Source organism: Lacticaseibacillus mingshuiensis (genome assembly GCF_016861785.1).
GTDB classification, from domain to species: Bacteria; Bacillota; Bacilli; order Lactobacillales; family Lactobacillaceae; genus Lacticaseibacillus; species Lacticaseibacillus mingshuiensis.
On record NZ_BOLS01000004.1, the window covers coordinates 1 to 57,671 of the forward strand.

Here is a 57,671-nt window from a genome sequence, read left to right on the forward strand (position 1 = left end):
AATACTGGAATGAAGCCATTTAGAAACAGACAAAATTTTATATTATTTCATCTGTCAACTTGACAGGGCCGACCGCATTGGGATTGTGAGCGGCTTTTTGTGACCGTCGAGCTACTTGGCTCGCCAAGCTCTCACAAGATCGCGCCAAGCCAAAATGCAGGCGGCCGAAATGATCAGCAACCCCAGGCCTTCTCCTAGCAGCTGCCGAAGCAGGTTGGCCACGGTACGAAAAAGCCTGTAGAAATAGTTGACACAAAAGTACAACGTGTTTTAGAATGTGTTTAACGGTACCCCACATACCTCTGCATTTAGGTGCATGTATCCTTGGTTGGGGTCTTTTTTTGTATATGGGGGAAGACATGGCTTATACGCGCGTAGCAACAACAACCCATCAGCAAATTGACATCTTGAGAAGCCGTGGCCTTCAGATTGCTGATGAAAAATCGGCGATGGCGATTCTGGAAGAGGTTGGTTATTTCCGATTTAAGGGATACTGTCTTCCATTTTATGGGCCTGAAAAAGAAAGATTTCGGTCTGGTGTCGATCTTGAGCAGATCTACCAGACCTATCGTTTCGATACAGATGTTAAAGCATTAACCCTACAAGCTTGTCAAAGAGCAGAGACCAGATTTAAGTCAATTATGGGCAATACCTTGGCATTGACACTCGGTTCTGTTCTGCCCGATACTGCTTTCTATTCTGTTGACAGAGCAAAACAATGGCATGCGCGAGCTGCTAAGGCCCAAGTTGATGGCTCCTCGCGAGGTGAATTATATGTTGATCACTATACTGTTGAGTATGAGGAGTTTCCAATTTGGGTGGACCTGGAATTGACCTCGTTTGGCAACGCTTCAATGCTTTATTCGTGGCTTGATCGTGATCTACAACGTCAAGTGGCAGCAAGATATGGCGTCCGGTACCCCTATATTCAGAACTGGATGCATGTGTTAACGGTTATTAGGAATACGTGCGCACATAACTCTCGAATTTATGGGCGTCATTTGGCTCTCAATACAAGAATTCCCAGCTCACAAAGCCCATATTTTGTAAACGGAAATTTCTTCTCTGTACTGTTCGTTTTGTACAAAGTCCTAGCCCGGAAAGACTTTGCGGTGTACCTGCAACGCATGAAGACTTGCTTTGACAGTTATCAAGGTTGCGTCGCTATCAACTGGTTGGGTTTTCCAGACGATTGGTTTGAGCACTGCCTTGGTATGATGTGAGCATGGCGGCCGATATTAGTTTCCTTGATCAGCATGATTGACTGTAACGAGTCAGTGTCATGACGTTTCCCTGAACCAATGCTCAGTTTCGCAAATAACCTTTCAGTTCTTCAAACTCGACACCGCCAACAGGGACGGTTATAATCATTCTGGAACCTCGGTGCATCGCCCTGATCAGGTCGCACCGGCATGCTTTTGCATCGTCTTTCGGTTGTTGTTTGCCTCCCGTGGGCCTCTGTCTTGGGCTTACCACAGGAGGCGGGCGGCAGCGACCCGGCATCGCCGTGATTCAAGGAAGACGGGCTCGCGCCTGATCCGCGCGGCACCGACCCGAACCGGTATCGTCGGTGTTCCATAGCGGTGGACAACACAGCGGAGGCGCCTCCTCGTGCACTGGGGAGGCGTTTTTTGGTGCCTCCAGGAAAAATAGGTTGGCGCTGGCCGCCATTCTCGTGACCGGATTCACCCTAGTGGGGATGCCACTTACGTATAAAAATCCCTGATACGAGGAAATTGAGATGTTTGAAAAAGGTGCAGTCAGAAGCCGGCGCTCATTGACGCAGCGTCTATCGGCGGATGAATCCGGTCATAAAAACCAAAAAAATCCAGCACAAGGCTGGATGATAAAACGATATAAGGTGAAATATCACGGGATATCGGTGGCCTCTGCTGGCATCGTATCTTTGAGCCAACTCCAGGTATAATGCACCGTGCCATCTTCAAGCTGGACAGAATATGCAGTCGCCTGGTCATCGGATCCGGCGGCTTTTTGCGCGGCTTTCATCGCGGCAACGGCTTCGGCCATCGTCGCGTACAAGCCGTTTTCGCCAATCACAGCCGGGTCGGTGCCTTTTTCGGTGGCGGCGTCGGTGCCAGTTGTGTCCGTTGTGTCTGTGGTCGCGTCCTCATGCGCCGGTTTCTTCTCGGTATTGGCATCGGTGGCCGGCGTTGAGGCGGCTGTGGTGTCTTTGGCTGGCTTGCTCGTGGTAGTGGCTTGCTCATCCGTGGTGGTTGCGGACGAGGACTGGGCCGCCGCGTCGCTCGCTGGGTGTGCCGCGGTTGCGGTGTCGGATGTCGAACTGGCCGTGGCCGTAGCCGCGCTCGCGTCAGCCTTGGTCACCTTATCAGTTGTGGCGTCTTTGGCAGGAGTCTTTGCCTCGGTGGCCGCTTCAGTTGTGGTTGATTTCGCCGGGGCCGCTGCCTGTTGCGCCGCACTATTTTCCGCGGGGACCGCGGTTGGCGTCAGGGTATCGAGCAGGGGGAGGTAGGCCTGGCGAAACGCGGCGACGGGGACCGCTTCGATCGCCGTTTTTGCGGCGGCGAGTTGGGCGGCAGTCGGGTCGCTGGTGGTTGCGGCGCGAATCGCAGCGAGGGCCGTCGCCTGGGTGTCGACCAGTTTGACGTCGGCCGCCGCAGCTTTGGCGTAGGTCTTGTCCGCCGCCTGGAGCCGCTGGAACGCGTTGTTCAGGTTGGTGTTGTCGTAGCTAGTGTCGCGGATCACGTGGTCGGTGTTCAGAATTTGCTCGGCTTCGGTGTGGACCGCGACGAATAATTCGGCATTTTGAATCTGCTTTTGGGCGGTGGCGAGTTGTGCCTGCTGGGCAGGGGTCATCGTCGCCTTCAACTTGGCGGCCTGGCCCGCCGTGTAACTGGCGCGGTTGAGGTAGGCGGCTGCGAGATTGCTTTTCGGCGCGCTGACAAAATCGGCACCGCGCAACGCTTTGGTGGCTTTTGTGACTTGCGTGATGGCGTGTTCGGCTTCGTTGGCGCGGGTGAGCTGGGCGCGCACCTGCCAGCCGACCGCGATCGTCACGACCGCCCAGAGGATGACAAAGACAGTCATTTTCTTCTTCACGTGAACGCCTCCAATCGACTTGGTTGTGGCCATGATAGCATAGACTTTCGCGTTTCGACACGATGATAAGACGATGTGACAAGGATGTTAGCTCGTCGCAACGTTGTCATGTGGCTTTAATATTTCGAGTTCCTTCATTAGTATGGCGGATGGCAAAAATAGTTGCAATCAAAATCCAGCGGTCATTATATTTTCTTATTCCAAGTTCGTATACGCTGCCATACCAGGTTTGGCCCGCTTATTTGTCCGCCATCTAATTTTTCGTGATATTATTTTTCCGAAAAGGAGGCGACGCTCATGATCAGGATTCAGGGCGGCACTTATAACATCGGCACCAACGCCGATGATGGGTTCATCGAGGATGTGGAAAAACCGGTGACTGCGGTGACAGTCGCGCCGTTTGAGATCGGCGAGACCACCGTGACCAATGCTGAGTTTGCGGCGTTCGTGAAGGCGACTGGCTACCAGACGGACTCCGAGCGCATCGGCTGGAGCTACGTCTTCCATCTGTTGATGAGCGAGGCGGCGAAGCAGGACGCGATGCCGCTGCCCCGCATGGAATGGTGGTATGGCGTGCGCGGCGCCACCTGGGACCATCCATTTGGCCCGGATTCGACCATTGAAAATCGGCTGGATCATCCCGTTGTGCAGGTCTCGCGCAATGACGCCGTGGCTTATTGCCAATGGGCCGGCGTACGCTTGCCGACTGAGGCTGAATGGGAGATCGCGGCAAAAGGCGGCACCACCAACACCAAGTGGCCCTGGGGCGATGACGCGCTGGTCCCAGATGGCACCTACATGGCCAACACGTTCCAGGGCGATTTTCCCTGGGTCAATGAAAAAACGGATGGCTTCGTCGGCACCGCGCCGGTCCGGTCGTTTACGCCAAATGGGTACGGCCTCTGGCAAATGATCGGCAACGTCTGGGAATGGTGCGTCAATCCGCGCTACATCCCGCTCGCGGCGTTCCAGACAACCAGCGGCCCGGCGTTTTGGGCGCAGTATCAAGCACATGACGACGCCGATTACGCGACCAAGGGCGGCTCGTTTCTCTGCCATGAAAGCTACTGCAAACGATATCGCATCGCGGCGCGGAATGGGAATACCGGGGAAAGTGCCAGCAGTAATATGGGGTTTCGGGTGGTCCGGGATCTGTAGGAATAGGGAAGGCGGCGTTGAGAATGCGCCGTCTTTTTTGTATAGATCAGGCTATCAGTACTGACTGTTGTGCATGTGGTCGAGAATACTAAAACTGCATTTCTATGTGGTTCACGAATCAAGATAGATAAACCAGACTCTGTGTACATAGGCAAATTAGGTCTTGCGATGTTGTGACTTGTTTTCTGTGGATCCGTAAAACGGGACCGTGCAATAAAAATAAAATTAAAACATTTTCTCCGATAAAAAGGGCGGCCATCCGCTCATTATATATTTTCATATGTATTTATTCGATATACAAAAAACCCTTGGCGTGCTTTAATTGACATATAAGCCAAAAACAGCGTGAAGCTGAGGGGGAGCAAATATGGGACAGACAAAGGAATACGGAATCGGGCTTGATATCGGTACGAGTTCGATCGGCATCAGTGCCGTTGACGGCCAAGGAAAACTGCTCAATCTCAAGGGTAAGAAAGCGTACAGCGTTTATCTTTATTCTGAAGGCCAGGCTGCCGCGACTCGTCGCCAACAGCGCACCACGCGCCGTCGACTCAAACGTCGGCGCCGACGTTTGGGTCTCCTGCGAGAATTATTCCGACCGATGATCGAGGCGCAAGACCCTGAATTTTTCCTAAGACAGAAATATTTCGGCATTTCGCCTAGAGACAAAGACAATGTTCAGACGGCCAAGCGGATTTTTAATGACCGCACTGACAAAGACTTTTATGACCAATATCCGACAATCTATCATCTTCGCCATGCACTGATGACCAAGCCCGAGCAATTCGACATTCGGGAGGTCTATTTGGCCGTTCGCCATATCATCAAGTATCGCGGCCACTTCCTGACCCAGGGCAACGCAAAAGATTTTGATGCAAAGAAGATTGATTTTTCAGCGGCGTTCGCCACTATGGATGACTGCTATCAGCGCCTAATTCCTGATTCCTCGATTGTTCTGTCGGGTCTTCAATACGATGAGATCAGCCTTATCTTGCTGGATAACAACAGCAGTCGCGCCGATCGGAGGGGTAAGTTAGTCACGCTTCTGATGGCGGCACAGACGCTCACGGATAAGGATGAAATCAAACAGGTCAAGCAACTTATCACCGAGCTAGCAAACGGCATTCTTGGCTTGAAGACTAAGTTCAATGTCCTGGTCAATGTCGAGGGGGATGGAACCTGGAACAAGTCGTTTGACGCCTTTGATGACTTTTTCGCCGATCATGGGAGCGAACTGTCTGATGATGCCCAGACTGTACTTGAGACGGTTCAAGAACTCTATCGAAGCATTTTATTGGCTGGCATCATCCCGGCCGGTACGACCTATTCTGAGCACATGATCGAGCGGTATGAAAAACACAAGGAAGACCTCAAGTTGTTTAAAGCCTATTTGGCGACGCTTGAGGCAAAAAAGCGGCGTGAATTACGAGCGCTCTACGATCAGTATATTGATGGTAAGGACAGCAAGCCCCTGATCAGGGACGAATTTTATAAGCAGTTGTCCAAGGCTATCGCTAAAGATGACTCCGAGATGGCGCAAACAATCAAAGACGAAATTGTCGCCGATAATTTCCTTCCAAAACTGCGAACGAAAGACAATGGTGCAATCCCATATCAGGTCCAGCAACGCGAGCTTGATGTGATTCTTGCCAATCAAGGGAAGTATTATCCGTGGCTTGTCAATCCTAATCCTGTCGAGGCGCATCGTTCCGCAGCGCCATATCAGATCGATGAACTGATCACCTTCCGGGTACCTTATTACGGTGGTCCGATGATCACGGAAGAAGATCAACGTGAGACCTCTGGTGCTAAGTTTGCGTGGATGGTTCGGCGCGAGTCGGGTGAGATCACCCCGTGGAACTATGAACAAAAGGTAGACAAGCCGAAGACTGCTGCCGGCTTTATTGCACGCATGAAGACGACGGATACTTATCTTCTGGGTGAAGATGTAGTGCCGAAGCAAAGCTTGCTGTATCAGCGGTATGAGGTGTTGAACGAACTGAACATGATTCGAGTGGAGGGTCAGCCGCTAACGGCTACGCAAAAACAGCGACTCTATGTTGAATTGTTTCAGAATCGAACAAAGAACAGTGCAGTGACCGCTAAAAAACTGCGTGAGAATTTAGTGACCCACGGGGAGTTTCCTCCTAAGATGGAAATCAAGATTGAAGGGCTCTCCAACGGTAAATCATTCTTGAGTGGCCTATCTTCGTATCACCGCTTGCGTCAAATACTACCCGAAGCAATTGACGACCCAAGCCGCCAAGAAGACTTGGAGACAATTATCGCCTGGGCAACAATTTTTGAAGATAGCAACATTTTGCGAGATCAGTTACAAACCATTAATTGGCTGACAGACGATCAGCGTCAGTCACTTGGTGGCTTGCGGTTGCGGGGATGGGGGCAGTTCTCCAAAAAACTTCTCGCGGAACTGAAAGATAGTCGTGGCAAGACTGTGATCCAGGAACTCTGGGACACACAACAAAACTTCATGCACATCATCAGCGATGATCAGTTCAAGCGGGCAATCGACGAGGCAAACCAGGGCCGTCTCTCACCGAGCACCGTCGATGAATTACTCGACGAGGCCTATACGTCGCCAAGTAATAAGAAGGCTATTCGAAAGGTCATGACGATCATTGCGGACATTAAGCGAGCTAATGGTGGATATGACCCGACTTGGCTCTTCCTCGAGACCGCTGACGGCCCATCTGGCAAGTCTGATCTCTCGCGATCGCGTCGCCAACAGGTCGCAACGCTTTTTGATACGATTGCCTCTGATGTCGTTCGTGAGAGTGTGCGAGAGGAGTTTCATGAGCGCCAAGGTTCTGCCGACTTCAGCAAAGACCGCCTATTTCTGTACTTCATGCAAAATGGGGTGGACCTCTACACCGGCGAGAAGTTGAACATCGATAATTTAGCGGGGTATGACATCGACCATATTATCCCTCAGGCAATCACTAAGGATGACTCTCTTGCAAATCGTGTGTTGGTCTCGCAATCTGCCAATCGAGAAAAGGGCGATCGCCTCGCATTTGATGTATACGGACCCGCGATGCAATGGAAGTGGCGGCATTTGAGCGACGACGGCTTTATTCCAAAGAATAAGCTGGCAAATCTGATGCTGCGGCAAAGCGATTTTGACAAACGAGCTGAAGGCTTCATCGCCCGTCAGTTGGTTGAGACCCGTCAGATTATCAAGCTGACCGAGCAAATTGCGGCAGCATTGTTCCCAGATACGAAGATTATTGCGGTGAAGGCGGGATTGACCCAAGGATTCCGGCACGCGTATGGTCTACCAAAGAATCGTGACGTCAACGATTATCACCATGCATTCGATTCATATCTGGCTGCGTGGATCGGGCTCTATCTACTCAATCGCTATCCGAAACTCACACCGTTCTTTGTTTATGGTGACTACAGTAAGGCCTATTACAAAGATATTCGTCAGTTTAACTTCATCGCTATGATGCAGAAAAACAATCTGACCGTAACGAATGAGAGCGGGGCTGTGGTCTGGGGTGGCCCGCAGACGATTTCCGATATGAAACGGCTCTATGAATATAAGCATGTTACGACAGTTCATGAAGTGCTGGAAGGACATGGCGCGCTGTATGACGCAACGAGATATCCTGCCAGCGATGCAGCGCGTAAGTCGCTCATTCCTCTTAAGGCTAATTTGCCGGTCGAAATATATGGCGGTTACGCGAAGGAAGCTGCAGCATATCTCTCGTTGGTCCGACTGACTGATAAGACACCGGTGACTTATAAGATCTTCTCTATCTCAATTCGAGATGCTAGTCTCATTGCCCAACAAGTGAAAAATAGTGAACTTAGCTTTAGAGAGCTTATATATATCCAACTGAAACAAGAAAAGTTCCTTTCTAAAAGCAACTTTGAGGTTGTTATTCCGAAACTTGCGCTGAACAATCTCTTTCACAATAAAAAGTACGGGTATTTCTTGGTGAGATCTGATAAGATGTTTAGGAACTACCAACAATTGTGGTTATCACTCGCGGATCAAAAACGGTTACAAGCACAAGCCTCTGATACTGTAGAACCTAAAACGATTACAAAGGGATTGGACACAGTCTTTGAAAAGATTGTCGATCAAAGCGACCGTTTCTTCAATCTTTATGATATTCGTGCCAATCGTGCCAAGTTGTCTGAATCTATAGCCGGCTTCAATACTTTACAGGCTAATAACGTATTAGATCTCATTGGGCTCAAACGTATGGTGATTAGCCAGGTTTTGACCGGCTTACATGCAAATCCGACTGCCTTGAAGGTGCCGGATTTAGGTATAACGACGCCGTTTGGCTTTTTACAAAATAGTAGTGGTGTTAACTTGGCAAATGACACTGAGATTATCTATCAGTCACCATCGGGTATGTTTGAAAAACGTATCCCACTCTCTTCTTTGTAGATAGTGGGTCTGATCTCGAAGAAAAGCAAAAGAGCTGCAAGGCATTTACCTCGCAGCTCTTTCTTGTACTATGTATGCCCCACAAAGGGCCGATGAATTTAATCAGGAATGAAACTTAGCCGAAGCTTTGTTTGACCTTAACGCTAGATGTCAGTTCAATCAGGTTCAACTGTTGAGGATGTCAAACTCAACATAATAAGTATAGCATCTATCAACATTTTTTGACAAGGAGGTAAGCCGATGAATTTCAGGACAATATATGTGACTAGCCATGCAAAAGTCACGACACTCAGTAACAACCTTGTCGTGCAAACTGACAACGGAACGAAGACGATACCTTTGGAAGATGTCCATCTATTGGTGTTAGGAACACCGCAAGTAACGGTGAGCGGTATGGCTATTAGTGCGTTAGCGCGAACAGGTGCAAAAGTTCTCTTTACCGGACCGAATGGCAAGCTATCGGCCGAGACTATGAATATGTATAGCACTGGGCGCAGTGCTTCAACTATCGTATCGCAGGTCCTGTGGGATGTTGAGTTGATGAGTGTTGTATGGACAAAGATCATCGGCGCGAAACTGAGCATGCAGGTACAAGTTCTGGAAGCTATGCAAAAGAATGCTTCCTTGGTGCGGATGCCCCTTGAAGAAATGGAACTGAATGATGTTACAAATCGAGAAGCCGTCGCCGCTCGCAAGTATTTTCCGGAGCTGTTTGGCAGTGGCTTTTCTCGAAGCAATATTGATGCAACGAATGCAGCCCTCAATTACGGGTATCAGATACTACTGTCGCATGTGAATTTAGAAATAACGGTCAACGGCTATATGACGGAGTTAGGAATTCACCATCAAAGCGAAGAAAATCAATTTAACCTAGGATCGGATCTTATGGAGCCCTTTCGTCCATTCATTGATTTGTGGGTGTCACGCCAGAAATTCAAGGAACTCACGCCTGATGTAAAGGTTGGACTGCTTGATAATATGAACACGGTCATCAAGTATAACGGAAAGAATACACTACTCCGAAATGCAATTCCTGACCACGTTAATCGTTGCTTGCGTTTTTTAAATGGAAGTCTTGATGAACTCCAAATGGAGGTGCGACTAGCTGATGAGGTATCGAGTGATGAGACTAATGGTGATGTTTGACTTACCAGTTGAAACGAGCGCAGAACGCCGAGCATATCGCCAGTTTCGAAAAGGGATGATCAGGGAGGGCTTCTTTATGATGCAATACTCTATATATGTCCGGGTTTGTCCTAATCGAAAGTCTGCTCAATTTCTTGAACAGCGTATTGCTAATTTGGCTCCAGAGGCCGGCGTGATTCAGACGATGCTTATTACTGAAGCTCAATATCAAGCCGTGAATTTTATTGCTGGAAAGGCCAGCGATGACATTCGAAATTCACCAGAAAGGACGATTGTCATATGACTACTTTGACATATTTCCCGTATGCACCAATCACTCTATTACCAGGAAAGGCTACAGTTGTTGACACTGCGTCTCCTCGAGTTTATATGGACCTTTTAGATGGTATTCGCCAAGAGAAAGATATCTTGGTGTTTGCCAATGAGCAGACGAAAGTGGTTGATACTAGCAAAGCTGCAACTTGGTATGGAGATATTCTGCTGGAGGTGGATCTAGACAAACTCTTTCAACGGCTGATTATCAAACAACTTCTTGCTGTTATCTCAGATGAATCAACAGTCAAGTTGATCGATGAGGCAAAGGAAATGCTTCGTCTCGTACTTGAAAGCTCATTCAATTTAGACATTCCGCTCGACGTCTCGCTGACACCGACATTGGAGAATATTGTTAAATTTTCAGGATTAAGTTTCAGTCCCGAAACAAAAGCAGACCCATATGCTACACTTGAGGTACTTCTAAGGACACTTGTTGAACTGGAAAATGTCAAAATTCCGGTTCTAACAAACCTGAGCCACTATCTTGATGTCAACCAGTTGAATCAACTAGCAGGATTAGTGGCAGGAACTGGCATGGCCGTTCTTGACATTGAATTTTCATCTATCTCTCGACATAGCTTATTCGAAGAATGCCAGTATATCTGGATTGATTCGGAGTTTAACGATTCTCGAGGAGAACGAGAATGAGATTTTCATGTCAGAACATCGGCCTTAGATAGATGTCAGTTCAATCAGGGTCAGCACTTTCATACCTTCGGCCAAGACATCTTGACGGCCTTAGATAGATGTCAGTTCAATCAGGGTCAGCACTGAATTTGGCTTTGCTCGGCTGGTCTATCGGCCTTAGATAGATGTCAGTTCAATCAGGGTCAGCACGCGTGCTGTACACGCCTTTAGACCTTGTAGGCCTTAGATAGATGTCAGTTCAATCAGGGTCAGCACACGCAGTTTACCTGGGTCAACGAGCAGTTCGCCTTAGATAGATGTCAGTTCAATCAGGGTCAGCACTTGAAATTGAAAACCCATATCGGTACCGGGGCCTTAGATAGATGTCAGTTCAATCAGGGTCAGCACCACGCGTTTGTGCCTTAGACCATACATTCGGCCTTAGATAGATGTCAGTTCAATCAGGGTCAGCACACGGGAACCCGTTGCGCCACCACGGTTAGTGCCTTAGATAGATGTCAGTTCAATCAGGGTCAGCACGTAAATTGTTGTTTTCTGTAGCCATAACTAGCCTTAGATAGATGTCAGTTCAATCAGGGTCAGCACAGCCGTGGCTACTGAAACTATTCCATTCCAGCCTTAGATAGATGTCAGTTCAATCAGGGTCAGCACAGAAGCAAGATAGACACCGCAATAGATACGGCCTTAGATAGATGTCAGTTCAATCAGGGTCAGCACTCACCGAAGCGGCTGACGGCATGAGCACGCGCCTTAGATAGATGTCAGTTCAATCAGGGTCAGCACGCAGCATTCGTGACTTCTACTGGCGACACTGCCTTAGATAGATGTCAGTTCAATCAGGGTCAGCACTGAAATGAAAAGTGATACCGTAACAATTACGCCTTAGATAGATGTCAGTTCAATCAGGGTCAGCACGCTGGTGTGTTGGTTGATGGCTTGACGTAAGCCTTAGATAGATGTCAGTTCAATCAGGGTCAGCACTGACTGGATCATCACGCATCCGTATTCTGCGCCTTAGATAGATGTCAGTTCAATCAGGGTCAGCACTGAACATAAGAGAGACGGACCTTGCCGGTTGCCTTAGATAGATGTCAGTTCAATCAGGGTCAGCACTGATAATTAAAATGGCACGTAAGTCTTACTGCCTTAGATAGATGTCAGTTCAATCAGGGTCAGCACATCCAAACATTGGTATTTAATACAAAAGATGCCTTAGATAGATGTCAGTTCAATCAGGGTCAGCACCTTTCTGTATCTACTATAGCTCCATGAATGGCCTTAGATAGATGTCAGTTCAATCAGGGTCAGCACTGAATGGTCATGAGCTTGCTGTTGCCCTTCGCCTTAGATAGATGTCAGTTCAATCAGGGTCAGCACAACAGCACCACAAACTACAGGGTGGCGCTGGCCTTAGATAGATGTCAGTTCAATCAGGGTCAGCACCCGCATGTTGGGGTGCACACGTCGTGATGGGCCTTAGATAGATGTCAGTTCAATCAGGGTCAGCACTCCCTGTGGCCAAGCTACGTCCAGTTGGTTGCCTTAGATAGATGTCAGTTCAATCAGGGTCAGCACACAAAGCTGGCAAGATAGGTAACCTTGACTGCCTTAGATAGATGTCAGTTCAATCAGGGTCAGCACAAACTAACCCAGCAAGAAATCGACAGCATGGCCTTAGATAGATGTCAGTTCAATCAGGGTCAGCACAATCTGGAACGGGCTTCGCTCATTTGCTGGGCCTTAGATAGATGTCAGTTCAATCAGGGTCAGCACTAATTTCCAGCGTTGCGCTGGTCATGCCAGGCCTTAGATAGATGTCAGTTCAATCAGGGTCAGCACAGGAGAATAGCGAGCGTGGACTAAATGCAAGCCTTAGATAGATGTCAGTTCAATCAGGGTCAGCACTTGCTCCCTTCCCCCCGTGGTCGGAAAGATGCCTTAGATAGATGTCAGTTCAATCAGGGTCAGCACCGTTGTCCCTGTGTAGCTGTTAGCAACAGTGCCTTAGATAGATGTCAGTTCAATCAGGGTCAGCACTCAGGGCCTGCAGGTTCAATACGTTGATGAGCCTTAGATAGATGTCAGTTCAATCAGGGTCAGCACAGAACTTGAGGCGTTTTCTGCCAAGCGCGTGCCTTAGATAGATGTCAGTTCAATCAGGGTCAGCACTGTTGTCAGCGTAGGATTGCTAAGATTTAAGCCTTAGATAGATGTCAGTTCAATCAGGGTCAGCACGCAGGTTCCAGGTCTGCATGGCCAGCATCAGCCTTAGATAGATGTCAGTTCAATCAGGGTCAGCACCGTATCGCTTGGCCTCTTGGTCTTGGTACAGCCTTAGATAGATGTCAGTTCAATCAGGGTCAGCACCCAAATAAAGAAAGGACATTAACAATGAATGCCTTAGATAGATGTCAGTTCAATCAGGGTCAGCACACGCAGTGCGGCGAGCTTTTCGTCTAAAGTGCCTTAGATAGATGTCAGTTCAATCAGGGTCAGCACGTCAATTATGAGGTAGTGTTTTACGAGTTCGCCTTAGATAGATGTCAGTTCAATCAGGGTCAGCACCATTCTTCGGAATCACCAGTTTCTTGATCTGCCTTAGATAGATGTCAGTTCAATCAGGGTCAGCACACATCAATAGTGTTTTCGCACATCCGATTGGCCTTAGATAGATGTCAGTTCAATCAGGGTCAGCACAAGCCTGGGCCTTAACATCTCCAATGTCGTGCCTTAGATAGATGTCAGTTCAATCAGGGTCAGCACGAAAAAATATACGATTGCAGAAGGTAAGTTGCCTTAGATAGATGTCAGTTCAATCAGGGTCAGCACAAAGGGGTACGCGCTTTCCACCTTGTATGAGCCTTAGATAGATGTCAGTTCAATCAGGGTCAGCACCATCGAACATGCCATTGTGGTCTGGGTCATGCCTTAGATAGATGTCAGTTCAATCAGGGTCAGCACTACAACGTCTATCTCGGCACTGGCGGGGTAGCCTTAGATAGATGTCAGTTCAATCAGGGTCAGCACCATCGACACCAGGCAATGGCGCGGTGACAGGCCTTAGATAGATGTCAGTTCAATCAGGGTCAGCACCCCTCATCCTCGACGCCCTGACCAAGCTCGGCCTTAGATAGATGTCAGTTCAATCAGGGTCAGCACCCGACGACCTAGACGACATCGCCCCCGACAGCCTTAGATAGATGTCAGTTCAATCAGGGTCAGCACCTGCCGGGCGGAAGCTTCGACTGTGATGACGCCTTAGATAGATGTCAGTTCAATCAGGGTCAGCACCAGTTGATGAGCTAGGCGATGTAATCATGGTGCCTTAGATAGATGTCAGTTCAATCAGGGTCAGCACGTAAACATTCCCGCCGCCAATATAGATCTTGCCTTAGATAGATGTCAGTTCAATCAGGGTCAGCACCGGCGGCGTCCACGTACCAGCCTAAGGGAAGCCTTAGATAGATGTCAGTTCAATCAGGGTCAGCACAACGCCGGGCTTCAAATTCAAACGACCTCAGCCTTAGATAGATGTCAGTTCAATCAGGGTCAGCACCGCCACGCTATACAAGTCAATAGTGTGAACGCCTTAGATAGATGTCAGTTCAATCAGGGTCAGCACCGATGCATGGACTTCGACACAGCCACGTCTGCCTTAGATAGATGTCAGTTCAATCAGGGTCAGCACCAAGGCTCAGCAGTTCGACGTGAAGCGCATGCCTTAGATAGATGTCAGTTCAATCAGGGTCAGCACTTTATCGATTGCTGCATATAGTTCTCGAGTGCCTTAGATAGATGTCAGTTCAATCAGGGTCAGCACCGCTTGTGCCACCGGTGAATGAGGCGGTCGGCCTTAGATAGATGTCAGTTCAATCAGGGTCAGCGCCGTTGATGACGAGCTCGTCAATCGAGTAGAGTCTTAGATAAATCTCAGTTCCATCAGGCTCAATATATGATCAGACTATGTATTTACTACCCCCGTACCTTAGATAGATGTCAGTTCAATCAGTGTCAGCTCCATAGGCGAGGACAACTCAAGATGCGGCGTACTTCAGCAAGCATTCAATACAACAGGGGAGAAATTCAACCTTGCTCATGATTGCTCTTTTTTAAATGTCATATTTGGGTGGGTGCGCTTTTACATCGCAGTGATCAGTCCCCATGTTATAATTGTAGTTGTTGGGATAGCTCCTTTCGCAAACGCGAAGGCTGGTTAAAAGGGGTGATACGAAGTGTGGCTTGTAATCAAACTTGCATTCTATCTCTACATGATCTTGCTCACTCTATAGAAAATGGTGGTCGCCTCTAGGGGCGGCTATTTTAGTATTTGACTTAAGCACTCAGGGTGTCAGCACAGACCATTCTTGTCTGAAAAATCAACATAGATCGATTGACATGCGCTACACTGTTCATAAATGGTGTCACCAAGGGGCTCAACAAATAGAGTTGAGCATCAAAATAGTCGTTTATCCCTATTAAAAGGAGAACTGCACAGTCAATGACAAAACACTTTGAGCTTGATGGCCAGACATATGAGCTGGTCACGATCGCACAGGATCAAAGTCATGCGCAAAAAGGGCCAATCGTGATCTATCGGCGGCCAGGCACTCAGCAGTATTTTGTGATACCTCAAGATGAGCTGATTTCTAGAACGAAGCAGCAAAAACCGGTGGATTGGTCAGCGCGCTTGACTCTATTTAAGTCACTTTTTGTGGGCCGAACTGATGTGTATGCGAACCGGTACTGGAACAAAAGGGCAGAGAAAAAGGCTTATGCGCCAGCCGCGCCATTTGAGAACGGCCGGCCTTCTCGCACTCACCATTTCGAACTGACCGATGCGGTTTTGCTTGATCATCTGCGTGGCAGTCAAACACGGTCAGGAGATACGGCGATTGGCCTTTATCCTTTGGCGGAGGACAACACCACTAAATTTTTGGTATTCGATATTGATGGTCACCACGCCGATCAGCCGTGGCAAGGGCTCAGCGAGTCGATAGTAAAAGTTTGCCGAGAAGCGGGACTCGCGCCACTTGTTGAATTGTCGCAATCCGGCAGTGGAAGTCATATTTGGCTGCTTTTCGCGACGCCGCTTGCGGCATCGATCGCGCGTCGGTTGGGGGATGAGTTGCTGAAGGCCACGCAGGCAATCGACCCGCGCCTACCGTTCACGGCATTTGACCGGCTATTTCCTGCACAGGACCAACTTGGACCCGGACAATTTGGTAATTTGATTGCCGCGCCGTTGGAAGCTCATGCGGCTAGAGATGGGCAGAGTGTCTTTGTGGATGAGGCTTGGAAACCATTTTCAGATCAATGGGCCGTTCTTGCGAAAGCTGACCGGCTCTCGTCTGCAAAGGTGAAAGAGACGATCGATCGGCTTTCGCAGCGGGCTGGCTTTCGACTGTATGATGAGGCGGATGAGGAAGACGAACCCGACATCTTTACCCAGCCTTACCAGATCACCAAGCCGCTGACGATCATTCGCGCCAATGCGCTATATGTGCTGAAGGCGGATCTAGATGCAGAGGCGCTGTTGCATTTGAAGTGGCTCGCGTCGTTTCGCAATCCTGTGTTCTATGAGCGCCAGAAAAACCGTATGCCGGTTAATCTGACACCGCGCATCATCAGTCTTTATCGCGAATCGCCCACGTATCTGATCTTGCCGCGTGGGCTGGAGGATCAGCTGGCGGCAATGGTGGCCTCGATCACTTGGCAGGATAAGGTGGCAACCGGCACGCCGCTTGATGTGCACTTCAATGGGACGTTGCGGCCGAATCAGGTCCCCGCATTCAATGCCATGATGGCCAACGTGAACGGGATTTTAGCTGCGCGAACCGGGTTTGGCAAAACGGTGATCGGCGCCAATCTGATTGCCAAACGCGCGGTCAGTACGTTGATTCTTGTTCCCAATAAGACGCTGGCTGAGCAGTGGCGGAAAAGTTTGCAGCAACTTTTGACGATCAACACTGCGCCGACTGTAGTGGAACACACGCCTTCTGGACGCAAACGTCGTAAGCCCATCATTGGGACGTATTATGGACAAAAGAAAAATTGTAGTGGCCTCGTCGATATTGCGACCGTCCAAGCTGTCAGCCGGCTCCAAGATTCGCGCACTTTTCTAGATCGATACGGTATGGTGATCAGCGATGAGGTCCATCACGATGCCGCGTCCACTTTTGACCGGGTGATCGGTGGGCTTCGTGCGCGCTACCTTTATGGGTTGTCAGCGACCCCATACCGCCGCGATGGGCAGGCACCAATCTTGACGATGCGTTTTGGACCGATTCGTTTTCGCACTGAGGCAGTGGACCCTGAGTTTGCGCTGAGCGTGCAGCGGACGGTGATCCCGCGGTTCACGAATTTTGGCATGACAGATCTTGAGACTCTGAAAAATGGAATCGTGGAAAATCGTACTGCGATGCTACATGATGAGGCGCGTGATGCCGTGATCATTCGCGATATCAAGAATGCATTGAAGGCCGGTCGACATCTCATTGTGCTGACCAGTCTCGTGGAACATGTGGATCAACTCTATAGTCGGGTGAAAGACGCCAATGTGTATCGCATTTACGGCCGCTTTTCAGCAAAGGAACGCAGTGAAGAGATCACACGAATCAAGGCAGAGACCGGGCCATATGTGATTTTAGCCACGACAGCTACGGCTGGAGAGGGGCTCGATATCGCGACGCTGGATACATTACTGCTCGCGATGCCGATCGGTTATCACGGTAATCTTGAGCAGTACCTCGGCCGGATGCATCGAGACCTCGGGGCGAAATCGTCGCTGATCGTGTACGATTATGTCGACATGTTTGTGCCGATGTTGATGCGAATGTATCGCAAGCGACGCAAGACCTACCAAGCGCTGGGGTACACGATCTCGGAAGATGCCTTCACCAAGCAGCGTGGGCCACAGGTCTTTGACGGCCATTGCCAGGTGGCGCTGTCGCAGGCCCTGTCAGCTGCGTCCTCTGTTATGGTGGTTGTCCCGCGGGCCGGCCGATTTTTACAAGCAAGATTGGAAAATTCGCTCATGCCGGAATGCACTGCAGAGGTCTACACGCAATTCGAGCCAACCCTGCCAATCTCAGCCAACAGCCACTTGCACCTTGCCGCTTTCGCTTTGCCAAATTGTGTGGTCATCGATGGGCGTCAGCTTTGGATCAGTATTGATGCGGGATTTGAAAATAATCGTGGGATGACGATACGGTTGGATCATCCGGAGCTCGTTTCTCAGTTAGTGAAGATGATGGCGGATAATGAAGGGCGATTGCCACTTTGAGATTTTCTCTTTGCACGACGACGTTCCACCTAATTCATTCAAAAGGGCGATCGCAGATCTTTGCGCGGTGTGCCTTTTTTGAATCTCGGGAGGCCTGAGCAGCAGACCTGAGGCCGCTATGTACCTCCGACCCCACTGCAAGTCGGAGGGTGGCACGTTTCGCTTCGCTGCAGTGGAAACGAAGCGAGCTGTGCCGTTAATGCTCTTTGGCGCTTTCTTTGGCATCCGTGCCGCCGCCATATCGATTGCTGGTGCAGGTTGGAGGAAGTTTAGGCTTAGAATTTCGCTGACCTTCCCGCTCCCGAAGAAGCAGGCGTCCGGCTCAAGATGGGACGCATTCCAGTCCTACAAACAAAGGTGGGCTGCACGACATTGTGTGGATGCCGGTAGTGCTATTCGGTTGTCAAAGAGCGTGACATGGCGTTGCCGCCGGGGACGTTGCAACATTTCTGGCTCGCCGAGGCGAACCGTGCGTCTTTCATCATTGTTGGATCTTTGAGTCGCCGCCATAACCAGACGCTGGTGCGGGTTGAAGGAAGTATTGGCTTAGAATTTCGCTGACCTTCCCACTCCCGAAGAAGCAGGCGTCCGGCTCAAGATGGGCCGCATTCCAGTCCCACAAACGAAAGTGGGCTGCACGACATTGGATGAAAGACTTAGGTGGGAGTCCGGACTCCCATGGTGCGGGTGGCGCTGAACGCTGCTGATCGGGCGTGCATTCTGTAGGTGTGGTTGTTTCTTGTCAGCCCGTGTGAGATCGGATGAGTTGCATGCGACTGATCTCACTCGCCGCATACCTATCCGGGGGTCGGTAAGGCCACCACCTTCTCAGGCCTTACACTATATAAAGCGATTCTCGAGGGTCAAAACGTAAAGTATTTTCGTGTAAATGTTTTGTATACGCGTTCAAATGCCGAAAAGACTGGTTTTGTGAGCTAAATATATTTCCATAAATTTCGGCGTTTTGGGCTAGACCAGACGCTTCTCATCGGCGCATGTCGGCTGTCAGTGATCCGCTATGTACCCCTGATCCGGTCGGGCCTTTGACCGGACTAGGGGCCACACAAGTTGCAATCGGCAGGCCCTCCCCAGTCGCAACTTGTGTGATTACAGTGCTCTTTGAAAAGCTTTTGTGGTATCCGTGCCGCCGCCATATATCGATTGCTGGTGCAGTAAGCTTAGGTCATGTAGGCTTAGAATTTCGGTGACCTTCCCGCTTCCGAAGAAGAAGGCGTCGTTCTCAAGATGGGCCGCATACCCGGTGCTGCAAACAAAGGTGGGCTGCACGACATTGTGTGGATGCCGGTAGAACTTATTCAGCTGTCAAAGAGCGTGACATGGCGTTGCCGCCGGGGGCGGTGCATTTGTAACGACCTGCTTGCGCAAGCCGTTCGTCTTTCATCTTAGGTGGATCTTTGAGTCGCCGCCATATCGGACGCTGGTGCAAGTTGGGTGACATATAGGTTTAGAATTTCGGTGACCTTCCCGCTTCCGAAGAAGAAGGTGTCGTTCTCAAGATGGGCCGCATTCAGCTCCTGCAAACGAAGGTGGGCTGCACGACATTGCGATGAAAGACTATGGTGGGAACCCGGGCTCCCGTGGTGCGGGTGGTGCTGAACGCCTGCTAGCTAGACAAGCTTTCTGAAGGTGTGTTGTTTCCCCCGACCGCCCATGGAGTCGAATGAATATGCATGCGACAGTCTCCACTTGGGGCATGCTCATCCGGGCGTCGGTAAGAGCCCACCTTCCTGACCCTTACATAATATTAAGCGAGTGGGAGCCGGAAAATGTGATCGAGATTTTGATGTTATTTTTCGATGGCGCCGGAAACGTTGCTGTGAAGGGGTTTTTGAATCACCCCAAATTTTGACCAAGGAATCTTTTTTCGACAAAGTGCTTTCTGAATCGGCGCTTATCTCGGGGCAAACCGAGATCAAAAAATACACAAAAGTGAAAATATTTCCGCGAGAAATTCAAAAACAACTTTTTTGCCGAGATTGCCGAGACGTCTCCGGGGTGTCGGTTCGAGATGGGCGGACGTACCCCTAAGCCGCCGCAAAAATCGCGCCACAGAAAAACGCCGCCTCCACTGGAAACGGCGCCTGATACAGTTTAGTTTTCCTGTTCTCCCACTGGGCGATGCTTGAACATCGTGGTGGCGGCGACGGGTTGTTGCCAGCCGGCGTAGAGGTTTTCGCGTTCTGCGGCTGGCATGGTTGGCTCGAAACGGCGGCCGATGGTGGCGATGGCGGCCAGCTCATCCGTATTTTTCCAGAAACCAACGGCCAGGCCGGCGAGGAACGCGGCACCCATGGTCGTAGTCTCGAGGTTGCCGGCGCGCTCGATCGGGGTGTTGAGGAGGTCTGCCTGGAACTGCATGAGGTAGTTGTTGTTGGCGGCGCCTCCGTCGACGCGCAGGGCGGGAATGGTGATGCCGGTGTCCTTGTACATGGTGTCGACCACGTCGCGGGTCTGGTAGGCCAAGGCCTGCAGGGTCGCCTTGATAAAATCGGCGCGGGTGGTGCCGCGGGTCAGGCCAAAAACGGCGCCGCGAGCTTCGGCGTCCCAGTATGGCGCGCCGAGGCCGGTGAAGGCAGGGACGACATAGACTTCGTTGCGCGAGGTCGAACTGAGCGCCTCATCTTCGGAATCGGTGGCGTGGGCCAAGAGCTTCATGGCATCGCGGAGCCACTGGATGGCGGAGCCGGCGACGAAGACGGAGCCTTCCAGGGCATAGTTGATCTTGCCGTCGATGCCGTACGCGATGGTGGTCAGGAGGTTGTTGGCGGACATGACGGGTTCTTCGCCGGTGTTCATGACGATGAAGGAGCCGGTCCCGTATGTATTTTTCACCATGCCAGGCTCAAAGGCGAGCTGGCCGAAGAGGGCACTTTGCTGGTCGCCAGCCATGCCGGCGAGGGCGACGGGGCTGCCAAAGAAGTGCTCGGGCGCGGTGTAGCCGTAAACTTCCGCATTGCTGCGGACTTCCGGCAACATAACCCGGGGAATATTCAGGAGGCGTAGGATGTCGTCGTCCCATTTGAGGTCGTGAATGTTGAAAAGCATCGTGCGGCTGGCGTTAGTGTAGTCCGTCACATGAATGGCGCCGCCGGATAATTTCCAGACGAGCCAGGTGTCGATGGTGCCAAAAAGCAGCTCGCCGCGCTCGGCACGGGCCTGGGCACCGGGCACTTGGTCCAGGATCCAGCGTATTTTGGTAGCGGAGAAATAAGCGTCGATGATCAGGCCTGTTTTCTCATGAATCGTCTCAGAAAGGCCATCTTCCTTCATTTCTTCGGCGATGGCGTTGGTTTGGCGGGATTGCCACACGACCGCGTTGTGAATGGGCAGGCCGGTCAGTTTGTCCCACACGACCGTTGTTTCGCGCTGGTTGGTGATGCCGATGCCGGCGATCTGCTTGGGCTGGATCCCGGAGTCGATGAACACGCTGGAAAGTGTCGCCTGCACGGCATTCCAGATCTCGTTTGGGTTGTGCTCGACCCAGCCGGGCTGGGGAAAATACTGCGGAAACTCGCGCTGCGCTTCCGCAACGGTGCGGCCGGCGTGGTCAACGATGAACGCGCGGGTGGAGGTGGTGCCCTCGTCGATAGCGAGGATGTAATTTTCAGTCATGTGAGGCGACTCCTTATTCCGCGAAGGCGGATGATAGGGCTAATGTTAGCGCTGACAGGGGAAAAATTCAATTGCGCAGCGGGGTGACGCAGGATAGTTGGGCAGCTGGGCAGTGGGGCGCCTGGGCCGAGGCGGCGAGCAGGACGGGTAGCGGCGTATGGCGCACGAGGCGGGTGGCCGGATGCCAAGGCCAGGTGGAGCCAAGGTTGGGCGTTCAGTATGCAAAAAAACACCCGCCAGATGGAAATGGCAGGTGCGAGCGAATTTTTCATTTGGAATCAGTAGATAAAATCGAGGATGAACCAGCCCATGATGCCTAGAATCAACAGGCCCAAGAAGTTGAAGCCCAGGAATCCGAGGAAGAAGCGGCCTTTCTGGTGGTTGCCCCAGTTGACGTATTCTTTGTAAACAAGCAGGTTGCACATGGAGCCGACCACAGAGCCGAGGCCGCCGATGTTGGAGCCGAGGAACAGCGCGCCGGCATACGTGGTGAATTTGCCGATCAGGATGGTCGATGGCACGTTCGAGATGAGCTGGCTGGACAGGAGGCTGGTCATGTAAACGGAATGGTCGGTGGACATCAGGCTGGCGATCAGAGTGGAGACCCACGGAATCTGGCGCAGAACGGACACGATCACGAAGAAGCCGGTGAACGTGAGGACGATGCCATAATCCACGTGGATCAGGATGTGCGGGTCAAACAAGGCGGCAAGCACGAGGGCCACGACCGCGCCGACCCAGGATGGCAAGAAGCCCAAGACGCCGGCGAAGATCACAAGGGCGGCCACGCCGGTGATGACAGTCGGCCGCATCATGATGTGGATGTCTTCAACAGGTACAGTCGGCACGGGCGTTTTTTTCACCATCAGCGAAAACAGCGCCAGCAGGATCAGGCTGGCGATGAGCAACGGAATCGACCAGGAAAAAAAGGTCCCCAGTGACACCTGGTAATGATTCATCATGAAGATGTTGTGGGTGTTGCCGAAGGGCGTGAAGGCTGAGCCGAAGTTGGCGGCCATCCCGATCAAGGTGACGGGTAGGATCTCCGGCAGGTCATATTTTTTAGCGATGCGTAGATAAAGCGGGACTAAGGTCAAAACGGTGACGTCGTTGGTCAGGAACATCCCAGCCACGACGGCAAGAATCAAAAACATCCACGTCAATTGACGGGCGTCATTGGCGTGACTGGTGAGGCGATATGCGCAGTAATCGAGCACATGGAGGTACTCGAAAATTTGGATCAGCGTCATCATCGCGGTGATGGACCACAGGGTGGAGAAGTTGATATCGGCAAGACGCGGCCGCGCAATGAACAGGCTGAGCACTGTCAGGACCGCTGTGATCTGAAAAACGCGGTCCTTTACAATGTTTTTAAGTATGGTCATAGTTACACTCTCCAAAAAGACTCAACAGCTCTAGTTTGCGCCTAAATCAATGTACTGACAATGTATCGCGTGTAAAACTCGTGTAAAGCGAAACGTTCGGGAATCACGGAAATGACGGTGGATCAAGGTTTGTGAAAGCCCATACAAAAATCAAGACTGATGCGCTTTCATGGCCGATCATGCGTGTTTGTTCCGGAAAGTGGCCCACAAAATGCCGAATGTAAATTTTTTGTATCGGCATCCGCTGCCCTATTTTTGCCAAGTCGTCTGTTATACTGGACCCCGGAGGACTGTTGTATGAATATCACGGTGATCGGTGTCGGTAAGCTCAAGGAAAAATATTTCAAAGATGGCATCGCTGAATATATGAAACGACTCGACAAGTTCGCGAAGGTGAAGCTGGTCGAAGTGGCGGATGAAAAAGCGCCGGAATCGTTGTCCGAGGCGGAAATGGCGCATGTCAAAGAGGTCGAAGGTGAACGTATCCTGGGGAAGATCAAGGACCGCGATTGGGTGATCGCGCTGGCAATCGAAGGCAAGCAGCGGCCCAGTGAGGTCTTTGCCAAGGAACTCGCGGATCTCGGCACATATGGCCATTCCGATATCACTTTTGTCATCGGTGGCTCGCTTGGCCTTGCCCCGGCTGTGATGACGCGGGCTAATGATACGCTGTCGTTTGGCAAACTGACGATGCCGCACCAGTTGATGCGCCTGGTCTTGATGGAGCAGATCTACCGCGCATTTATGATCAACGCGGGGAGCCCGTATCATAAGTGAGGCCGGCGTCTTGCTTTTTCACAGGCGCGCGGCTGTGGGCAGGGTCGATTTCGACGCTCGCCGAAACCGCTTGCAAAATCCCCGTTTTTCGCTATAGTCATGGTGACAATAACGAGGAGATGGCTGAATGACTGAACTAAAGGATCTGCCGGGCAACGCGGCACAATTTTTGCCTGAAAATGCCGAGAAACATCTAGGAACCAGCCTGGAGGGCGCGTCGATCGCGTTTCTTGGGTCGTCGATCACGCTTGGCGCGGGGGCGCTTGACCGTTCCTATGTGGATTTCTTGGCGGCCCAATATGGCGTCAAGGCCGTGAAGTCGGCGATCAATGGGACGACGTTGGCAGATGCGGATGACGATTCCTATATTGCCCGCCTCAAGCGCGACATTCCGACGACGCAGGACTTTGCCGCGCTGGTGGTGCAGCTGTCCACCAATGATGGCCGCCGTGGCTGCCCGGTTGGCGCGATCGCCGCCGAATCTTCCGCGGATGCGTTTGATCCGCACACGACGATCGGCGCCATCGAATTTATTTTGGCGTATGCGAAGGCACACTGGGATTGCCCCGTGCTGTTCTACACCTGTCTGCGCGACCCGGCCGAGACCGACTACACAGAATTAGTTGAAAAATTGATCGCGGTGCAGGCCAAGTGGCACTTCGCCATTCTCGACTTGCACGGGGATGCGGCAGTGGCCGAAGAGACTGCGGCCCAGCCTGCCAGCATGCTCGATGATGCCCATCCGACGATGATGGGATACCGCGACATCTGGACGCCGAGGTTTGCCGAAACACTGGAAGCGCTGATCAAATAAGCCATCGCTAACAAAAGACGGCGCAAGTCACCTGGATATTTCCCAGGCAATACTTGCGCCGTCTTTTTGTGTTCAGTCCGTCACCGGCGCTGAAAATTTTTCCAGTTGCGCCCAACGTTGGGCCAACTCGATGCGTTGCGCCTCGACGATCGGGGCGGGCACGAAAAGGGTGATCGCGGCCAGAAGCTTGTCCTTCAAGGCGGTGGCGCCAGGAATATCGCCGTCGAGGTACGTCGCGACGACATCGCCGATCTTCACATAGAAGAAATAATAGAAATTATGATTTTGTGTCTGGCGGCTGTGCATCAGCGCAATCGCCTCGCGCACATTGGCCTCTTGCCGGGTATCCAGCGCACTGCTCAAGAGATTGATGTAAAACGAATCAATCACATACTCGGCGGCGTCATCGCTGGCCGACCAGCTGCCGGTGCGCCGCTGGACGAGAAGATTGCTGAAAAGCATTCGGAGCTGTGCATAGGGCACGTAGCCAACAATCGTGCTCAGCATGCGAAAATCAAAGCTGGTCAGCTTCTCATCGTTGGCAAAAAGCGCGAAGATCTCTTGCCCCAGGCGTTTGGCGCTGACGTCATCCTGCCTGATCTCGGCTTGCAGGGTCTCGGCGAGGCGAATCAACGCCAGTAGCCCTGGCATCGGTGTCTGTCGGTATTGTGTGCGCAGCGCCGTTTTGACGGCTTCGAGCTTGCTGGGGTCTTTCGGGTCGGTATTGTTGATCACCGCGCGCTCGCCGTCGAAGACAAAATTCGCGGAAAGGCCTGCGCCTTGCACCAGCTCCTGAAAATCAAATGTGAGATACTGCGCCAGCGCGAGCAGTTGCGGCAACTTGATGTCCACTTCACCGCGGAGGATGCGCTGGAACGTTTTGCTAGACCAGCCCAGGTCCTGGCCCATTTGCTCCAAGGTGATGTGTTTGGCGCGCCGCAGTTCATCGATGTACCGTCCAACTTTTTCTTGATCTGTTAAAGTCATCCCAGTTCCTCCATGGACCCGCGAATGGCGGGCTTAGCCATAACGTAGTGTGAAGACACGCACACTACACAATGGGAAAAACATATATGCCTATTTATTAGTAGCGTATTTGAAATACATATGCAAGGCGGCTACTTTCGCTGCTTGCTAAAAACCACCCCAGACCCTTGATAATACAATTCTGACACACTTTCAACCGGACTGTAAATTGAAAATGGAACACAGTGGACACTTCTGTCTGTTTTTTGTTATATAACCAAAAATGGGTATAAACTTGGTAAAAATAGGGTTTTTAGTCGGCCTACGAGTCGGTATTTTTTTGAGTGGTTGATACTCAAACCGGGCGTCAGGGTCTGCTTAACCAAGGATGATTATTTCGAGAGTTGAGTTTGACCTAGTCGCGGCCACTGTGTCACTCGCAAAGAGGGGACAATTATATGAAAGTAAATCAATTAAAGAACTTTTTCCCCAAGACTGTGTTTGCACTCGGACTGTTGCTCAGCTTGATCGGGTTAGCAGGCTCAGCTCATAGTCTGTCAATTCAGGCGGCCACAGCACCCACGGGCACGTTGGCGATCTCGGATGTGCGTGATTCAGATAATTTCTACACAGGGACTCAGGAAGCGGATCTGTATTCGTGGCAACCAGATGGGCAAGACGTCCAAGTCAACCGCAATTCCGTTTATCATTTTGCCGATAATTCCAGTATAACAGTCAAACTAACAAACTCACAGGCTCAGGGGTCTGTCGTTACCACTGGATTGCCGACCGGTGTGACTGTTGATATGGCCGCAACGAAGGCACTTTGGCTCGCTACGGATAGCACTACTAGCTTAGATGCGACTCAACAGGTGTTGAAATCGCCAGTCACCGGTGCAAGTCTAACCGTCAGTGGCAGTTCATTGCAGATGTATGTCGCGACTACTGGCGCAGCAGTCAACACCTTAACGTTTGTTGTCAAAGTAGGGGCTGGGCTTTCGTCATTTACCTTGACCCCACTTTTGGCCGGAAACGTGACGGGTGCCTCTGCCACATGGCAACATGATGTCTCACGAGTCACGCCAGACGGGAATGTTGCGGCTTATGTGAGCACTTGGTACGGTAATGCGGATCCCTACAAGGTTGGGACTGATTTTCGCTTTCAGCTTTGGGTGGACAATGTACCAGATGACCAATTGCAAGCAAATTTTGTGACAGCGTATCTCGGCCCGGGCTTAGCGCTTGACTTCGACCAGCTGATCGCTCGCCAGTCGCCAAGCACTAATCCCAATGCTGGGATTGGCACGATCTTGAGTGATACGACCAGCGGGAATACTCGGACTGTGGTCATGGAAAACAAGTCATTATTGAATAAGTTGGCAGACGGGACATTGGTGCCAGTGAAGGTCCAGATCTCCTATAATTCTGTTACCCACAAGATCACGTTGTATTGGCTTGAGGCCTTGACCTCTGCACAGTTGGCAAATATTAAGGGCTATGTGGCAGTCATGCCAATTAAGGTGCTACCTGGTGGCGGCAGCGGCGGGTATACGATCACCCCTTATTTGGCAGATGTTAAGCAAGGCACTGCTGATAGTTTTAACGTTGCTGGAGACACAACGGCCGCGGCTGATCGTTATTATCTTCAGGCTGTTTCTGGGGGGACTGCCAACACGCCAGTTCCAGGCTGGCGATTTGGGCCAGGTTATGGGCCTAAGATCACAGCTTCAGATGGCAAACTATACAATGGCGAACTCTTCTTGAATTCCGCTATGACAGCGGCATCCAGCGATGAACAGCTTACTGATTCAAATGGTGAGGTGAGCTTGTCCAGTGTCTATTTTGAAAATCGTGAGACCGTCGAGCCCGCAATACCCTGGCCTGAGGGGGCAGAATTTCAGTTCAACTGGTTCCAGAACCAAATTTACGATTATGACAAAGCCCAAAAAATCGGGTATTACACGCCGGCAGGCTATCCTTATATCACCTTGAAGAATGGGTATCTCACTGTTTCTCGCCTGATGAACCCATTGAATGGGCAAACGGCTGCGCCAACGAGCACCTCCCAGTTCGATGTGGTTGATTCACCGTATGGCGGCGTAAAGAAAATGGTGCGGCTTCATTTGACCGCGTTGAAGTACATCAAGGTCGTTGATGAAAATGGTGATCCAATTGATCAGGTCAAGGTGCCTTTGAACGATGGGACGAACACCCTGACTTCCACTACTGGATCACTACACACTGGCGGATATCTGGCTACGGCAACGGCAGGACAAGATTACATTCAAGTCACGCCGGGGACACTATTTCCTACCAGCTTATCGGTGCAAGGCAGTGCCATTACAGCGAAGAGTTTTCTGTCACCAACTGGCAAACTCGGGCTGACTTATGACAAAACGACTGACAAATTAGTCCTCAGCAATACTGACAATCTCGGTGGCGCGGCGACACTATCGGCGGATGGTCAAACCGTCACTATCAAGTTACAGTTTGGTTCGACCGCACCGCTAAATCCTAGCGACCCCAGTGCTAATAATGATCCATCGACCAATCCGGGAACCGGCGATACGGGTCGACTGACGCTAGATAGTATTCCAAAGGTGTTTAACTTTGGGGCGCATGATGTGCCGGTCGGCGGAGGCACATATAGCCTCAACGGAGCGACCACACCAACGGATGATAGTCTTGCGACCTGGTCGTTAACAGGCGATGGGGAAAAGGCGCCTGTGACAAGCGTTGCCAAGAGCAATGGTACGGTTGTCAAGAACTCGGCCGGCGACTCTGTTGTCTTTTCGCAGGTCACTAACCGCGCGAAATATCGCGGGTTTCAATTGTCAGTGACCGGAAGCCCGTTGACCAGCAAAGAAGGTCGCCCGCTGAAAGATGCAGCAATCGTGTTTACTCAGCCCACCGTTCAACAGCTGAGCAATGATTCTGGGACGCTGAAATGGACGAAAATGGCGCCATCTTTTCAGGTCACCAGTCCAAGTAGTAGTGCCTTACCGCTGGACGGCGAAAGTGCAATCACGCTGATGGATGGTACCCCAGATGGAACTTTGAGTTCGAGAGGGACTTACCAAACTGTTTGGAGCCTTTCAAACGTCAAGCTCCAAGTGCCGAACGGGGTGTTGGCGACGGATTATAAGGCTGATCTGACGTGGACTTTGGTCTCCGCACCCGAGGATTGAGGTTCGGCCAGTACATCGTTTCATCATTACGCTAGGATCTAACTTTGCGCATCAACGCGCACCTGTTGTCACTGCTGCCAGTCACCTTTAAGGAGGTGGGGCCCACGCTCATGTCCAGGTTCGGGGGAGCCGTTTGGGGCTGTATGGAGATGTGAATCCGATCAACAGAATGATCACACTTATGGAGGAAACATCATGAAAAAAACAACACTTGCAATGACTTTATTTTCTGCTGCGATCTTAGGGGCCGGTTTTGCTTCAAATACTGTATTCGCTGCCGATGAGGCGCAGACGCCGCAAACGCACCAATATACTGGCGAAGCTTACGTGTCCTTCAGCAAGACCACATCAACTGGTCCAATCGATCCAAGTGACCCTAACAACTCCGATCCTAGCAACGGCACCTCTGATCCTGGCGTCAATGGGCTTTCGCTTGATGCGATTCCAAAGGTCTTGAACTTTGGTAATCACGACGCAGTTCAGGCTAACCAGGCTGGACAGAGCTACACGCTGCTGGCAAGTGCGGCCACCACTGAAACAGAAAACGATGCCAAGGAAGGCGCAAAGACGATCGACGGCACGTATGCACCAAAGACGACAGACGCCAGCGGTTTGATCGACACGCAGGTCACCAACGTTGATGCGAAAGTCACTTCCTGGACACTGAACGCGCAACTTTCCGATTTTGTACACGAAGATGGTAGCACAAAGCTGGCTGGAGCATCGATCGACTTCGGGGCAGGAACGTTCCAGACACTTGGCACAACGACTGCTGACGATGGCACTAGCTCTCTGGCATGGTTGCCTGACAGTACCGGTGTGGCCGCCTTCAATTTGCCCGCCGGCGACGCAGATGGCGTGAACTACTACACTTCGTCTGTTGCGACTGGGACAACTCAGCAGGTCTGGAATACAGACGATGTTAAGCTCAACACACTGGCACCAGTCTCGATGGGGCAGTACAAGGCAACAATCACCTGGACGCTGACCTCGACGCCAGATGGTGAATAACGCATAATTTTCAGTCAAGTTAGGAAGATGGGTCTTCAATGAAAAAAACGAGCTGGTTGCTTAAGGCGCTGGTCGTGCTCTTGGCGGTAAGTGGACTGGGGTCACTGACACAGGTCCAGGCAGCGGATACCGGCAATTCAATGGCGGTACCACTGTCGCTTGATCCGATTCAAAATCGATATCAGATCAACAAAAATACCTACTATTACGACCTGCAAATGAAGCCGAACACCGAAACAAAGCTTGGCCTCAAATTGGCGAATTCAGGCGATAAGCCGCTCACCGTTCAGGTTCAAGCCATCGCCGCTCGGACCAGCGACCAAGGTCAGGCAATCTATACGAGCCTGTCGACGAATTACGATAGCTCGTTGAAATATCCCTTACCAACGCTGATCGACCTGCCAGAAAAGTATCAGAAGATCACGATTCCGGCCCATCAGACAGCGACCTATTCTCTGCCATTGAAGATGCCAGCTAAGCAATTCAAAGGAGTCATTCTCGGGGCGTTGCTCGTACGGCCTAATCTGAAGACTGCGGCGAAAAGTGGAATCACTAATAAGTATGCTTATTCGATCGCGGTTCAGTTGACGAATGGTATTGATGAGACGCCTGACCTTCGGCTGAACACGGTGAAAGTGCAGCACGATCAAGTTCAGACGAATGTGTTGGCGAACCTGCAAAATTACAAGGCCGCGCTGGTGCGTAAAGGGACGATCGCGGCACGCATCACCAAGCAGGGCCAAAACCGAACTCTGAAGTCATTGGCTGTTAACCGCTCCTCGATGGCCCCAAATTCCAACTTTGATCTGAAAATTCCGTGGGGGGCTGGCGCAATTGCGCCTGGTGATTACACCCTTCATTTGACCTATACTTCCCAAGACCCGCTATACACTAAAGCTAAGACCTGGCAGTTCACAAAGAATTTTCATGTCTCCGCACTTGAAGCGGCACAATTGACCCTTCAGGCGTTGCATATTCCATGGTGGGTCTACCTGATCTTAGTTTTGATCCTAATTGCCTTGATCGTGTTGATCGTGATTTTGATCAAGCGCAGGAAAGGGGGAAAAGCGCGTGACAAAGATGCCTAAACGTGTCGTGATGGTTGTGCTGGCGATTGGCCTCGGTGGCTTCCTGACAGCCGGTAGCAGTTATCAGGTCCATGCCGATAGCACCGCGGATAGTCAGGCAACTGTTAGTTTTTTTGGCAAAGCGCTGAACCCACATGATCCGTCCCTCCCCGTGACCGATGGTGGCAATGGCACAAGTACCGTGACACCGCCTAAAACGCCGGCTCGAATTGTCGCCAATACGACGCCGGAGCAGACCAAAGTGACGGCCAAGGCCCCTGCCAAGCAAACGAGTGCCACTACAACGCTCCCGCAAACTGGTAGTGAAACAATGCCATCCTGGCTCATTGCCTTGGGACTTGCGATGACGCTATTGCTTAGTGGTGGCGTGATGCTGGCACGGAAAATATGGGCTTGACCCAACACCAAAAAGCGCGGGAGACCGCGCTTTTTGGGTATGGTGCGGACGCGGACCGCCCTATGCCCAAGAAGCGGGGACAATGCGAAAGGAGTGGCAATGATGACCAAGCATCTGGCAAGCGACCGATCCAGCCGACATCAATGCTGGCAGCGGATGAACATGGGCTTGGCGATCATCGCGCTAGTGTTGGCGTTGATCGCAGTGGGTCGCTTCGGATGGGGATACTGGGCCGACCAGTCTGGTAGTAGCAAGCCTGTGGTAGTGCGCGCACCGGCCGTTACTGCTGAGAGGGATACCGGCGTTGGATTGAGTCTGATCAAATTTTCAGTCGGACGAGACTGGCTTAAGAGGCCTGCATTGGTGATTCACTACGAGATACAAAATGATGATGCAACGGCGCTCCTGCCACAGTACTATTTTGCCCGGACCGTCGTCTTCCGTCAGCTTAGTCCTGGCCGGTCGACGGTGGTTCTGGCGCGGACTACGCTACCATCGAAACAACTGAGCGCACTAGAGCGAAATTTGGCGGAAAATTCGACGATCATGTTACGTCATGGCGAAACGGTGACAGTGCTAGAAGCAGTCAGGCTGGAGAGTCTCGATCAACCGGTCACCGTGGCAGTTGCCGGCCGGCCTGCGCAAGTCATTAAGCCCTGGCAGCTCAAGGAGGTGGCCGACGATGGCAAAAAATGAGCGGGCATTTTCTTCCAACCAGCGCGCCAAGTCGGTTGCCAGTTGGCTTGGCCGGCTGATGGTGACGCTTGGGCTGATCATCAGTATTCTTTTCTGCCTCGGCTATCTGGCGCACGATCAACTCGCAAAGTGGCTTGTGACCCGTCAAGATGTTGCAGTGACGGCGACCACGATCAAAAAGACGCAGCGTGTGAAAACGAAGCCGACCTTTGATCTTGCCAAAGTTGCACCGCTGACATTACGGACCTTGAGTCAGGCGAATTTGGCGCAAGGACGCCTGCCTGTTGTGGGCGAGGTCGCGATTCCCGCCCTGAAATGGGTATTGCCGATCTCAGAAGGCGTTGCCAATCGCAACCTTGCCTTTTCCGCGGGGACGTTGAAACCAGGACAAGTGATGGGGCAACGTAACTACGCGCTGGCAGGGCACCACATGCTCGATCAGGAGAGCATCTTGTTCGGACCTTTAGTCAAAAGTACGGTTGGCATGCAGATCGTGCTCACCGATATGACGCACGCGTATGTGTATGAGATCTGGTCGCGTGAACAGATTCCGGCCACGAGGGTCAGCGTGATCGAGGATAATACGGACTATCCCACTTTGACTTTGATCACTTGTGATGATTACGGCGAAGGTCGACTCGCTGTCCAGGCACGATTGACCAATGCGGTCGATTTCGGCGCATTGCCAGCGGCGTGGCAGAAGTTGTTGACCGGTAAATAGGAGGACAAGATGCATTATTTTATTGGTAGCGGCGTTAGCACGCGGAAAAGTGGTGTTGAGCAAGCACAGCTGCTGCGCCTCGCCCTTTTTCGCAAGCAGGGAATGCCTTCCTGTATTGTCACGTTGGACCAATCGATCAACGCGCACGCACTGATGACGGCACGAGGCGCGCAGCCGGGTGAGTTTATGACGCTGATGGACTGGTATCAGCACAGCACCACCATTGGCCAAACGAGCTGCACGCCAGATATGGTCGCCCCTCATGGCAGTGTTCCGCAGTTTGGCGGTCGCGAAGGGGATGTTGAAGCCACGAATTTTTTGAAAAATGGTCAGGTCCTGGTTCAAGTTCGGAGTCGTGTCAGCGATCATCAGGTTAGCCAAGTGCTGTGGCCAGACGCTCAAGGTCGGGTGCGGCGTGTGGATAGTTATGATTCTCGAGGCTTTTTGAGTCGGCAAAGTCAGCTGGAATCAAATGGTCACTTAAGCGGGGATCGATTTTTAGATGTCGCCGGTCACGTGGCGGTCACGATTCTCTATAACGGCGATATCGACCATGGCATCACTCAGATCACCCTGGCGGATGGACGCCATTATTCCGACCAAGCGCACTTTGAATATGCTTTTTTGCAGGAATTGGATGCCGCCGAACCAAGTGTTTTCTATTTTGATCGAGGCTATGATTCTTACATGACACATGATCTGTCGTTGCGGGGCCAACGCGTCGTTGTTGTCCATAATGACCACGAAGATTACGAGAAGGAAAACGCGGCAGCGTATACCAAGGTTTATCAGCAACTCGGCATACCAGTTACTGAGCGGGCGCATCAAAGTGGTTATGCGACGCGCCTGGCGGATCCCGGCCTGATTGATGCCTTCTTGGTCTCGACGCCGCAGCAGCAGGCTATGATCCAGCGTGACTACCCGCAGACTGCGCCTGTATTGGTCGCGCCGGTGGGGGTGATGCTTGAGCCGCCGCGCCGTGTCGCGTTTGATGACAGAGAGCGGCTGGCACTCGTGGTCGCCAGTCGAATTTCGCCGGAGAAGGGTCTGGATGATCTAATCAAAGCCTTTGAGATGATTCACGGCCGACTTCCGCTTGCGACATTGACAATCTATGGGGCAGGCGGCGGAGCAGTCGCTGACAATTATTTACGTTTGTTGAAGCAGCACGTCCTGGCAGCAGGACTCGAAGAGGCGGTCAACTTTCTTGGCTTTCGGGTCCAGGCGGCAACCACGTTCGACAAGTATGGTCTGTATCTGATGACTAGCCGGACCGAGGCGTTCAATATCGGTATTCAAGAGGCACTGAGTCATGGGCTGCCGGTCATCTCGTATGATGTGCCATATGGACCACAGGCACTGATTCAAAATGGCCAAAATGGTCTATTGACACCGCCAAATGAACCACGCCAACTTGCTCAGGCGGCGCTTCGAGTACTTGAAACGCCGACACTTCAGGCCAATATGAGTCTGTCGGCATATCGGAGCCGCGACCGCTACAATAGCGATGCGGTTTGGCAACAATATCAAGCACTGTTTGAGTTGATGAAGTGATTATTTTCTTTGGTGGAAGTGGGACAAATGTCGCTCTTGGGTCCGACAGGTAAGTGTTTCAAGCGCCGGGTCCGAACTTTGGACCTGGTGATTGGAGCCTCAGCTGCTCGGACCCGGACATTTGGCCCACGATACTGCCGTAACATTCAGGCACCATCCGGGAACTGAGACAGTGCCCCAGTTCCGCCTTTTTGTGCTTGGGAGAGAGCTTGCCATATGCGGACTATTTTTAACCGCCTGATTTTTCCAAAAACCCGCAACGTTCGTGTCTAGGCTAATGCAACGCGTGCCAAAATGAAGTAACTTATTAATGATAGGATCATTGCATCTGACGCGCAGGCTGTTTAGCCGAAAGGAGCCGCTATGACAAACGTTGAAACGATGTTGCACCGGGTGCGCCCGGACTTGCTCGCGATGAAGCCGTCCGCTTTGCGGGCATTTGATGAGGAGGTCTCTGCGATTCCCGGCATCATCAAATTGACGCTGGGCGAGCCGGACTTTAACACGCCTGAGCACATCAAGCAGGCGGGTATTCGCAGCATCGAACAAAATCATACCCATTATCCGCAAGCGGCGGGCATTCCTGCTTTGCGCGAGGCGGCGGCCGGCTTTTTGAATGAAAAGTATCGCCTGCATTACACGCCAGAGGAGATCATCGTTACAGTTGGCGCCACCGAAGCCATTTGGGCGAGCCTGGGCGCACTCATTCAGCCTGGCGACAAGGTGATCGTGCCGATTCCGGCCTGGGGTCTGTACATGAATGTGATCGAGCTGCTCGGTGCGACGCCGGTCTTTATCAACACCGAACCGGATGGCTATGAGCTGAATCCCGAGAAGTTGCGTGCCGTTCTTGATGAAAATGGCGACAGCGTGCGGGCACTGGTGTTGAATTTTCCCAATAATCCGACTGGGAAGACGTTGCGCCGGCCGAAGCTTCAGGCGATCGCTGATGTGCTGAAGGACTACCCTGTTTTCGCCATCGCCGATGAGGTCTATTCCGAGTTGACGTTTGGCGAGTCGCATGTGTCGCTGGCGGAATTGTTGCCCGAACAGACGCTGCTGCTCAACGGCGTCTCCAAGTCACACGCGATGACGGGCTGGCGTATCGGTGTCATCGCCGGCGCACAGCCGATCATCGACCAAGTCTTCAAATTCCATCAGGCGTCGGTCACTTCGGCGGCTTATCCCATGGAAGATGCCGCCGTTGAGGCCTTCACTGCGGGCAAGGACGATGGCCGCGAAATGGCGCAGGACTACGAGAAACGCGGCCGCTTCCTGTATCAGGCGCTGGTCGACCTCGGCTTTGATGTCGTGGAACCAGAAGGCGCGTTTTACCTGTACTGCAAGGTGCCGGCTTGGCTCAACGAGGACGAAGCGACGTTCTGCCGGCGGTTGGCCTACGAAGCGCAAGTGGCCGTCAGCGCGGGCACGGCGTTTGGGCCAAGTGGGAAAAATCACTTCCGCATCAGCTACGCCTCAAGCCTGGCTGATTTGAAGGAAGCGGCTCGACGCATCGGCGTGTACCTCGAAAAACGGCGAGCGGAATAGGCGTGACGCAAAACAGGCCGGTGCGCATTGCGGCCTGTTTTTGCGTGGCTTGTGTTTTCCCCGAAAATCGCTAGACTGGAAATAATCTGAGAGGCGCGGGCTGGCAGGCCGAGGTGCGCCAGTGGATGCGGCGAAAGCGAAAGGTGGCGGCAAGATGGACATTGACTTATCAGCAAAAGCGGGGCTCAAGGATGTCATGCCGACCGCCTTTGGCTATATTGGCGTGGGTCTGGCGTTCGGCATCGTTGCGCACACCAGCGGCATCGGGCCGTTCATGGTCCTGTTGATGTCGTTGATCGTTTACGCGGGCTCCGCGCAATTCGTGTTGACCTCGATGCTGCTAGCGGCTAGCCCCGTTAGCGCGATCGTCGCCTCGGTTTTTCTCGTCAACGCCCGCATGGCTCTGATGAGCATGACCGTGGCCCCTTATCTGAAAAAAGAATCGCTGACCCAAAATATTCTGATCGGCTCGCTTTTGACCGATGAGACCTTTGCGCTGTCGATGAACAAGCTGAATGTGACGCATCGCCCGCTGCGGCCAGCCTGGTTTCATGCGGCCAATCTCGGCGCGTACCTGATCTGGGCCGCGGCGACGGTTGCCGGTGACCTGGTAGGCAGTCTGATTCCTGATGCCAAGGCGTTTGGCCTGGATTTTGCCGTGGTCGCCATGTTCATCGGGCTACTTTACCTGCAAATGGTGACGGACCGGTCGCGCCGTTTTTCCCGCCATCTGGAAGTTGCGGGGACGGTGATGCTGCTGATGGTCATCCTGATGCGCTTCATGCCAGGGAACACCGCGATTCTGGTGGCCACAGTGCTCGGTTGCTTGATCGGCATGGCGCTGGAACACCTGCGCAAGGAGGCGCCGACGCATGACTGACGGAAAATTGTTGGTGACCATTCTCCTTTGCGGCCTGGCCACCTGGCTCTTGCGGGTGACCCCATTTGTGCTGGTCAAAGCGGCGCGCCTGCCGAAATGGCTGCTGTCGTTTTTGAGTTTTGTCCCAGTCGCGATTCTGGCCGCCATTTTCGCCGAGGAATTGCTGGTCTATCACCCAGGCGCCTGGCCGACTTTGAATGTAGAAAATACGTTAGCGGCGTTGCCCGCGATCGTGGCGGCCATCGTTTCAAAGAGCCTGCTGGTGACCGTGGTCGTCGGGGTCGCCGCCATGGCCGTGGTGCGGCTGTTAGGGTGGGGCTGAGAGACAGGGACATCAGACAAGATCGTCAATTAGACCAAGCGGTACTTTGTCGACCGCCCCTGGCCGACTTTGACGATTTTTTTTTCGTTTAGAAGCGCGTTTAATTCACGCGCGATCGTGACCTCGCTATAAGTTGGAATCAGCCCCATGAGCTCGCGTTTTGAGAGTGGTTTGAGCGCCTCTTCCAGTGCCGTCTGAATCAGCGCTACGGCCGACGTTTTTGTGGTGGCCGGCCGAACGCGCGCGACCAAGTCTCGGTAACTCTGAAGCAGAATGCTGAGAAAATAATTGAGAAATGGCGTGTAGGTATTCGCATTGGCCATCCAGCCGTCAGAGCTTTCCTTCAAAACCCGATAATAGTCGGTTTTTGTCTGCTCGATCAGGGATTCGATGCTGATGTATTTTCCAACCTCAAAACCGCTACGATACAAGACAAGCAATGTGAGCAGGCGCGACATGCGGCCGTTCCCGTCACGAAACGGATGAATTGAGACAAAATCAAAAACAAATGCGCCCGCCAGCAGGACTGCCGGCATTTTTGCTTCCATCAACGCGTGTTCGTAGCCCTGGCAAAGGTCGGTCATCAGTTGAGGGGTGGCGATTGCTGGGGCAGGGGTGAAGCGTGTCTCAGTAGTGCCATCTTCGAAGACTGTCACGATCTGATTATCACGGTCTTTGAACTGGCCTCCCCAAGTGCTTGCCGTGAACGCAAAGAGTTTCTTGTGTAGCGCGAGAATGGTCGTCGCGCGAATCGGCATGTACGCGTACTGGTCATGAATCAGGTCTAGAACATCTCGGTAGCCGGAGATTTCTTCCTCACTGCGGTCGTGCGGCTGGATCCGGTGTTGCACCAATTGACGAAGCCGGGTGTCGCTGGTAAAGATACCTTCAATTCGATTTGACGCGTCCGTACTTTGAATTTTCGCGACCTCAAGCAGCCGGTCGAGTACGGCCGCTTCTCGGGGTGCCAGTTGAGCCAGCTGCCCACGCAATTCGCCGATCTGGCTGATCTTGGTCGTCATTTCTGGGGTAATGACGAGGTTATTGAGCGTTGAATAATCAAAAGTTTTCATCGTGTTTCGACACCTCCTAACTCTATTCTACATCATTTGTGACAAAATGATGTAGAATAGAGCGAAGCCAAGACGAAAAATCGGGGAGACTGGTTCACTGTTTTGTGTTGATTCCTCGTTCCGAGACCGATGTCCGCTATCTCTCCAAGCTACCTCATCCGCTCTTCACGCCGCCCTCATTTCACCGCGATGTGGGTGGCGTTTTTTTCACCAAAAATGCGGCTGGGTCCCCATTTTCCGTTGATATACTCAACAGATCAACTTTTTGGGGGAACGGAAAATGACGAGACGATCGATGTGGGGCTTTACAGGGCTGGCGATGGGCTTGCTTGCGGCTGGATCGACGGGCTGCAGTGAGCCGACCGCCACTTCGCACTTGGCGAGCGTTGGGCCGCGCCATGAAAAAACGGCCGAGGAGGCAAAAGCGGAATCCTCCTTCGATGCCATGGTGGCCAGCAACCAGGTAAAAGCTGAAGCGGACACGGCGGCCAAGGCGAAGCTGCCGCGGGTGCCGGTCACGGCAGAATTTTTCAAGAGTAAGCCGGTCTCTTACACCTATGAGGAACGCTACTTTAGCGATGAGAATGACACGTTGCTCGAAGTATTGCCGGAAAATCGAGACAAGCTGGCGCCGTTTGGCAAGGATATGACCCGGCTAGAATATCGCATCGTGACCTTGATGCCCAATGGCGATGCCTACTCGTACGACGTGGTCAAAACGGATGACGGCGACAAGCAGGCATCGGTCGTGATGGACAAGGGGCGCTACACCGTGGCTGGGACGCAGGTGACGGTAATGGCGAACCGCCAAACGATGCGCCACGAAGCGAAGGACGCGGATGGCACGCTTTTGGAGCTCTACGGTGGCTCGAGTTATAGCCCAGGTTTGAACACGACGCACTACAAGCTTGACCCCGAGACTGGCTGGCTCATCGCAGAGGGTAAGGCGAAAGCGCGCGAGGAGGCGACTATTTATCCTGAGATCACCGAGACCCCGTTGACCGATCTGCCTGCGTTGTATCGGCAGATCGAGGCGGATCTTGCCAAGCACGGGCATATCGACCGGCACCATTGATCGCACAAAAAGAGCTTGTTTCCGAAGCCGCCGCATCTGGAGCGGGAGCTGGGAACAAGCTCGTTTTTATTTTTCCGCTTGCAGATCGCGGTCATAGTGGCGCGCGGCTGGTAAAATCAGCGTTAATAGGCCACACAGAAGGCTGCCAATGCCGCCGATCAGGAAGAGGTTTTGCACGCCCAGCGCATCGCCGACCGGGCCGGCCATGATCAAGCCGATCGGACCGCTGATGCTCATCAGGGAATTCAGGACGCCCATCACGCGGCCAAGCGTGCTCGGGGCAAAACTCTGCTGAATCATCGCCATCAGGAGTGTGTTGAAGAATGGCACGGCCAGGCCCGCCACGGCGTTGAGCGCCACGAACCACCAGAAACCATGGGTGTTCCCAGGTAAAAAGGCGGCGGCGCCGATAGTCACACCTACTACGAAATAAGAGAGAATCATCGGTCGCATGCGGTCGGACCAATTTTTCCAAATACTGATGATAAAGCCGCCTGCTAACATGCCCACTGACCACACAACTTCGACAATGCCAGCCTGCGCGACAGTACCGTGGAAAAATTGGACCGTCATCAGCGGATACATCGAGCCCACCGGCATGAAAAATAGGGTGAACAAGGTGCCAATCAGCGTGATGATCAACAGGCCACGGCGTGTTGCCAGCAATTGTAGCCCGGCTTTCGCGTCGGCGAGGGGATGCACGGGCTCGCTGCGCGTTTCGTGATGATGGTCCGGCAGTGTCACAAGCAGCAAAAGGCCTGCGCCAATCAAGAAGCCGATCACGTCAAGCAAGATCAAGAAGCGGATCTCAACCAGTGAGAACAAGAATGCGCCAAGCGCCGGCGCAATGATGAAGTTAGCAGAGCTGATCATGCCGAGTTGGCCATTTGCGCGCGTCAAATCATCAGCGGGCACCATCTCCGGCAAGACGGATTGAATGGTCGGTTGCTGGAAAGTCTGCGCGAGCGCCCGCATGAATAAGCTGATGAACACCAGCCAAAGCGGAAAAGTCGCTTGGAGACTGCCGGCGACGAACAGAATCACTGCAAACAGCGCCACCACGGCATCCGAGATAATGAGAAGCGCCTTCTTGTTTGTCCGGTCGATCAATCCGCCGACAAACGGGGAAAGTAGGACCGTTGGCAACATGCCAAGCAGTGAGGCGAAGCTCAACATGCTGGCTGAGCCCGTCTGCATCGTCAGATACCAGATGATTGCGTATTGCACGATCATCGAGGTGATACCGGACAGAAATTGGCCGGTGAGAAAGATCAAAAAATTACGCCGCCAGTTGGGAATGGCAAGTGGGGATGGATTCATAGGAACTCCTTTTTGAGGGCTTTGTGCCGATTTTAAATAGGTCGCGGGGCGTGAATTGTGGCGCGTACAACAAACGATTTTATTCAGAATAGCATAACGCGAAAGATTTGAATATGGGAAAGCCAATCACGAAAAGTGTACTGCCCACCCCCTAACCGCTCGGCTCCGCACTACAGTCGGGCTTCGGTGCGCATGGTCGAGCCAGATAGGTACGCCAGTCACTCGGGGCTTAGAGCGCCCCAAGCGCCAGGCTAGCCTAGCTGCTCGACCATCCCGCGCACCTCCGCACCCTTTCTACTTGGTATATCCCTCCGATCCGACTTTTCGCCGCTTGCCGCCTTTTGCATCGGGTTCCGTGTTATTCTGCTTGTGAGAAAGTGCTTACATTAATGGAGGGACGAATATGGCAGTGACATGGCAAGGGGTGCCTGCGCAGTATCAACAGGCGCTAACGCAAGTGATCGATGGCCGCGATGGGGGAATCGACGGTCAGGTGCAAGTCGCGTTTCAACAGACGCCTGGACTCGCGATCGAGCGCGATGGCGATCAAGGCATGGTCACGTATCATAGCGAAGCGGACCTGCTCAGGGCGGCAACGCTGTGGCTGGGCCGGGCGAAAACAGAAACGGCGTTCACGGAAAGTCAGCGCGCCCGCTACGACACGGTCGGCGTGATGATCGATGTCGCCCGAAACGGCGTCCCAACCGTGGCCACGCTGGAATCCGCCTTTGTGCGCCTTGCGAGTTTGGGGTACAACGAAGTCTGGCTGTACCTGGAGGATATTTTTGAAGTGCCGGGCGAGCCGTATTTTGGCCTGCAACGCGGCCGCTATTCGCAGGCAGACCTGCACGAGCTGGCCGTTTTTGCCGATGGGGTCGGGATCACCTTGGTGCCGGCCATCCAGACGCTGGCGCATAACCGGGGGATGTTGCAGTGGCGTGCATTTGACGACATTCGCGACGCACCGGATTGTCTCTATGTTGAAAAGCCGGAGACGACGGCATTTTTGCGCCACCTCCTGAAGGCAGCTAGTGCCCCGTTTTTGACGAAGAAAATTCATATCGGCATGGACGAGGCGAACAGCCTTGGCCGCGGCGAGATGTTGAATGACCGCGGGCTGGTCGATCAAACTGAGCTGATGGTCGCGCATCTGAAGACGGTCGTGGGCCTATGCGATGAGCTCGGGCTTCAGCCGATGATGTGGAGTGACATGTGGTTCAAAATGGCCAGTGAACAGCATCGTCTGTACGACCCCGACACTGTTTTCACCAAAGAGTTGGTTGACTCGATTCCGCCCGTCGCCCAAGTTTATTGGGATTATTACAAAGATCGTGTCGAGCCATATGCGAAACTGTTTGACCTGCATAAAGACCTGAAGCAGGAGCTGATCTTTGCGGCGGGCGTGTGGACCTGGAACGGGATGGCGCCGAATCAGCAGACGATGCTGGCGACGCTGCGGGCCGGGATGCAGGCAGCTAGTGATGCCGGGGTCAAGCAGGTGATCGCGACGATGTGGGAGGACGACGGCGCCGAGGTGCCACTGGAGGCCGCATGGTTTGGCTTGCAGACGTTTGCCGAATATCAATATCATGATACGGTCTCATATGAGGAAGCCGCCCACGCATTTTCGCTAATGCAAGGCGAGGATGCGGCGAGCTTCATGTTGTTTGACCGCTTCGACAACCTCGAGCATCCCGATCGGCCGAACCTAGAGATGGATGACCCCAGCAAGATCGTGCTTTACGAGGATCTCCTGCTCCAGCGCTATCAGGTCAACTTGGCGCCGTTTGATATCAGCGGCTGGTACGCGAAGCTGGCGGTGGACCTGCGCGCGGCGCAAACAACGCCTAGAAGCGCTGCGATGTTTGCGCAGTACGCGTTGTTGGCGGACTTATTAAGTAAAAAGAGTTTGGCGCTGCAGGCCATTGCCACGTTGCCCGATGCTGGGGTGGGGGCTTTGCCTGCGGTACGCGCGGCGCTTGAGACTTATCGCACCGCGTTGACGACGTGGATTCCTGTTTTTCGTAAACAATGGCATGATGAGCGGCGCGGCGAAGGATACGAGATCATGGATCTGCGCCTGAACGGCTTGCTGGGCCGCATTGATACAGTCGAATACCGGCTGGATGAATGGGCGGCCGGGCGCGACGACCTTGCCGAACTCAAGGAACCCAAGCTGCCGATGGATAAATACACCAGTGGCCAGATCGGGCGCGGGCGGTATTACCAGATCTTCAGCGCAAGCGGCATCGGGCAAAATATGTAACAATCGAAGCCCGACAAAAACGACGACGTATCCGAAGTGGGTGCGCCGCCGTTTTGCGTTACCTCGTAAAATGTTTCACGAGAAACATTTTGAGCTATCAGTGTGATTGCGAGCCGCTTTGCTTGAATGCGTTGCCTCATCCTGTTGATGCCTGTAAAATCGTGGACTGTTGGAAATCCACAAAAACCGCTCGCAGCCTTTGCCGACTGCGGGCGGTTTCGTCATTCACGCGTTTGCACTAACGGATCATAGAATTGATGATAAGCCGCTTCAGACACGGCTGGGCCGGCCATCAAAACAGCGTACGGCACGCCCCATGTTGAATAGCGAATCTCACTGTCAAAGAAGCCATTTTTGAAGTAAAAATGCTGACGAGATAGCCGCTCAGCGGCATTTGGCGCAGCGGGGTCCGGCGTTTCGATCTCAAGCGCCAGCGTTTCCGGCAAACAGGCGTCTTTTAAAAGTGTGATCGCCTGACTGCCATAACCTTTGCCGCGCAGGCTTTCGTCGATGGCAAAATAGCCAAGCAGGTGCAAGCCATCGCGCGCAATCGTGGTGGCCAGCCCGATGAAAGTCTCATCATCGTTGAATGCATATAAGTGGGTGGTATAGCCAGGCCGTTGTTTATTTAACAGCACATCAAATTGAACCCGCTCAGCTTTGGGAAAAGCCGTTTCGTACAGCGATTGAATCTGGCTGGCAAGCGGATCGCCAGCGGAAATGGTGGTCATGGTGAGGGACATCAAGCGCCTCCTGCATTCGTGTTATTAAGATGATTATAACCGATTTCGGCAAGGAGGAGGGATGGCCCTGTGGAAGATAGCCGGCCAATCATGTGAGACAAACACAATTGGTGGGTCTTGTACGCCGTATCAAACATCTGTAGTATATTGGTTAATTATACGAAAAAAGAGGCGTCGCAAATGAGTCAGATGACGATCGGCGAGTTCTTCAAGAAAATGAGAAAAAACCGTGGCCTGACCCTTGAGGAAGCGGTGGCTGGCGCGCATTATTCGCCCGCTGCGTTGTCGCGGTTTGAACGCAACGAGACAGACCTCAGCGTTGAGGACGCGGTGCCCATCATCGCCAATCTGCAGATCACGGCGCCGAATTTCAAGCGCTTTATGGACAATAACGATGGCCAGCTGACCACACAGCTTTACACGGCCTTTTTTTCGCGCGACAAAGCGGCAATCGCAAAATTGGCCGCGGGGTTTGAGACGGCCCACAAAGACGATCATCGGCCAACAACTGATTATGCCCGCTTTTTATTTCGCATTTCCGCGGTCGACCACGACGCGCCCATTCACTTGAATCACCAACAAGAAGCCGCTGTAGCACGCTTTCTCAATCCGTTTCCAGGCTGGAACATTGGCGTCCATCAATTGACGATGGCGGCGGCGATGCGTTTTGCCAGTCAGGATCTGTTGGGGCTGATCACTGCGCGGCTCGACGCCTATCAACAGTTGTTCACGGCCGAGTCGATCAATGACTCGAAAATCCCGGATGCGGATTATGGCCTCTTGCTGATTCACCTTGTGGCGCGGCGGGAAATGGCCCTGGCAGCGCAGATGATGGCGGCGACCACGCGTTACCACGGGCTACGTATCGCGGTTCATGTGCCCGGACCGCTCAATGTGCTGGCGATGAACGGCGCGCCGTTTGTGCAATTTGCGCAGGCTGCCTATCGCTGGGCGAAAGCGCCGAATGAAACGGATGCCGCCGCGGCGCAGCGCGTGATCGATCAGGCGCGCGAGCTGATGGCGCCGGCCTTGGCGGATTATCTGGCGGCCATGTGGTCTTTTATCCGCGTTGGGCGGTCAAGTTGGCGTAATTTGAAACTGACGGCGTCGCCAGCCCTGACTGATTTTTCCCAGGTGGAATGGACCTTTAATGGCGCAACCATCGCAGCGGTGCGCAAACATTATCAGCTGACGCTTGAGGACGTCATCACTGACCGGACCGTGTCGTCGCAGTCTCGCTTTGAAAAAGGGGCGACGCAACTCGGCTTCCGCGCCGCGATCGGGTTGTTGCAAACGCTCCTGCTGGAACCCACGATGTTTTATCGAAACACCTTTTTGTCGACCTACATTGAGCTGGACCAACTATTGGCGCCAGCGTCGCCCAAGACTGGGGCGGCACGGCTGGCCGAAGTGCGCGAGGCTGTCGAAACGGCTTGTGCTCGCTTGCCGGAAAAACCGGCTGCGCTTCGTGATCTGAATAGGACAACATTTTGGATTCGTGGGGCTCAACGCCTGATGAACGAAGGGTTTTCCAGCGAGGAATCAGTTGCAGCAGGGTTTGACACCGATGTTTTTGCCGAGTGGGCGATGCGCGGGGTGCGCGGATTGACCCATGTGCAGCTATCGGACTTTATCGCTTTTTCCGAGTGTACCAATAGTCTCCCCGGGGAGCTGTCCTATGAAGGCTGGCGGATTCTTTTCTCGCACGCGGATTTTGACCTCAGCACCGCAGCGGTCTGCACCGATATGCTGGAGAATGTGGTCTTGAATCTCGCGCTCGATGGGCATGTTGACTTGATCTTGCAGCTGCAGCACGCCCTCGACAATCTCTGGCAGGACAAGGTGTGGATCGCGTCCAGCATGACCGTGGCCGTCTCCACGTGCCTTTTCCAAATGTACGCGGATCCCGCTCGCGCCGATGACTTGTGGGCGCTGAACAAGCGGCAACAGGAAGCGATGGCCGGCTTTGCCGAACGGAACGATAAGGGTAGCGTTTGGATCGGCAATACTTTTGAAGTCACGGAACGTTATGTCAAACCGGCTTTTGATGAATGGCGTGCAACTCACTAGCTTTTGAAAATTGATCCGTTAGCGATGCGGCCTCTGGTTTTGCGAGGTGTGGATCGCGACCGGCCATCAAAAGGAGTAGACCCATCAAGCTGATATCGCTTGTGGGACTACTCCTTTTTGCGTTAATCGAGGAGGGCGACAACATTGCCCGTGAAATCTCTTGAGCGTTCGGTGTCTGGCAACACTATCGATATCTTAGGATAGTCAACGAAATTGCTTAGAATATCAAGGCGCCATTCATAGTAATCTGTCGTATCGGAGCTGCTGGTGCCGGTTGACCCGCCGACCATGACACCGGTATCGCCAATCATCGTCCCCGTGCCAACGCTACTCGAAGAGGTCGAAGTGGATGAACCAGTATGTAAGTGCTCACGGGTTGCATGTTTGATATTCTCATTCGAATAAGCGACTAAGGTGCCCGTATCTTGATTCACAAAAGTGCACGCAGTCGACCCATAGAGCAGTCCCCAATCGCCATAGCGGTGAGTCCAATACTTACCATTCACAGTCAAAGGTACGACCGCTTTTAGTAGCTTATCTGTGTACCGATACCGGCCCTGAATCATATCTTCGCGTGCCTGCGAACGCGCGCGGCTGGCCCGGCGTCCCAAGAAGCTACTCCCACGGAAAACAAACAACAGGATGAAACAGATGAAGGCGACACCAAGTGATCCACCGGTCTCTGAAGTGAACATAAAAAAATTCCAGATAATAATAATCACGCAGAGCCAAAAGGCCACTCTGTAAATACTAAGCGTTGACTGTGTCTTCGCGGCCGTCTCGTTGTACTTCTTGATCAGCGCGCTACCTTCCGCTGACTGATCGAAAGGTGGCAACCCCGTTGCTTTAAACAGGTTCCAGTAACCCGGTAATGGAAATTTTGCCATAGATGTCCCTCCAGAAAATAATTGCGAATAACTGCTTTTATTTTATGGAGAATTCACGGAGTCAACAATAAGCAGCGGGGCCAAATCGACACAACTTGGTCCTAGTTTGCAGATATGCAAGTTAATGGCCTCGGAGACTGTCAGCACGCCCCGAAAAATTCCGCAGAATCAAACAGCGGCCAGCGCACACAAGCCGCTGGCCGCCAAATCGATTGCTTTATTTTTCTCTTGTAAACCAGTCGCGCACCGCGCTGGCCGTCTTGAGATCCAGATAGCGGACCTCAATGGCCTCGTTGCTATTGCCTTTGCGGACATTCACGGTCAAATGCGCGCGCCCCGGCTTTTTCATCCAGATGCTTTGCGCGAGCTCGACCGCTTGGACGTTGGCGCGGCGGACGAGGAAGCGTTCACGGGTAAAATAGTGGCCTGTCTCAAGCATCAATAGGTCCGGGGACACGATTGCCACACCGGCGCTGCGGCTGACATAACGGCCTTGGAAAAAGCCGAAGAGTAGGATGACTGCCGCAAGCACGAGGTAGGGTGCCAGCCAGGTCCGGGCAAAAATGCCGACTGCGAGGCCCCCTGCCAGCAGGATGCCCGCCCAGATCAGGACTGCGTTGCGAATGAATAGCCAGCGATTGCCGGCGGGGACGCGCCTGACATCTGGCACTTCTTCGGGCAGCCAATCAATGTAGGGCTGCATCGTCGTCAGCGCCGCGTCATCGCGCAGGACGGGCATCAAGACGAGCTCGTCATCGTCCTCATCCTGGCCGGCGTTGCTGGCGATTAGGACCTGGACCGTGGCGAGATGGAGCCACTGCCGCAAGATACTTTGTTTGATGCGCACCGCCTGCACATGGGCGCTGCGGACGCTGACGGTGTTGCGCTTAAAATAGCCTCGCGCTGTCGTCAGCTGCTGGGCGCTGCGTGTCAGGGTGAAGTGATAGAATTTTTGCAAAATACTGAGGTATGTCACCATCAGGCCCAGCAGTAAGGCGCCGATCACCAACGCCACGACGACCAAAAAAGCCAGGTGCGCCAGGGCATTGGCGGCGTCTGTCATCGCGTCGTCTGGGAGCCGTTGCCACAGCGCCAACAAAAAGACGATGATCGGCACGAAGCCAACGGAACTCAGCGCGTATAAATTGAGGTCATGGGCATTGATCTGATACGTTGGGTCGGCGGCGACGTCTTCCGGGTGCGTGATCGCCTGAAGCGCCTCGGCGAGCTCGGCGGTATGCGCCGCTTCCGGGTCTTTAGCTGGAGCGGTCGTCGGTTGTTTGCCAGTCCGCAACGCCTCGATCTGGTCGCCAACCGCCACCGGCACCGCCAGCAGGGAGGCCTCGGCTTCCTCATCTTTGTGGCTCGCCGTTTCGATCGTCAAAGACTCCAGCCTAAATGGCCTCATGAAAAACCATTGCTGGCGCTGGACAGTCTGAATCCTTGAATAGGGGATGTGCTGGGTTTTTTGCTCAAACAGGCCGGAATTGATGGTCAAGCCATCGTCGCCCACCAGGTAGGTGAACCGCCAGTAGCGCACAGCCACGGCAATCACGGTGATCACAATGATCGCCACCACGATCAGCCCGAGCCAGATCGTCCACCAGTCCAGTTTCGACGCGAGGGCCAGGACGGCGACCACGGCCCAAAATGCGCTGCGGAGTTCCTTAACGCCCATGCCGACTAGCGCCAGTGGGGCCAGATGCTTACCCTTCATCGCGTGCCTCCTTGGCCAGCAGGAGAATCTGGTCGCGGAGCTTTTCGGCCACCGGTTTCGTCAGCCCATCGATCTTGTGGCTGGTCGAAGCCGTCTCGATATTGACCTCCTGCAGCTGAAAATGCCGTAGAATTGGCCCGCTCGATAGCGTCACATTTTGCACTCGGGTGATCGGCACGGCTTCCTCACTTTGGATGATCGCGCCTTTTTGCATGTAGACCGCGGTATCCGTGATCCTGTACCGCCAAAATTGATAGCGGTACGGGACCAGGCTGAGCATGATGATGGGCTGCAATACGGCCAGCGCCGCAGGAAAGGCCAACAACCAAAGCGGCCAGTTCCACAAAATGTGGCCGGCAAACAATCCAGCGGCGGCGACCAACCACCAGAAAATGGTCAACAAGGCCGAGATCGTCCAGACTTTGCGTATCGCGGCAGGTAGTTTTTCTTGCACAGATGTATCCCCCTCGTCTGATTTCTGCGACCAGTATAGCATAGGGGGTTACCGATTCGTGGCCGGCGCGCCCACATAAAAACGCGGCGACCCGAATGACGGGCGCCGCGCTAGTTATGGGGGCGAACAGTTTTGTAAGGTAGGGCGGGAGAGGGGGAAAAGAGACTGAATCATGAGCGTCTCGTGCCACCGCTCCCACGGCCCTAATTAATTACTCAATCCGACAGCTTTCTTTGCCTCGTTGTTTGCCTCTTTCATTTCGGTGCTGGTCTCTTTGCGGGTATGGACGAAATAGAGGGTCATTTCGCTTCGCAGTTGCGCCATTTTGTCGCGGTAGGCCACGGCGGTTGGGTGGTTGGCTTGCCAGCGCCCGGTGCCCCAGCCTTCGATGCCATTGTAGTCATAAACAATGGTCAGTTCTTTGATGTTGGCCGCTTGCGCCTTTTTGAGACCGGCCAGCACGCCGGCCATTTCGCCCCCGTAATCGCGGAGGTTGAGCGTGATCTTTTCTTGACCGGCGCCGGAGATCACATCCGTTTTGCCATCTTGCGCCAGCATGCCGCCGTAGCCATACGTGCCGGTCTGCGGGTTGAACGCGCCGTCGACATAAAGGACAGCCGCAGTCTTGAACGTGAGCGGCGGGGTCACCTTGATCGCCGCCGCGCGCGCGACGATCTTGTCGTCGCCATCCACATCAACGTTGATCTGGTGCGTGTCTTCGGTGGTCAAAAGCAGGTCGGCGATCGGCCCCATCAACGCGTCGTCGATCGCACGCTCCAGCGGCCGGGCGCCGAGGTCGGGCTTGTAGCCGAGCGCCACGAGTTTGGTTTTAACGGCGTCGGTGAGCGACAGACTGATGCCCTGGCTCTCAAATAGCTGGTAGAAGTGCTTGAGCTTGATCTCCAAGATCTTGAACAGATCAGGCTTGCTGATCGGCTTGAACTCGATGATGTTTGAAAAACGGTTCTGCAGCTCTTTTGGAAACGCCTTGGTGAACGCCTCTGTGGAAAAGGCATAGTCGGCGCCGGCCTCGGTGTTGCCAAAGCCCATGTGCATATCACTGGGCGCCATTCCGGCATTTGAGGTGAAGATCATAATGTTTGAACGCAGAGAGAAAAGCTGCCCATCGCCTGCGGTCAAACGCGCGTCATCCAACATTTGCAGCATCAGATTCTGAACCGGCCGCGCCGCTTTTTCGAATTCATCAAACAAGAGAATCGCGTTGGGATGTTCACGCAGGGCGTTCGTCAATAACCCGCCTCGCTCGCTGTTTTTATAAACTGCTGCGATTCCGATCAACTTGAACACGCCATCTTCCGGATCGGAAAATTCGGACATGTCAAAACGCAGATACTCGGTTTCGCGGCCATACAGCGCCAGGGTCAACTGCTTGGCGAGCTCTGTTTTCCCCACCCCGGTCGGCCCAACAAACAGGAACGTCGCCAGGGGCCGGTGCGGGTTGTTCAGACCGACGCTGGCACGTGCCATCGCCTGAGCGACCGCATGGGTGGCCTGCGTCTGGCCGATCACGCCATCGTTGAGCGTATTTTCCAGGCCGAGAATGGATTCTTTGTTAAGGACGCTGGCTGGAAAAGTGTTGTAGCGCGTGGCCAGGGTGCCCTGCACCATTTCTTTCGTGATCGTGCCCGGGGCGTCCGCCGTGCCGGCAAATTCGCCGCCGAGTTCGTCCATCAGCAGAATCGCTTTTTCCGGATCCGGCAGGTTGGTCATGATCGCGCGGGAGCCGGACGCCAGCTGCACCAGCGCATCGGGCGCAAAGGTGACATGGTGGCTGGTTTCGTAGTGTGCGCTGAAATGGCGCAGGACATAGGCGACATCGCTGACGCCAAGTGTTCTGAGCGGCAAGAAGAGCGGGGCGGTCAGGCGAGACTTCTCAAAGGCGCTCGTCCTGTCTTCAAAATGTGGAGTGAACGCGGCGTCAGTGGTTTTGCTGCGAATCACTTTATACTCGGCCGGCGTCAAATGGGCGACGTAGATCAAGTCGTCTGCGCTCTCGGCGAGTTGCCAGCTGCTTGCGGTGAGAATACTCTTGTGCGCCAGGCTCGGCGACGTTGAGGCGGCCAGGTCATGCGCCAGTTGCGTGAGAAACAGCGTGTAGGCCAGCGTGGAGTCCGTGACAATGGTGAGCTTGGTGTTCGCGTCGCGCGCCAACGCGTTTTCCGCGCGCTCGCGGTCAGCCTTGAACAGATCCATGTCGTCAGGCCCGGGAATGACGAGCTTGCTCGCGGAACCGGGGCCGGCGAAAAATTGGAACGCTGCTTCTTCGTCTGGGCGCGGGTCGGCCGGCATCACATCCGCGGTCACACGGAACAGATTGATCAGGCCACCTTGATCCGTGTATTTATGAAACATCCGCGTGGCAGTGGCCATCAAGTCGGCGTTGGAAAACGTCCCCGTCGCTTCCTGGGCGACATCGCTAAAAACCGTATCAAAGTCGAGATCAAAATCATTTTCTGACATGAGGCGTCCTTTCTGAGGAAAAGGGTGTGGCGGCTCGCGGGATGGCGGGGTAGCTAACTTGGCTCGTGTGCGCATGGCGGACTTGGCCATACGTGCACAAGCCAGTTAGATATCCCCGCGATGCGAGCCGGAACCCAACTACAAAGGGTGTGGCGGCTCGCGGGATGGCACCAACCTTCTTAATCAGGCACCGGCGCTTCCCCCCACTTCCGAAAAAATCAACAAGGGTTTAATCCAAATCGATTTTACCCCATAATGAATGGGGAAACGATGACATATTTTGGCAAGTTGGGGGAACTGTGATGATCTCAGATGACAAAATGACTGAATGGGTCAAAGGCGTGCGCACCGAGTTTTCGGACCTGCGCGAAACGCTGTCAGACCAGCTGACCGGCTGGCAGTTGACCCTCAATAAACAAGCCGATTACGCCGGGCGCATTCATCCGTTGATGGAAGTGACCAGTCGCGTCAAGACGACCAGCAGTATTCTTGCGAAACTCCGTGATCCAGCCAAGCAACAGCTTGCCGGGGTCAGCCTGGAAGGACTGGACAACCAGGATGACTTTTTGAGCGCGGTCTTTGCGGTGGTGCCGGATGTGTTGGGTTTTCGTCTGTTATGCCCGACAACGGCCAGTGTTTTTTACGTGGTGGAAGCCTTGAAGGAGCGCCTGGCTGGGGCAGGGTACACGAACATCGCGGCGCTTGAGCGTAATTATGTCGCCCCGCGCCCGGAAGATGCAGACCCGGCTGATGTCGCCGAGTTTGCGGCGGATTCCAAGGAGGTCCAGCGCAACTACCATTCGTATCACTTCACGGTCCAGGCCCCGGCGCATGGGACGCTTGGGCTGGTGTTGCCGGTGGAGATCCAGGTGCGGACTTACGGGATGCATTTTTACGCCCAGATCGAACACGAGATCCACTACAAAGGCGAGGAGCCGCTGATCGCCGATCGGGCCGCGGCGGTCGAGGCGGGGCTGACGAAGATCGCGCCGGAGATCTATGCGCTGGATGACAAGTTCAGCCAGATCTACGAGGGCTATCTTGCGGCCAAGGAGACCCAGTTCTCGCTGGTGCTGGCGGTGTCGGACAACAAGTGGGGCGTGTCGGTCCTGGACGCCGGCGACCAGCGCATCGACCAGTTCGGCGGCACCGGGGATGCGGATGTCTCGCACATCCAAGCGGAGCTGATCGCCGCGGCCGCCGCCGTTGACTGGTGCCGGGAAAAAGGGTTGGCGGATCCGGCCGCGCGCACCTTCAGCATTTACTATGGCTGGGACAAGATCGCGGACCTCGCGGAAAAGCGGGCCAAGCCGAGTGCCTCGACGCGCAGCTATGTGACGGTGTTGCAGGCGGCGCTGGCCGAGGCGGACCGCACGCGCATCACGATCTTGTGGCGCTGGCTGGATGAGCATTACACCCCCAAGCAGATCGCGGCGTATCGGAAAATTCGCGGGAAGTGATGGCGTCGCGGGGGCGTGGCGGTGCAACGTTTGCTTTCTCTGGCTGTGTGACGCGCCCTTTTCATCGGGACCTGCCCCGCGCCCATTTAAATAGAAGAAAGGCGACAAATTGACCTCACGTTTAGCGGAAGATCTGACGACTGAACAGCTCCGAAAGATCGCCATGCATTTGCGGCCCGCGCTCACTATCACCGCGGTGCGCCCATTGGCTGGCGGTCTGTTCAATGCGGTCTATCTATTGACAACGACTGACGGCCCGCTGGTGTTGCGCATCGGGCCGGTGCACAGAGACCTTCTGTTGCCATATGAGCGTCACCTGATGCAGGCGGAGATGGTTGTGGATGACCTGCTGGGCCGTCGCCAGATCCTCGCCACCGATTTTTCCAAAACGGTGGTGGGTCGTGATCTCATGCTGCAGCGATATCTGCCTGGCCAGCCGCTGAGCGCCTTGATGGAAAAGGGACCACTGCCGGATGCGCTGCAGAACCAGCTCGGCCAAGCGGTGGCGCGCATTCACCAAGTGACCGCGCCCACCCAGCAGTTTGGCCGGGTCGCGCTTATGGCGGCGGATCTCGGCGAGCGCTTTGCGACATGGGGCGCGTTTTTGACCCACGAGATCTTGACCACGGCTTCACGGTTGGTGGCATGCGGGTTGTTGACGGGGGACCAAGCCGCGATGCTTGGTGATTTGTTTCGGCGTGAGGAAGAGGCGCTGAATGAGGTAGCCGAGCCGCATTTGGTGCACGCGGATCTGTGGTCGGGCAATGTGCTGGTCAGCGAAGATGGCACGCGCATCGTGTCCGCGATCGATTTTGACCGGGCAATCTGGGGAGACCCTGAGTTTGATTTTTCCCCGACCTGGGCGTTTGGTGCGGATCCGGCATTTGCGCGCGGGTACGGCGACGTGCCGGCTCACCCTCGGCGCCGGGCGCTGTACCAGATGGTGACTTGCGCGCTGGATGCGTATGTGTGGCAAGTGGAATATGGGGATGAGGCGCAAGCGCAAGTGAATCGGGAGAAACTTCTGAACCTGCTTGATGCGTTCGCGTGATTCAAAAAGAGGGGCGGATGCCTCTCTTTTTTATAGTGGATGATTATCAAATAGTATCAACTTTGGGGTTTGACGCAACAGGTGCTGTTATTAGAAGACTTATCCGTGATAAGTCATTTTTAGTGTATAAGATTTCATTTGCCCCTCCAAGACCGATAAGTTGTGAAAGCCTTGCCAATCTCGTATGCTCATTGTAAGGGAGATGGTTACGATGGAAATTGGAATTCCAAAAGAGATCAAAGTCAATGAGAACCGCATCGGGATCACGCCGACTGGGGTGCAGTTGTTGGTGGCGGCCGGCCATCATGTGATCGTTGAACGCGAGGCCGGCGCGGTCGCCGGATACAGCGATGCGGCGTATGCCGAGGCTGGGGCGACACTAGCCGATGCCGAAACGGCTTGGGCCGCAGCGTTAGTGATCAAGGTCAAGGAACCGCTGGCCAGCGAGTATCATTATTTGCGGCCGGATCTGGTCCTGTACACCTACCTACATTTGGCGGCGAATGCCGAGTTGACGGCCGCCCTGATCGAGCACGGCACCACCGCGATCGGTTATGAAACGATGACCGCCGCGGATGGCAGTTTGCCTGCGCTGACCCCGATGAGTCAGGTGGCCGGGCGCATGGCCGTGCTCATCGGCGGTCAGTTCCTGCAGACGCAATTTGGCGGCAAGGGCCTCCTGCTGACCGGCGTGCCCGGCATTCGTAAGGCCAACGTGGTCGTGATCGGCGGTGGGGTCGTCGGGAAAAATGCGGTGAAGGTCGCACTTGGCCTGGGCGCCAATGTCACCTTGCTGGATATTGCCCCCCATGTGCTCGCAAAAGTCGACGACGAGTTCGGTGGCCGCGTGCAGACCCTATTTTCCACCTCGGCCAGCATCGCCGCCGCAGTCAAAACGGCGGATCTGGTGATCGGGGCGGTGCTCATCACCGGGGCGCGAGCGCCAAAATTAGTCACCGAAGAAATGATCGCCAGCATGGCCCCCGGCTCAGTGGTGGTCGATATTCCGATCGACCAAGGCGGCATCTTCGCTACCTCGACGCACGCGACGACATTTGACGACCCAACCTATGTGGTGGATGGCGTCATTCATTATGCGGTCGCGAATTTGCCGGGCGCCGTGCCAAAGACGGCGACCGACGCGCTGACCAGCGTCACCATTCCATTTGCTAAGACACTAGCAGGCGGGGTGAAGCCGGCGCTGCAAGCCAGTCGAGAACTGTTTTCCGGCGTGAATGTGTATCAAGGGACGCTGGTCAATCAGGCCGTGGCGAAGAGCCTTGACCTGACCGCGAAAAATCTAGCAGAATTGCTCTAACGCAAAAAGCGCACGCCTCCGAGTAGAAGACGTGCGCTTTTGTTATACCCGCTAAAAGATCAAATAATACAGCCCGCTGAGGCCGATAAACGCGTAGATAAACGGCTTGACCTGTTTGAGTTCCCAGCGCGCTGACAGTTGGGCCGCGACCAGCGTGCCCACCACCGCCGCGGCCATGCCGCCCAGAATCAGTGGGAGATTCGCCGCCACCAGAATGCCCGAGTGAATGCGCACCGCGGTAATGTAAAACGTGTCCATGAGGAAAAAGCCTTGCAGGTTTCCCATATACTGCGGCGTGGTCTCAGCCATACTGAGAAAATACAGCGCCATCAAGGGGCCGCCGATGCCAAACAACCCGTTGAAGAAACCTGAGATGATCATGAACGCGCCGGCGATAAACCACGGGTAAGGATGCTCGCCCGCTGTTTTCGAAAAAATGAAGTAGATACTCAGTGCAATCAACAATCCGCCCAACAGTTTCCGCAAAAGTCCCGCGTCCAGCACGGTGCCCAGATGGACGGACCAAGTCGCCACCGCGGCGTAGACAACGAACGGAATGGCCACCTTGCGCAGGGAAAACGCGTGCCGATAATGCCACGCTAGCACGATCGTTGAACACAACATGATCACACCGCCAATGCCCGCTGCTCTTGCGATGGGGAAAACCGCTGGGAAAAACACCATCATGATGATGACCGACCCAAAGCCGGTGATACCTTGCACCAACGCCGCGAAAAATGATGGAATCAACACCAGTAACCACGCCACGCGCCCAACCTCCTTTTGTCCTTTCATAGTTTGGCGGGGGAAACCGCTTCTGTCAATTTTTCTTGGTGGCAAGTTGGCTTAGAACGAGAGGACAAGTGCGGCGACTTTCTCGAAAAAAGACTGGCCCCGAAAACAAAAAGACGGTCCGCACTCGCTGACCGTCCCAGGACACACTAAAGAGGCCTCGAGAGGCCCCATTTTTGAAATTTTCAGTTACGAACGTGCCGCTGTCTGCGCGGGGATGGGCGCCGCGCCCTATGTACCGTGTGTTCGTTACTCCACTGCACGCACACACGGTGATCCATCCGACCCATTTTGAACACCAGATGAAAATGGCATCCGTTGTTAACGCTTATACCCGAATCGCCAGACACGCGCCAGCGCGCTGGTGAGACAGGCCCCATGAGACTCAAGGGAAAGCTACGATCGTTCGGCAACCGGACAACGCCGGCAGGACCACCGAAGGAATTGGACAGGGGATCAGTGGGTTAGCAAGGCCCACACCTGCAATCGAGTTAACGCGGTTACTATAACACCGCTTTGGAATGCTGTCGACTATTTAGAACTTGCGGATGTATCCGATTACAAGCAACAAACCGCGCCATTAAAGGATTTTCAATTGACGACCGAAATCGCCACTAAAAATGACGATTGTGCAGCCTACCGTGCACATTTATGACCGCGCCGTTTCACCCGCCGGCCCACCCGCTCGCGCGAGAGTACAACGCCGTCAGTCAACAGGGATGACTTGTGACCGGCGCCGAAACTGGTACAATAAGGGCATTCTTTAATAAGGGGATTACATCATGAGCGAATACACCGTTAAGTTGAGTGAAGCGGACTACCAGATGATCCGCGATTGCCATTCCAAGAATGCCTCGATCATCAAGGCCTTGGATGAAGCAAAGAAGAGCGACAAGTAAGTAACAATAAATGGCGGCCACATTGCGAAAATGCGGCCGCTATTTTTTTGCTTTTTCTTGTGACCGTTTCCATCATCTGCTAAAGTCATCTTGAAAGCGATAGGAGGGACCAGCGATGATGAAATGAGCGCACAGATGAATTGTCATCCTAGGTAGTGCACTGCCAAGGGATGGACGCGCTCATTTTTTTCAAGATCCCGCAAAGGTCTGGCCAAAATGGGTCAGGCTTTTTTGTCGCATAGGGACGATTGGGTGAAAAAATGAAACTATCAACTTTACTATCATCGCGGCGCCGGCTGTGGCTGTTCTTGTTGGTGATACCAGTGACTGCCTGTATAGATGTCGCGACGTCATGGCTATTGCAGCTGATCACGGATGTCGTCACGCGCAAATACAACATGGCTTTTGGATTGTTGGTCGCCGTGGTGGTCGGCTATATCTTGATCGATGCTGTCGCGCTGGGAACGCGCAATGTCACGCAGGCACATCTATTGACTGATATTCAGGTCCATTTGCAAGACAAGTTGTTTGACGCAACGAGTCGCCTGTCATTAGGTGCCTTCACCGCCAATGACGCAGGCGTCTACCTCAATCATTTTGGGGAAGAGACCACAGAAGTTCGCAGCAAGTATTACGGGTCGATTTTTGACGCTTATGCTTTAGGATGGCAATTGGTGATCGCCTTGATCGGTACCTTGCTGATCAACCCCAAGATCACATTGGTCGCGCTTGCCCTGTGCGTGCCGGCATTGATCATTCCACGTGCGACCGCCCACATCTCTGAGCAAGCAGAGACCGCGCAGTTGGCTGCGTCACGCAAATTCAATAGCCTACTCACCGATTTTATTCATGGCTATCAGACGTTACGGCTCAATCTGCGTATTCCAGAATTCGGGGCACGTTTCAAGCGGCAGACTGCGGCATTTGGCCGAGCAGACCGGCATAACCGGAATGTCTCGGGCATCGTCAATGCGGTTCAGAATATGTGCCAGGATATCCAGTATTTTGGGACTTGGGTGGTTGGCGGCTTTT

The 57,671-nt window shown here is 53.4% G+C and carries 38 protein-coding genes and 1 CRISPR repeat array (1 of these 39 running past the window's edge); of the genes, 26 read left to right on the plus strand and 12 right to left on the minus strand.

Annotated features, from left to right (window positions below; genetic code table 11):
- Window positions 1-359 precede the first annotated feature (359 nt).
- Window positions 360-1,223: an Abi family protein gene (locus JUE67_RS03350; RefSeq protein WP_203626313.1), complete on the plus strand. Its 864-nt coding sequence runs from the start codon at window positions 360-362 to the stop codon at window positions 1,221-1,223.
- Between the two features lie 646 nt (window positions 1,224-1,869).
- Here the strand turns inward: JUE67_RS03350 and JUE67_RS03355 are convergent.
- Window positions 1,870-3,078 (minus strand): hypothetical protein, encoded by a 1,209-nt coding sequence (locus tag JUE67_RS03355; protein ID WP_203626312.1) that lies wholly within the window; start codon window positions 3,076-3,078, stop codon window positions 1,870-1,872.
- 297 nt (window positions 3,079-3,375) lie between these two features.
- Between JUE67_RS03355 and JUE67_RS03360 the strand changes: the two genes are divergently transcribed.
- The 6 genes from JUE67_RS03360 to JUE67_RS03385 all read left to right on the plus strand — a co-directional run bounded on the left by JUE67_RS03360 (window position 3,376) and on the right by JUE67_RS03385 (window position 18,053).
- Window positions 3,376-4,236, plus strand: coding sequence for a formylglycine-generating enzyme family protein (locus JUE67_RS03360; protein ID WP_203626311.1), 861 nt, complete (start codon window positions 3,376-3,378; stop codon window positions 4,234-4,236).
- A 367-nt stretch (window positions 4,237-4,603) separates the two neighbouring features.
- Window positions 4,604-8,662 carry a type II CRISPR RNA-guided endonuclease Cas9 gene (cas9, locus tag JUE67_RS03365; protein WP_203626310.1) on the plus strand — a complete coding sequence of 1,353 codons (4,059 nt, stop codon included), beginning with the start codon at window positions 4,604-4,606 and terminating at the stop codon, window positions 8,660-8,662.
- 240 nt (window positions 8,663-8,902) lie between these two features.
- A complete protein-coding gene (gene cas1, locus JUE67_RS03370; RefSeq protein ID WP_203626309.1) occupies window positions 8,903-9,808 on the plus strand; it encodes a type II CRISPR-associated endonuclease Cas1 in 906 nt (301 codons plus the stop codon).
- Window positions 9,786-10,091, plus strand: coding sequence for a CRISPR-associated endonuclease Cas2 (cas2, locus tag JUE67_RS03375; RefSeq protein ID WP_203626308.1), 306 nt, complete (start codon window positions 9,786-9,788; stop codon window positions 10,089-10,091). The genes cas1 and cas2 overlap by 23 nt, the downstream gene beginning before the upstream one ends.
- Entirely contained in the window at window positions 10,088-10,771 is a 684-nt protein-coding gene (gene csn2, locus JUE67_RS03380) for a type II-A CRISPR-associated protein Csn2 (RefSeq protein ID WP_203626307.1), read from the plus strand. Before cas2 ends, csn2 begins: the two co-directional genes overlap by 4 nt.
- Before the next feature lie 21 nt (window positions 10,772-10,792).
- Window positions 10,793-14,657: a CRISPR direct-repeat array (repeat unit 36 nt; unit sequence GCCTTAGATAGATGTCAGTTCAATCAGGGTCAGCAC).
- Window positions 14,658-15,269: 612 nt separating this feature from the next.
- Window positions 15,270-18,053 carry a DEAD/DEAH box helicase gene (locus tag JUE67_RS03385; protein WP_203626306.1) on the plus strand — a complete coding sequence of 928 codons (2,784 nt, stop codon included), beginning with the start codon at window positions 15,270-15,272 and terminating at the stop codon, window positions 18,051-18,053.
- Between the two features lie 2,112 nt (window positions 18,054-20,165).
- On the opposite strand, the gene glpK is transcribed toward JUE67_RS03385, so the two are convergent.
- On the minus strand, window positions 20,166-21,686 hold the full coding sequence (gene glpK, locus JUE67_RS03390) for a glycerol kinase GlpK (protein ID WP_203636972.1): 1,521 nt from the start codon (window positions 21,684-21,686) through the stop codon (window positions 20,166-20,168).
- 278 nt (window positions 21,687-21,964) lie between these two features.
- The gene (locus JUE67_RS03395; RefSeq protein ID WP_125696928.1) at window positions 21,965-23,071 is read right to left on the minus strand and encodes an SLC13 family permease; all 1,107 of its coding nucleotides are present in this window, start codon (window positions 23,069-23,071) and stop codon (window positions 21,965-21,967) included.
- Between the two features lie 297 nt (window positions 23,072-23,368).
- Between JUE67_RS03395 and rlmH the strand changes: the two genes are divergently transcribed.
- Both rlmH and JUE67_RS03405 read left to right on the plus strand, forming a co-directional pair.
- Window positions 23,369-23,848: a 23S rRNA (pseudouridine(1915)-N(3))-methyltransferase RlmH gene (rlmH, locus tag JUE67_RS03400; RefSeq protein WP_125696927.1), complete on the plus strand. Its 480-nt coding sequence runs from the start codon at window positions 23,369-23,371 to the stop codon at window positions 23,846-23,848.
- 127 nt (window positions 23,849-23,975) lie between these two features.
- Window positions 23,976-24,662, plus strand: a complete 687-nt coding sequence (locus JUE67_RS03405) for an SGNH/GDSL hydrolase family protein (protein ID WP_203626304.1) — start codon at window positions 23,976-23,978, stop codon at window positions 24,660-24,662.
- A 72-nt stretch (window positions 24,663-24,734) separates the two neighbouring features.
- On the opposite strand, the gene JUE67_RS03410 is transcribed toward JUE67_RS03405, so the two are convergent.
- Window positions 24,735-25,649: a helix-turn-helix domain-containing protein gene (locus tag JUE67_RS03410; protein ID WP_203626303.1), complete on the minus strand. Its 915-nt coding sequence runs from the start codon at window positions 25,647-25,649 to the stop codon at window positions 24,735-24,737.
- A 437-nt stretch (window positions 25,650-26,086) separates the two neighbouring features.
- On the opposite strand from JUE67_RS03410, the gene JUE67_RS03415 reads away from it, so the two are divergent.
- The 10 genes from JUE67_RS03415 (at window position 26,087) to JUE67_RS03460 (ending at window position 37,033) form a co-directional block, all read left to right on the plus strand.
- On the plus strand, window positions 26,087-28,816 hold the full coding sequence (locus JUE67_RS03415; protein ID WP_203626302.1) for a WxL domain-containing protein: 2,730 nt from the start codon (window positions 26,087-26,089) through the stop codon (window positions 28,814-28,816).
- A gap of 195 nt (window positions 28,817-29,011) precedes the next feature.
- On the plus strand, window positions 29,012-29,827 hold the full coding sequence (locus JUE67_RS03420) for a WxL domain-containing protein (RefSeq protein WP_203626301.1): 816 nt from the start codon (window positions 29,012-29,014) through the stop codon (window positions 29,825-29,827).
- Between the two features lie 38 nt (window positions 29,828-29,865).
- A complete protein-coding gene (locus tag JUE67_RS03425) occupies window positions 29,866-30,915 on the plus strand; it encodes a WxLIP family cell surface protein (protein WP_203626300.1) in 1,050 nt (349 codons plus the stop codon).
- Window positions 30,908-31,312: an LPXTG cell wall anchor domain-containing protein gene (locus JUE67_RS03430; RefSeq protein WP_225884264.1), complete on the plus strand. Its 405-nt coding sequence runs from the start codon at window positions 30,908-30,910 to the stop codon at window positions 31,310-31,312. The genes JUE67_RS03425 and JUE67_RS03430 overlap by 8 nt, the downstream gene beginning before the upstream one ends.
- A gap of 102 nt (window positions 31,313-31,414) precedes the next feature.
- Complete coding sequence (locus JUE67_RS03435; RefSeq protein WP_203626298.1) at window positions 31,415-32,008, plus strand: DUF4352 domain-containing protein; 594 nt, start codon at window positions 31,415-31,417, stop codon at window positions 32,006-32,008.
- The gene (locus JUE67_RS03440) at window positions 31,995-32,729 is read left to right on the plus strand and encodes a class A sortase (protein WP_203626297.1); all 735 of its coding nucleotides are present in this window, start codon (window positions 31,995-31,997) and stop codon (window positions 32,727-32,729) included. Before JUE67_RS03435 ends, JUE67_RS03440 begins: the two co-directional genes overlap by 14 nt.
- Before the next feature lie 9 nt (window positions 32,730-32,738).
- On the plus strand, window positions 32,739-34,283 hold the full coding sequence (locus JUE67_RS03445) for a glycosyltransferase (protein WP_203626296.1): 1,545 nt from the start codon (window positions 32,739-32,741) through the stop codon (window positions 34,281-34,283).
- A 363-nt stretch (window positions 34,284-34,646) separates the two neighbouring features.
- Window positions 34,647-35,831, plus strand: a complete 1,185-nt coding sequence (locus tag JUE67_RS03450; protein WP_203626295.1) for an aminotransferase class I/II-fold pyridoxal phosphate-dependent enzyme — start codon at window positions 34,647-34,649, stop codon at window positions 35,829-35,831.
- Window positions 35,832-35,985: 154 nt separating this feature from the next.
- Entirely contained in the window at window positions 35,986-36,711 is a 726-nt protein-coding gene (locus JUE67_RS03455; protein ID WP_203636974.1) for an AzlC family ABC transporter permease, read from the plus strand.
- Window positions 36,704-37,033, plus strand: a complete 330-nt coding sequence (locus tag JUE67_RS03460) for an AzlD domain-containing protein (protein WP_203626293.1) — start codon at window positions 36,704-36,706, stop codon at window positions 37,031-37,033. Before JUE67_RS03455 ends, JUE67_RS03460 begins: the two co-directional genes overlap by 8 nt.
- 29 nt (window positions 37,034-37,062) lie before the next feature.
- Here JUE67_RS03460 and JUE67_RS03465 read toward each other — a convergent pair whose 3' ends face one another.
- The gene (locus JUE67_RS03465; protein WP_203626292.1) at window positions 37,063-38,106 is read right to left on the minus strand and encodes a Fic family protein; all 1,044 of its coding nucleotides are present in this window, start codon (window positions 38,104-38,106) and stop codon (window positions 37,063-37,065) included.
- A 280-nt stretch (window positions 38,107-38,386) separates the two neighbouring features.
- On the opposite strand from JUE67_RS03465, the gene JUE67_RS03470 reads away from it, so the two are divergent.
- Window positions 38,387-39,181, plus strand: a complete 795-nt coding sequence (locus tag JUE67_RS03470; protein WP_203626291.1) for a hypothetical protein — start codon at window positions 38,387-38,389, stop codon at window positions 39,179-39,181.
- 66 nt (window positions 39,182-39,247) lie between these two features.
- Here JUE67_RS03470 and JUE67_RS03475 read toward each other — a convergent pair whose 3' ends face one another.
- Window positions 39,248-40,501, minus strand: coding sequence for an MFS transporter (locus tag JUE67_RS03475; protein WP_203626290.1), 1,254 nt, complete (start codon window positions 40,499-40,501; stop codon window positions 39,248-39,250).
- Between the two features lie 403 nt (window positions 40,502-40,904).
- Between JUE67_RS03475 and JUE67_RS03480 the strand changes: the two genes are divergently transcribed.
- Window positions 40,905-42,767 (plus strand): beta-N-acetylhexosaminidase, encoded by a 1,863-nt coding sequence (locus JUE67_RS03480; RefSeq protein ID WP_203626289.1) that lies wholly within the window; start codon window positions 40,905-40,907, stop codon window positions 42,765-42,767.
- Between the two features lie 221 nt (window positions 42,768-42,988).
- Here JUE67_RS03480 and JUE67_RS03485 read toward each other — a convergent pair whose 3' ends face one another.
- The gene (locus JUE67_RS03485) at window positions 42,989-43,510 is read right to left on the minus strand and encodes a GNAT family N-acetyltransferase (protein WP_203626288.1); all 522 of its coding nucleotides are present in this window, start codon (window positions 43,508-43,510) and stop codon (window positions 42,989-42,991) included.
- A gap of 180 nt (window positions 43,511-43,690) precedes the next feature.
- Between JUE67_RS03485 and JUE67_RS03490 the strand changes: the two genes are divergently transcribed.
- The gene (locus tag JUE67_RS03490; protein ID WP_203626287.1) at window positions 43,691-45,580 is read left to right on the plus strand and encodes a helix-turn-helix domain-containing protein; all 1,890 of its coding nucleotides are present in this window, start codon (window positions 43,691-43,693) and stop codon (window positions 45,578-45,580) included.
- 122 nt (window positions 45,581-45,702) lie between these two features.
- Here JUE67_RS03490 and JUE67_RS03495 read toward each other — a convergent pair whose 3' ends face one another.
- From JUE67_RS03495 to JUE67_RS03510, 4 genes are all read right to left on the minus strand, one after another.
- A complete protein-coding gene (locus JUE67_RS03495) occupies window positions 45,703-46,467 on the minus strand; it encodes a hypothetical protein (protein WP_203626286.1) in 765 nt (254 codons plus the stop codon).
- A 217-nt stretch (window positions 46,468-46,684) separates the two neighbouring features.
- Window positions 46,685-48,184 carry a PH domain-containing protein gene (locus tag JUE67_RS03500; protein ID WP_203636975.1) on the minus strand — a complete coding sequence of 500 codons (1,500 nt, stop codon included), beginning with the start codon at window positions 48,182-48,184 and terminating at the stop codon, window positions 46,685-46,687.
- Complete coding sequence (locus JUE67_RS03505) at window positions 48,174-48,638, minus strand: PH domain-containing protein (protein ID WP_225877875.1); 465 nt, start codon at window positions 48,636-48,638, stop codon at window positions 48,174-48,176. Before JUE67_RS03505 ends, JUE67_RS03500 begins: the two co-directional genes overlap by 11 nt.
- Before the next feature lie 207 nt (window positions 48,639-48,845).
- Window positions 48,846-51,119, minus strand: coding sequence for an AAA family ATPase (locus JUE67_RS03510; RefSeq protein ID WP_203626283.1), 2,274 nt, complete (start codon window positions 51,117-51,119; stop codon window positions 48,846-48,848).
- Between the two features lie 302 nt (window positions 51,120-51,421).
- Between JUE67_RS03510 and JUE67_RS03515 the strand changes: the two genes are divergently transcribed.
- From JUE67_RS03515 to ald, 3 genes are all read left to right on the plus strand, one after another.
- Window positions 51,422-52,579, plus strand: coding sequence for a RelA/SpoT-related domain-containing protein (locus JUE67_RS03515; protein WP_203626282.1), 1,158 nt, complete (start codon window positions 51,422-51,424; stop codon window positions 52,577-52,579).
- 109 nt (window positions 52,580-52,688) lie between these two features.
- On the plus strand, window positions 52,689-53,630 hold the full coding sequence (locus tag JUE67_RS03520; RefSeq protein WP_203626281.1) for a phosphotransferase family protein: 942 nt from the start codon (window positions 52,689-52,691) through the stop codon (window positions 53,628-53,630).
- Window positions 53,631-53,841: 211 nt separating this feature from the next.
- Window positions 53,842-54,948, plus strand: a complete 1,107-nt coding sequence (gene ald / locus JUE67_RS03525) for an alanine dehydrogenase (protein ID WP_203626280.1) — start codon at window positions 53,842-53,844, stop codon at window positions 54,946-54,948.
- A 51-nt stretch (window positions 54,949-54,999) separates the two neighbouring features.
- Here ald and JUE67_RS03530 read toward each other — a convergent pair whose 3' ends face one another.
- Window positions 55,000-55,716: a sulfite exporter TauE/SafE family protein gene (locus tag JUE67_RS03530; protein ID WP_203626279.1), complete on the minus strand. Its 717-nt coding sequence runs from the start codon at window positions 55,714-55,716 to the stop codon at window positions 55,000-55,002.
- A 1,183-nt stretch (window positions 55,717-56,899) separates the two neighbouring features.
- On the opposite strand from JUE67_RS03530, the gene JUE67_RS03535 reads away from it, so the two are divergent.
- Window positions 56,900-57,671: the start of an ABC transporter transmembrane domain-containing protein gene (locus JUE67_RS03535; protein ID WP_203626278.1), read on the plus strand. The gene runs 899 nt beyond the window's last position; 772 of the gene's 1,671 nt are visible here — the first part of the coding sequence; the start codon lies at window positions 56,900-56,902; its stop codon lies off the right edge, out of view.

Bases quoted from the DNA above. Each gene is read 5' to 3' on its own strand.
- JUE67_RS03350 (WP_203626313.1), top strand. From the start codon at position 360: ATGGCTTATACGCGCGTAGCAACAACAACCCATCAGCAAATTGACATC.
- JUE67_RS03360 (WP_203626311.1), top strand. From the start codon at position 3,376: ATGATCAGGATTCAGGGCGGCACTTATAACATCGGCACCAACGCCGAT.
- cas9 (WP_203626310.1), top strand. From the start codon at position 4,604: ATGGGACAGACAAAGGAATACGGAATCGGGCTTGATATCGGTACGAGT.
- cas1 (WP_203626309.1), top strand. From the start codon at position 8,903: ATGAATTTCAGGACAATATATGTGACTAGCCATGCAAAAGTCACGACA.
- cas2 (WP_203626308.1), top strand. From the start codon at position 9,786: ATGAGACTAATGGTGATGTTTGACTTACCAGTTGAAACGAGCGCAGAA.
- csn2 (WP_203626307.1), top strand. From the start codon at position 10,088: ATGACTACTTTGACATATTTCCCGTATGCACCAATCACTCTATTACCA.
- JUE67_RS03385 (WP_203626306.1), top strand. From the start codon at position 15,270: ATGACAAAACACTTTGAGCTTGATGGCCAGACATATGAGCTGGTCACG.
- glpK (WP_203636972.1), bottom strand. From the start codon at position 21,686: ATGACTGAAAATTACATCCTCGCTATCGACGAGGGCACCACCTCCACC.
- JUE67_RS03395 (WP_125696928.1), bottom strand. From the start codon at position 23,071: ATGACCATACTTAAAAACATTGTAAAGGACCGCGTTTTTCAGATCACA.
- rlmH (WP_125696927.1), top strand. From the start codon at position 23,369: ATGAATATCACGGTGATCGGTGTCGGTAAGCTCAAGGAAAAATATTTC.
- JUE67_RS03405 (WP_203626304.1), top strand. From the start codon at position 23,976: ATGACTGAACTAAAGGATCTGCCGGGCAACGCGGCACAATTTTTGCCT.
- JUE67_RS03410 (WP_203626303.1), bottom strand. From the start codon at position 25,649: ATGACTTTAACAGATCAAGAAAAAGTTGGACGGTACATCGATGAACTG.
- JUE67_RS03415 (WP_203626302.1), top strand. From the start codon at position 26,087: ATGAAAGTAAATCAATTAAAGAACTTTTTCCCCAAGACTGTGTTTGCA.
- JUE67_RS03420 (WP_203626301.1), top strand. From the start codon at position 29,012: ATGAAAAAAACAACACTTGCAATGACTTTATTTTCTGCTGCGATCTTA.
- JUE67_RS03425 (WP_203626300.1), top strand. From the start codon at position 29,866: ATGAAAAAAACGAGCTGGTTGCTTAAGGCGCTGGTCGTGCTCTTGGCG.
- JUE67_RS03430 (WP_225884264.1), top strand. From the start codon at position 30,908: ATGCCTAAACGTGTCGTGATGGTTGTGCTGGCGATTGGCCTCGGTGGC.
- JUE67_RS03435 (WP_203626298.1), top strand. From the start codon at position 31,415: ATGACCAAGCATCTGGCAAGCGACCGATCCAGCCGACATCAATGCTGG.
- JUE67_RS03440 (WP_203626297.1), top strand. From the start codon at position 31,995: ATGGCAAAAAATGAGCGGGCATTTTCTTCCAACCAGCGCGCCAAGTCG.
- JUE67_RS03445 (WP_203626296.1), top strand. From the start codon at position 32,739: ATGCATTATTTTATTGGTAGCGGCGTTAGCACGCGGAAAAGTGGTGTT.
- JUE67_RS03450 (WP_203626295.1), top strand. From the start codon at position 34,647: ATGACAAACGTTGAAACGATGTTGCACCGGGTGCGCCCGGACTTGCTC.
- JUE67_RS03455 (WP_203636974.1), top strand. From the start codon at position 35,986: ATGGACATTGACTTATCAGCAAAAGCGGGGCTCAAGGATGTCATGCCG.
- JUE67_RS03460 (WP_203626293.1), top strand. From the start codon at position 36,704: ATGACTGACGGAAAATTGTTGGTGACCATTCTCCTTTGCGGCCTGGCC.
- JUE67_RS03465 (WP_203626292.1), bottom strand. From the start codon at position 38,106: ATGAAAACTTTTGATTATTCAACGCTCAATAACCTCGTCATTACCCCA.
- JUE67_RS03470 (WP_203626291.1), top strand. From the start codon at position 38,387: ATGACGAGACGATCGATGTGGGGCTTTACAGGGCTGGCGATGGGCTTG.
- JUE67_RS03475 (WP_203626290.1), bottom strand. From the start codon at position 40,501: ATGAATCCATCCCCACTTGCCATTCCCAACTGGCGGCGTAATTTTTTG.
- JUE67_RS03480 (WP_203626289.1), top strand. From the start codon at position 40,905: ATGGCAGTGACATGGCAAGGGGTGCCTGCGCAGTATCAACAGGCGCTA.
- JUE67_RS03485 (WP_203626288.1), bottom strand. From the start codon at position 43,510: ATGTCCCTCACCATGACCACCATTTCCGCTGGCGATCCGCTTGCCAGC.
- JUE67_RS03490 (WP_203626287.1), top strand. From the start codon at position 43,691: ATGAGTCAGATGACGATCGGCGAGTTCTTCAAGAAAATGAGAAAAAAC.
- JUE67_RS03495 (WP_203626286.1), bottom strand. From the start codon at position 46,467: ATGGCAAAATTTCCATTACCGGGTTACTGGAACCTGTTTAAAGCAACG.
- JUE67_RS03500 (WP_203636975.1), bottom strand. From the start codon at position 48,184: ATGAAGGGTAAGCATCTGGCCCCACTGGCGCTAGTCGGCATGGGCGTT.
- JUE67_RS03510 (WP_203626283.1), bottom strand. From the start codon at position 51,119: ATGTCAGAAAATGATTTTGATCTCGACTTTGATACGGTTTTTAGCGAT.
- JUE67_RS03515 (WP_203626282.1), top strand. From the start codon at position 51,422: ATGATCTCAGATGACAAAATGACTGAATGGGTCAAAGGCGTGCGCACC.
- ald (WP_203626280.1), top strand. From the start codon at position 53,842: ATGGAAATTGGAATTCCAAAAGAGATCAAAGTCAATGAGAACCGCATC.